Genomic DNA, 57427 nt, shown 5'->3' with positions numbered 1-57427 from the left:
ATTTTAGATCGCATTTTATCGATTTCTTCCGGAAAACTTTAGGTTTTTCAAACTAGGTTCGCGCCAACCTGTGGAGACTCGGGCCGAGGCGTGGAAACCTCGCAAGGTTAGGCATAAACCGGATCGGCAAGCGACCGGGTGACGGATGCGCATGTCCAGGCTTCCGGCTAAAGGCGTCTGTGCCCAACTAACCTTGGGATTTCCAACACCCGGTTCCTCGCCATTGGCCATTTGAAAGGCCGATTGAATGATGAGCAACGCGGCCACCCTGCTCAGGAGGAGCCGCATGCGTCATCGGGATCTCAAGCCGAGAGTTTTTGCCGCCAAAAAGATGGACCATATAGCCGCGTGGCTGGATCGGCGCACGCCGGTGGAGGCCTGGGGCATAGTGCTGGTGTCCAGTATCGTGGTTGCCGCGCTCGACTTCTCCATCCACACCACCGATCTGTGCACGGACACCCTCTATATCGTCCCAGTGAGCTTGGCAGCATGGATGTTTCGATCGCGTGCGGTAATCGGATTTACAGCCCTGGCAGCATTCGCCGCCTTCCTGAAATACCCCCTGCTGCACACTGATCCGAACACGCTCACGTCGATCTATAGCGGCATCTCGCGGGCGTTCGCCTTCGTGCTCTTGATGGCAATCACGCTGACCTTCCGGCGAAGCTATGACTATGCGCGCTTTGCGGCCAGCCGCGATCGGATGACCGGGGCTTTAAACAAGCAGGCGTTTCATGAGCGGGTTTCGAAGATCCTCGAGGCCACGGAGGCCTCGGGGCGTGTTGTCCTGTTGCTCTATCTCGACCTCGATGGGTTCAAGGCGGTCAACGATCGGTTTGGGCACGACGCCGGGGACGAGCTGCTGCAGGATTTTGCCAGGGGGCTGCGCGGATGCTGCGAAACGAGGATTGTTTCGGCCGCCTCGGCGGAGACGAGTTTGGCGTTGCTTTGATCGTCAATTCTGACGGCGAGGCCGCCGAACTGGCCGAGAGCCTTCAAGACCTCTTTACCGCCGCGCTCGCGATCTCTGGCCATGCAGTGACCTGCAGCATGGGCGCTCTTATCGTCCCTCCTGGAAATCGCCTCTCCTGTGCCGAATTGATGAAGGCGGCCGATCGCCTCATGTATGCGTCGAAGCACAGTGGCAAGGATAGCGTCACGATCGCAACCGCCACCCGTGAGGAAATCGCTTATCGGCCGAATTCAGCGCCGGCAACCCAGCCGGCTTATGGACTCGGTTAATTGAGCGGCCAGAGCCCGCCGGCTCCTGGCACAGCAATGAAGTTTCAGTTTCCGACGTTGTCGTCCGGGCGCAATTTCTCAGCGCAGAGTGCGGCGACCGTTTTCTGTAGGCTCTTCACCCGTTCTACCAGCCACCCCAGTTCCTCACCGGTGATTTCGTAATGGGGCGAGTAACGTGCATCGACGTAGGCGCGATCGAGACGAGAAAAGCTGCGTTTTGCGAATTTTGTGTCGCGCGGCCACACGTCGATCAGCTGCGGAGCGAGGCGTTCTGCCTGGGAACGCAGGAAGGTCAGCCGGTGCGATTTCGGGCTGTAGAGCGCCAGGACGAGCAGGGTGCAATGATAGAGCCGTTCGGCTGCCTGGTGCAGTTGGAAGGCAGCTTCGGGGAGATTCCCGCGTTCGATCAGGAATTGCGCGGCTGCCTTGAAGGCATCGGCACTTGGAAACCAGTGATCGAAATGCCGCCGCGCCTCGGCGTGGGCGTCTTCGGGCGCGAGTATCTTGGGGAAGGCGAGGGGAAAGCCGGGTAGTTCGTAGAGCACGATCCCGTCGCGGGCGATGTCGACGAAGAACGGGCGGCCGCGGGCCAGTTGGTTGTTCACATTCTGGTAGGAGTGGACGATGAAATTGACCGGCGTCGCGAGCCCGTTGGTGATGGTCAGCTCTTGCAAGAAGCGCTCAGCGGCCCTTTCCCAACACGGATGTTGCTCGCCAAAGCTCTCATAATTGACGATCACGAGCAGGTCGTAGTCGGAGACATAGCCGCTCTTGCGATCCTCCACCCAGTCGCCGCGCGCGTGGGAGCCGAACAGGATGAGCTTCAGGATGCGGCCGCGCTTGCCCTTTTCGGAAAGCTTGATTTTGAGGGCATCATCGAATTCATCGAACAGGATCTGCGCGGCGAGTTGCAGTTCGCGGCGCTTCCTGTCGGGCAAGTGGGCAAGCTGATCGTTCTCCATAGGGATGCCCTTCAATGCACTGTCGCTTCGGATAGCTGCAGCAGGTCGAGGATCTCGCCGATGGTGTCGAGAACCGTTGGCCAGCCGGGAAGATTTTCTTCTTCCGCGCGCTCCTGCAGGGCCGTCAGGATCCTGCCGACGCAGGCTATGTCCTCAGCTGCCCTGCACGCGTCGGAGCGCGCGAAGGAGGCGACGATACGCGGACGGGCATCTCCGTTGTCCTTGGGGATGCCGGCGACCACTTCCTGCGCCTCCTGATAGGCGAGCGCGATACGCTGTCGATCCTCGAGGCCGCTTTGCAGAACCGCGTCAGCCGCCCAAGCGAGAGTTTTCGAAAGAGATTCGATTTCGTTGTTCATGCGGGATCGAAGGCTCCCTTGAATTCCGGATCGGCATAGTAGGCGAGCTTGGCGGCGACGATCGGCCGTTGAGAGGCGAGGAAGAGCAATTCGACCTGTTGCGGCAGATTGCGCACCTCGTCGGGTGTGAGCAGGGGCCGGCCGGTATGCTGTTGGTTGAAGGAGAACCCGAACTTTTCGGTATCGAGCACCCGGGCCATGGTCTGGAATACGACCGTTTCCTGGGCTGACCGCTCGAGACGGAAATACCCTGCAGTTCCTGACAGCGTCATGCCCCAGAGAGCATGATTGTTGCTGGTGTCGGGCTTCCACGTCCCATCTTTCTCCCGCTGTCGCGAAATCCTGAAATCTGCGACACGATCAGAATCTTTGTCGAAATCAAACGCGCGCCGAAGCTCCAAGCCGCCCAAACGCCAGGGCGAGCGGCGACGCTCTCCTGGACTCGGTAGCAAATTCCGGCAGCATTGGGCAACGGTGAGCTAGATGCCGTCGTCGATAGAAAACATCAGCAATCGACCGTCAAGCGCCGGGGGCGGACGCGGGTATTCACGAGAACGAACTATCCGTTTTCGGGGATGGCCTGGCTAGAAACAGACGGGGCTTCAGCTCAATCCTGATGCACTCTGGCGAATTTCAGTGCACGCTAGAGACAGTAATCCGCGCTGGTCTCTTATGAATTGACCGAGCAGCAAGCGCGGATAGCGAAGGGGTGGCTTGGGAAGACAATGGCTAACCTGACATTCGATACCATCATCCGCGTCGAGGAAATCGTCACCGACGTGCTTGCTATGGACCTCTTGCACAGCTCTCAGGACTTCTTCTCGAAAGTTCTAGCAGTCGCAGGTGAACCACAAGACCTGAAACTGGTTGCCATACGTCGCTCGATCGCGGACACCTCGCTTGGGGAGACGGACATTGAGATCGTCGCCAGCGGCTCGAACGGCAGTTGCGCTATCCTGATCGAGAACAAAGTCCGGGCGCCACTGATGGATCGCCAGTTCGCCAGATACCGTATGCGGGGGGAGGCAGGCGTCCAAGAAGGTAAATGGACACGCTTCAGGGTTCTCCTGATGTCACCTCGAAGCTATTTCGAGGCCCTCGACGCGGAGCATTCTTCCTACATCGACGCAAATCTCTCGTACGAGGAGGTGTCGGAGTTCCTCGGCGGCTATCCTGAGTTCGCATTCAAGCGGCATGTGTTCGAAAGCGCGATCACGGATTTTCGGAAGGGCTACGTGAAATCGGCCGACGTAGCCATGATGGACTTTTACAAGAACTACTGGTCGGTGGCCTCGTCTGAGTTTCCCCAACTTCGAATGCCGAAGCCGGACATCGTGGGTAAGGACGGCAGTTGGATCTATTTCCCGGGCTTGTATTCAGGAAACAGCGTTCGATTGATCCACAAATTCAAGGGTATCGGCTGCGAGCTTGCGATCGCAACTCGGAACGCCGAATCGCTTGGCGAGGCCCTGCTTCCGTACCTGGAACCTGACATGATGGTTCGACCCACAAAATCCATGGCCTTTGTCAACGTCAGGACGCCTGCGATTAACCACACACTCGATTTCGAGACCATCAGGCCGGAGGTCGTCTACAACCTCCAGACACTCGATCGCCTCCGGAACTTCGCAATGAACAAGGATGTCCGTCGATGCCTGAATAAGGTGATTTGAATGCGCCCAAGACAGCATGCGACCGTATGAGGCTGCCAGAAACTGCGGTTATGCACGTTTAAGCGATCTGACCTCAACGACCCCAATCAAAGAACGCTCTTACACTAACGTCGGCAAGGCCCGCCATGCGGTCCGCATTTTTGTAGGGTTGTAATTTCCCACACCACTGTGGTGTCATGACGGAAGATGAAACGAACGGAGAAGGAGAAGATGCACGCAGGCTTCGAAAATGGAGGAGGGGAATATGTTCACCTGCACGAGCGCGTGCTCCTCGACATTATGATGATGGCGGAGACGCGGTTTCCTCAACTTAATCGCGTCTTCGGTGCGAAACCTGAGGATGTTCCCGATTATCTGCTCAAAATTGAGCAACTGGGGCAGGTGGGGGATTTTTTCCAATCAGTTGCCAAGGACGAGGAGCCCGGGCAGTTGGTTGGTGTAATGGCGGCGCTTTGTGAGGCGGTACGCGCTGAAGCGCTAGGCGCTGACACTCCGATTGGAACATATTCGCAAGAAGTGGCCGCGATGAACCGGCAAATGGTTGACCAGTAGGCACGAGAGCGTGGCCCGCCGTGCGGGCGGCATTCCATCCTTGCTTGGTCGTCAACCGAACGGGCCGAGACAATCGGCGCCCGGTTTTAGCGAGCTTGCGACCAGCTCAAGATAAGCCGGAGCGTCCCCCTTGGCGGAGCTTTACCAGATGGTGACAATTGGCTTGCTCGCGGGCGCCGCCGGCAGGCAGCGGACAAAGCGTCTCTCACGAGACTTTCCCTTTGGGGTCCACGCGGCCTTGTTGAGGTCTGGCTAATGATTGCCCTTGCGGCCGCCCCTTTCCTTCATCGGTCTTGGCTGATGGGCTGTTGAGATCCGATGCATATCGTTGTCCGCCAAAGCCCAGCTCACCGTCTCGCATTCCTCACCGAACGCGAAGCGATGGCGTTGCGCGCCTGGTATGGCAATTCCAGCAACAAGGACGACGATCGCATTGCCCTTGCCGTCATCAAACGCGCAAAAACAATGGACGGGTGGATCGAATGCGACTGCATCGCCGGCAAGCACAAGCCGTTGCTCGCGCCGATCCAGCAGGAAAAGACGTTCGCCCTGCGTCGCCTCACACATCACGGAGATCCGCATCAACATGAGGATAGGCCGAACCATGCGGACACCTGCCCCTTTCATGTCGATCGAGACGATACCCCCGCCCTCTTCGACCGCGGCTATCACATCAGACCTCTTCCAAGAAGCGAGCGTCCCTATGTCGATGCGTTGCCGGCCATCCCCGACCAGCTAGCCGATCGAGAAACGCCGGCGGCCGCGCGCTCGGTCGAAAGAAACGACCGGCCATCGAAACTCGGTGTGATCTTGTGGCGGCTGATCGATAAAGCAGGCGAGAATGTTGTCCCGCCCTTGCAGGACCAGCCGAATTTTGGCCTAAACGACCAAATCTCGAAACTGCGGCACGCAGCGCGCGATCTGAAAGTCTTGCGCACCTGGTCACTCGGCTCGCTGATGTCGACCTGGGCGGCTGACTACTGGACGCCGGATTGCCGATGGCAGCGACTGCTCGACAAATCGCGACCCGATTGGCCCGAAACGCTGCGCCGTACCGGTTTCATGCTGCTTTTCTCGACCAGCGTTTCCGCCAAGGCGATCTCGCCAGCCTCGAACCCGCGCAAGATCGAGGTCCAGTCGAAAGTTCGTCAACCGCTGCGCGGCGATCCATCCAGCCGCGGTCCCTTTCTTACCATCCTAAATGCCGATTTTCAGGATAACGACCAAGGCCCGATCCGGGCGATCCAGGCCTATGCGCAGCCAGTCTATAACGGCGATACACTTTTCCCGGTCGAATCCGGCTTCGAACGCGACGTTTCGCATCTGCTATTCTGGGTGCAGGCGTCGCTCTTCGAGGCAGCCCCACAATTACGCATCAAAATATCGAAGCCGCTCTTCGCATGGGAAACTCCGTCGGGACTTTGCCGGCCTGATTTCGTGATCGAGACGACTTATGGCAACCGCGAACCCGTCTCGCTCATCGTCGAGGCGCTGGGCATGGAGACTGACGAGTATCTAGCGGAAAAGGAGCAGACGCTGCCTCGAATGCGAGAAATTGGCCCCGTCTTTGAAATCCGACCCACCGATCTCGCACAGGCCGCCGCCGAGGAAACCGGCAAACAACTCCAGCATTGGGTGCTCGAACATTCGAGGCACTCGCGTTCATCATCTCAATTGCCAAGCCCAACCCATGCGACTTCGCGTGGCACTTGAACATGTCAGAAGAAGGTTCCGCTCGCTCGAGCCATGGAAGGATGGGGCCAGGAGCCGGTTCGTTGCTACGGCTCTTGGTCGCCTTACCCGACAAGCGGAATTGGGTGGGCAGGCCGCAGGGCTGCCTCAGACATCTGCTTCAATGGATATATCTTGGGCAGGCCTTTCGGCCAATTGGCTCGCTCAAGATGGCGAAATCGCCGCGTGAGCGACCCGCAAAGAGGAACAGCAGGAAGCCAGACCAAATGGGCTTACCAGACATCGCGATCAGCCGTTTTCGATGTCCGCTGCGGAAATTTCTGGGCCTCGGAGACTTGGGGTGAGTCTTTGCAGTCGGGATTTCTGCGAGAGCGAATATCGCGCGTGAGAAAGTTTCGCTCACATTTCGTCAGACAGCGCGTAGTGACCTGCGAGGAACAGCAACGAGCGAACCTCGACCAGTTCAATGAAACAATGGAAAGGCATCCAACTCGGCGACAGATAGCGGACTGTGTCTGCTCGCGAGGTCAAGGTGCATCGCCGATGGAACACAGACGACGAGGCCAGCCAGGTGCTTATCCTCCAAAGCCATTCGCCGACATCGAGGCCATAGGAAGTATGTCATGGGGCCAACACCGACTCTCATCCCCACGGGGCGCGGCAGCTAGGTGCTGGCCGGCTCGTTCGCCTTGCCTAGCTCCTGCGTCGCTATGAACTGGCGGCCGAGCGCAGCTTTACCATAATGGCCCGAGCAGATGTGATAGCCGCATTTGACGCTGTGTTACCAGGTCGTGAAAGAGGCCCGTTGCGGGCTCGCCGGAGCGCGTTTCCCTTTTCCGAGTCCTGCACGGCCGTTGGCCCGACGGCGCCGTTTTACCCGTGGTGGGGCCACGGCATTTAGCGAGGCACCTGTCTGTGTGTGGGCGGCCTGCACGATATGCTCGGCGCCGACAGCGGACCACCCTGGCCCGGTACAGCGTCGACTGTTGGAGCGCTGTTGTTCGCGCCGTTCAGGAAGGTTGCTCGAGATCGGTGGCGTTCGCGCGGCTGTAAGCATAGCGCCTTCCTAGACCGGCATTCAGGACCTCACATGTGGCACAGCTACCTGCGCTCAACAGGCCCGAAACTGTTGGATGCAATTTGGCTGCCGCCATCATCAGTTTGCCCGCTCGCAAGAGTCTGGACGAGGGCTTTCAGTTCCATCCCGCGAGTAATCCATTTCGCTTTAACCGGAAGAATTGGAATGACCTAATCGTGAATGGTCCCAAAACGAAGCGGCGGCGCATTTCTAATTCCTACTAAATTAGTAGATTGATGAGATCGCAAACGGAGACCCCAATGACTCGATCTCTCAAGACATGGCTAGTTGCCCCTTTACTCGCAGGGGCCGTCCAGCTCGGCACGCTCGGTTTCGCGTTTGCCGACACCACCATCCTCAACGTGTCCTACGACCCGACACGTGAGCTCTACAAGGCCTATGACGAGGCCTTCGCCGCGCACTGGAAGGCAGAAACCGGCGAAACCGTCACCATCCAGCAATCGCATGGCGGATCCGGCGCCCAGGCCCGGGCGGTGATCGACGGCCTCAATGCCGACGTGGTGACCCTGGCGCTCGAAGGCGACATCAACGCCGTCGTCTCGAAGTCGAAGAAGATCAACCCCGACTGGCGCAAGAAATTCGAAAACAATTCAGCGCCTTACACCTCGACCATCATCTTCCTGGTGCGCAAGGGAAATCCCAAGGGCATTCACGACTGGAGCGATCTCGTCAAGGACGGCGTGCAGGTGATTACGCCCAACCCGAAGACCTCGGGCGGCGCGCGCTGGAATTATCTCGCGGCCTGGGCCTATGCCAACGCGCAAGACGGCAATGACGAGGCCAAGACCAAGGAATTTATCAGCAAGCTCTATGCCAATGCCCCGGTGCTCGACAGCGGCGCTCGCGGTTCGACCGTCACCTTCGCGCAAAAGGGCCTGGGCGACGTGCTGATCGGCTGGGAAAACGACGCCTATCTGGCGCTTGACGAATTCGGCGCCGATAATTTCGACATCGTCTACCCGCCGACCTCGATCCTGGCTGAGCCGCCGGTCGCCGTCGTTGACGCCAACGTCGACGCCAAGGGCACGCGCAAGGTGGCCGAAGCCTACCTTTCCTATCTCTATTCGAAGGAAGGCCAGACCATCATCGCCAAGAACCATTATCGCCCGGCCAAGCCCGAGCTGGTGCCGGCCGAGGATCTCGCTAAGCTGCCGCAGATCAAGCTGGTCACCATCGACGACCCGCAATTCGGCGGCTGGAAGAAGGCACAGCCTTACCATTTCGGCGACGGTGGTATATTCGACCAGATCTACAAGCCGACCAAGTGAGGCCGGACGGCCGGTAAGCCTCATTGGCATACCGGCCGGATGCGACTGCGCGTAGCCATTCTGGTTGAATAGAGGGGACATCCAGAACAGCATGACCACAGCACCCGCCCAGGCGGGGTGGCGATTCAGACAGCCGAGTGTCATTCCGGGTTTCGGACTGACGCTCGGCTTCTCGCTTGCCTACCTCACGCTCATCATCCTCATCCCGCTTTCGGGGCTCATCTGGCGCTCGGCGGCACTTGGCTGGGCCGATTTCTGGGCTTTAGCCGCCGATCGGCGCACGCTAACGGCTCTCAAGATCAGTTTCGGCGCCGCGTTCATCGCCGCCGCGGTCAACGTCGTCTTCGGCACGCTCGTCGCCTGGGTGCTGGTCCGCTACCGTTTCCCTGGCCGCCGTATCGTCGACGCCATGGTCGACCTGCCTTTCGCACTGCCCACTGCGGTCGCCGGCATCGCGCTCACCACGCTCTACGCTCCCAGCGGCTGGCTCGGCAAATTGCTGATGCCGCTCGGCATTAAGGTCGCCTACACGCCGCTCGGCATTGTCGTGGCCCTGGTCTTCATCGGCCTGCCCTTCGTCGTGCGCACCGTCCAGCCGATCATGGAGGAACTCGACAAGGAGGTCGAGGAGGCCGCCGCCACGCTCGGCGCCAGCCGTTTCCAGATCATCACCCGCGTGCTCTTGCCCGGCCTGGCGCCCGCCATCGCCACCGGCTTCTCGCTCGCCTTCGCGCGTGGTGTCGGCGAGTACGGTTCGGTCATCTTCATCGCCGGCAACTTGCCCTACAAATCCGAGATCGCACCGCTTTTGATCGTCATCCGGCTGGAGGAGTACAACTATCCCGCCGCAACCGCGATCGCCGCGATCATGCTGGGGCTGTCCTTCGCGATGCTGCTGGTCATCAACCTCGTGCAGACATGGAGCCGCAAGCGCTATGGCTGATCCCGAAATCAAATCCTACGAACCATTGCATGAGAGCCGGTCGGCGGCGGTCACTGAAAGCCGTCCCGTCCGCATCACGCTGACGGTCGTCACGCTGGTATTTCTCGGCGTCTTCCTGCTGTTGCCGCTGATCATCGTGTTCAAGGAGGCTTTCGCCAAGGGCGTCGGCGCCTATTTCCAATCCCTGGGCGATGCCGACACGCGCTCGGCCATCCGCCTGACCCTGTTGGTGGCGGCGATCTCGGTGCCGCTCAATCTTGTCTTCGGCCTTTCGGCCGCTTGGGCCATCGCCAAGTTCGAGTTCAAGGGCAAGGCGTTCCTGACCACGCTGATCGACCTGCCCTTCTCGGTCTCGCCGGTCATCTCCGGCCTGGTCTATGTGCTTCTGTTCGGCGCGCAAGGGCTGCTCGGCGCATGGCTGAAGGCGCATGGCATCCAGGTCCTGTTCGCCGTGCCCGGCATCGTTCTGGCAACGGTCTTCGTCACCTTCCCCTTTGTCGCGCGCGAGCTCATCCCGCTGATGCAGGAACAAGGCAATGGCGACGAGGAGGCGGCGCTCTCGCTTGGCGCCAGCGGCTGGCAGGCCTTCTGGTATGTGACGCTGCCCAACATCAAATGGGGGCTGCTCTACGGCGTGTTGCTGTGCAACGCACGCGCCATGGGCGAGTTCGGCGCGGTCTCGGTGGTATCCGGCCACATACGCGGCCTCACCAACACCATGCCGCTGCATGTCGAGATCCTCTACAATGAATACAACGCGGTCGGCGCCTTTGCGGTCGCTTCGCTGCTTGCCGGCCTGGCGCTGGTGACGTTGGTCTTGAAAACACTTCTCGAGATGCGCTACGGCGCCGAGATCGCCGCAACGCGCGGACACTGAAGATTAGCTGTCGCCCAAAGCCTGGCGGTTTTGGGACAACGACGGCGTCAACGAACTGAGGGATTTGTATGGAAGTTCGCGTCGTCAACGTGCGCAAGGAGTTTGAGCTGTTTCCGGCGCTCCACGACGTGTCGCTCGACATCAAGTCGGGCGAGCTCATCGCGCTGCTTGGGCCGTCCGGTTCCGGCAAGACGACGCTGCTGCGGCTGATCGCCGGCCTGGAGCGGCCAACCAAGGGCGCCATCTTCTTCGGCGACGAGGACGCCTCGCAGAAGTCGATCCAGGAGCGCAATGTCGGCTTCGTCTTCCAGCACTACGCGCTGTTCCGTCACATGACGGTGGCCGACAATATCGGCTTCGGCCTGAAGGTCCGGCATGGCGCCGCGCGGCCATCGACGCAGGAAATCCGCCGCCGGGCGTCGGAATTGCTCGATCTAGTCCAGCTTTCAGGTCTCGAAAAGCGTTATCCGGCGCAGCTCTCCGGCGGCCAGCGCCAGCGCGTGGCGCTCGCCCGCGCCATGGCGATCGAGCCCAAGGTGCTTTTGCTTGATGAACCGTTCGGCGCACTCGACGCGCAGGTGCGCCGCGAGCTGCGCCGCTGGCTGCGCGAGATCCATGACCGCACCGGCCACACGACCGTCTTCGTCACGCACGACCAGGAAGAGGCGCTGGAGCTCGCCGACCGCGTCGTGGTCATGAGCCAGGGCCGCATCGAGCAGGTCGGCTCGGCCGACGAGATTTACGACACGCCGAACTCGCCCTTCGTCTACAGCTTCATTGGTGAATCAAGCTCGCTGCCGGTCAGGGTCGACAACGGCGAGATCTGGCTCGCCGACCGGCCGATCGGCTTGCCGGCGCCAAACGCTGCCTCCGGCGAGGCACTGCTCTATTTCCGTCCGCACGATGTAGAGCTGCTCGACGGCTGCAGCGGCTGCATCGCCGGCACGGTTGCCGCGAGCCGCCGCGTCGCCGGCACCAGACGGGTCGAGCTCGAGGTCGGCGGCGAGCGCCAGCGCGTCGAGATCGAGCTGCCTATCGACCATCCCGCGGCACAGAAGAGCCGCGTGGCCTTCAGGCCTGGGCGCTGGAAGCTTTTTCGGCAGAGCTGAGCGGGGCGCCCACGTCGCCGGAACGGCCCGTTACGCGCATGGTTGCGATCGGCACACGCAGTGTGCATTTGATGTCAGCCCCCTTGGACGCATCGACCGGAATTATGGCGGCTTCAATCGTGAGGACTAACAGGGGACACGCTTCGAACCGATAACGAATGCCTACGGAAGTCATCACACCGTTCGAATTTCAGGGCACATCAAAGACCTTTAAAGTGTTGGGTCATCCCGCAAGCACCGCGATCATGCCGACCTTGAAGCGGAAGACTGCGATCATCGTGCCAAGCGTCAGGATCAGGGAGGCGATTTTCACGGAGCTCAACCCAGGGGGCGTCCACAGCAAATCCAAAACCATGGATCTCGTGGAGCTGAGCGATCAGCACGTGCAACGCGAACCAGACTGCCAGATTGAGGACGACGCCGACAATTGCAGCAGTAATCGCTGACAATGCCGCCGACAGCGCCTTGTTGCTCCTGAGGCTCTCAATGAACGGCGCGCCGAGAAAGATCCGCAGGAAGCAGGGCACAAAGAGGTCACCCAGGTCGTCAGCAATCCGCCCAGCGTGCCCGCAAGCAGAGGACTCAGCGAACCCGAAGCGCGATACGCCTCCATGAGCGAGACGAACTGCGTAACCATGATCAAGGGGCCAGGAGTGGTCTCGGCCATGCCGAGGCAACGGTCTCCTTCGTGAGTGATCTCCCCTGGAAGCAACCAGGCCAACCTTACCTGGATTCTCGCGGCAGGTCGCTGCGCGACCGCGCTCAAGCTCCGCTAAGGCCCGGCTTCCGCTTTCCATGCCCCGGCAAGCGGGTCTCGCCCCATGCGGGCTATGATCGCTCTTGCGAGGCCGGCGCTGCGGCAAACCTGAAACGTCTAACAAGCCCTGCCGTTCCGTTCGGCCAGTAAAAGGCGGACAGGCAGCCAATCATTCTAGAGAGCGAGAGAAAGCGCAGGCCCGGTCGAACGGGCCTGAGTGGGAGAGAGAGGCTTTCCCCGGTCCGTTGACCGGAGAAAGCATCATGACCAGCAAAACCGCCAAGCGTTCCGCCAACACCCGGCGTCCCGACAAGGACGTCTATCAGCGCATCACCGACAAGATCGTGGAGCAACTCGAAAAGGGTGTGCGGCCCTGGCATCAGCCATGGGGCGCAAACGGCACGCCGACGCGCCCCTTGCGCCATAACGGCGTCCCCTATCGCGGCATCAATACCGTGCTTCTTTGGATGGAGGCTACCGCCAACGGCTACGCCTCGCCCTACTGGATGACTTATCGACAGGCCCAGGAACTCGGCGGCCAGGTCACAAAGGGCCAAACCTCCACCCTCGTCGTCTATGCCGGCGCAATCGAAAAGACCGAGGAAGCCGAAAACGGCGAGGAAATCGACCAGCGCATCCGTTTCCTCAAAGGCTACCCTGTCTTCAACTGCGACCAGATCGACAACCTGCCGGCGCAGTTCTGTCCCGCCGCGATCGAGCCTCGTTCGCCGATGGAGCGCTTCGACGCCGCCGATGCCTTCTTCGCCAATACCGGCGCGGAGATCCGCTTCGGCGGCAACAAGGCATTCTATAGTCCTGCCGGCGACTTCATCGCATGCCCCCTCTTCGAGGCGTTCGAATCCCCCGAATCGTTCGTGTCCGTAGTCGCGCACGAATTAGGTTTCGCCGCAAGTGTCCTTCCCGTTGCAGCGCAAGCAGGGAGGGCATAATCATGACCTCTCAGAAGCGCGCAGGCGTCTACGCTCAAGTCACCGAGGCGATCATCGCGGCGATTGAAGCCGGCGCTGGTGAGTTCGTTATGCCGTGGCACCATGATGGAACGGCGACGTCACGACCTACAAATATTGCCTCCGGAAAGCCGTACCGCGGTGTGAACACTCTCACGCTTTGGGCAGCAGCGCAAAGCGCGGGTTATCCCAGAGGCGTGTGGGGAACATATCGCCAATGGCAAGCCCTCGGTGCCCAGGTCCGCGGAGGCGAGCGATCAACGACGGTCGTCTTCTGGAGCCCGGTTCGCGGCAAGTCTGACGAAGGGAGTGAGGCCGACACCGACGGTTCGGAGCGCACCATGCTTTTTGCGCGTGGCTATTCGGTGTTCAACTGCGCTCAAGTTGACGGATATGAGCCTGAGCCAATTGTCGCCCGTTCAGGCAACGACCGCATCAGCGAAGCCGATACATTTTACGCCAATCTCGGGATCAATACCGTCTTCGGCGGCAGCGAGGCATATTACCTCCCCTCTGCCGACAGGGTGCATGTTCCGGTTATCGCCGACTTCAAGGACAGCGCGTCGCACTATAGCGTCCTTTTTCATGAAGGCCTTCATGCGACTGGAGCCAAGCACCGGCTCGACCGAGACCTTTCAGGTCGTTTCGGTTCTGAGGCCTATGCCATGGAGGAGGTCCTCGTGGATTTGGGGGCCGCGATGGTACTCGCTGACTTATCGATTGCGGCTCGCCCGAGGCCCGATCACGCGGCTTACATTGCCAGCTGGTTGAAGGTCCTTCGCAATGATTCTTCCGCCATCTTTGCAGCTGCGAGCAGGGCTCAGAAGGCCGTCGATTGGATGCACGCGCAGCAACCTTCGGCCGAACTCAGCGCCGCCGCGTAGCCGACGGCTCGGCGGCGGGCGCCATTGCAGCTCGCCGCTGTAGCGACGCCAATTGCCCCTCCGCCGTCCTTGCCCTGTGGAACAACGCAAGGTTTTGGCTTGCCAGACCACGCCTTTCTTCCGCATGACGTCTGGCATCGGCGCGCAAGAGGGCAATTTCGGCCTCCAGCTCGCGAAGCTTTCCGGCTAAATCCTTCGCAGGCCCGGGTCCCTGAGCGGCGGCCTCAATTTCATCGAGGATGTCCCGATGTGTCGTGTAGAGCGGGTTTCGACTTTTTCCCGCCTCACGTGCAACTGAAGCAGGGCTGATCCGGACGATCCGCCCCTGATGATCGGGATGGCGGCCCTCGCCCCGAACCAGCCGGGCCAGGGCCGCACGATAGGCCCGCGCCGCCGACATAGCGGAAGGGGAGCGTGGTTCAACCATCATGTTCTCCGATCCTGCTCAGGATAGTCTCGCACTGTTCGATCGCTTCTGTCAGAACAGCGGCCGTCATCGTGTTGGCCTTGGGAAGCAATTTCAGATTTCGGTCTCGACGGTCTCGCCAGTAAGGCGCATGGCGCGGCTCAATCACCATGTTCGCGCAACCCAGGCAGACGGCCGGGCTCCGGCCAGCCTCGCTGGGACCGACCTCGCCGCCGCAACGACTGGTCTCCCGCTGGAACACGCACCAACCATAGTCGCAGGCATGGATGCGCAGATCGGTATCGGTGAGAACGAACTCGATGTAATCCCGGCGTACCTGCTCACCCGCTCGTCCCCGGAACCGCGCGTTGTTCGCTGCGATTCGCTCGCCCATGCGACCGGCAAGTCGATCACTCAGCAGCATCCTTTCCAACGCCGTCGCCGTTTCAGCCCGGTTTTCGTGGTCGATCAGTTCGCGAAGATCGAAGTCGTTGCCGACGTACCCGCGCGCGGTCATGGCGACCGATGCATGCTTGAAGTGTTCGGCGAGGCCAAGAAGCTGCGACCTGTCCTTTCGGGCAATGAATCGCGCAAAGGTCTTCCGGAACTGGTGCGTGCTGAACGCCCAAGGCTCTCCCTCGTGCAGCGGCACCCCGACGTGGCGAGCAAAATCATTGATCCGCCAGCCGATATGCATCTGGGTGACGGGCACAATCTCGCCATACTGGGTATTCTTGACGAGGAAGAGCTCACGCCTTCCGGAGGCCGCGCGTAGGGGTGCACTCAATTGTTCGAGCAACTCCACTGCCTTTACCACCGGTTCTGGAGCAATCCAGCGTTCAACTCGCCCACCATGCTGGTCGACAGTCTTGAACAGCCTGGCCACGAGATAGGCTTGCGCAACTCCAGTCTCGCCGATCGGATGGTAATCGATGGCCCCGGTCTCCATCGAGAGGATTTCGCTCACGCGCATGCCGACGAAGCCGGCAATGACGATGTAGCAGGCTTCGACAAGATGATTAACCGCATGGCGGACCGCATAGGCTCCGAGCAGGCCTTCGCCCGCGGGACCTTTCAGGTTTGCACGTTGCAAGGCCTTACGAGCATGAGACGAGCGCTGGTTGATCCCTCCCAATGCCCACGCTTCGCGACGCAGTGTCTCCGCTCTCACGATTGTCGGACCATACTCCTCCACCCACTGAAGCGCGGTATTCAACAATGAGATCGCAATGGCGTCGGGAATGAATGGAATCGAGCCGCGCGTCGCTGGCGTCAAGCCTGCCGCTTCATAGGTGGTCTCTTGCGGCAGAGGGTCTACCAGCGGGGCATCATCGAGCTTGGCTCGCTGTCGATAGAGATCCTTGAGCACTACGATGTAGTTGACGATAGTGTTAGGACGTACAGACTTTGCCTTGTATCCCGGTCGCGCCAACAGCCAAGCGCGCAAGCGCTCTACCGCGGTCACATCGATGGCGCTGAACGTTTCCAGCCCATCGAAGGCCATCCACCGGATCATGATTCGTAGCGGGATGCTCTTGCTGTGCACGGAGCTCGGTGACAAACGTTTGCGACCGGTCGGTGGGTTGGTGACCATCGACCATAAGAACTGCTTTGCCGTCCGATGGAGGCTGCGCCATGCCGTTTCGCTGATGACAGCTCCCTCCGGCAACTCTACCGCCCAGCTTACTCTATTTTGGTCGGGCCGCCGGCCGGCGGTGCGGATGTCCAGCAACCACTCATCGTCGCCGAAGCGACTCCAAGGCGAGAGCGGCGCTTCAGCCCATCCGACCACGACAGGATTTCCGGCGGGATGCGTTTTCATTCAATCAGCGGCAAAGCTGGCGCCGTTTTCATGGACGCGACCAGGTGAAGCTCCGGCGAGAAGCGGGACAAGATGTCGTTCTCGAGGATTTCCAGTTTCGGCGCGTAGAGGAGCCGCCAGCGATCCGGCGCCAATGTCTGACGTGCTGCAACGAGCGCATCGCGCGTTGACAACAACCGCCCCAGGACGTCCGCGTCAAGCGGGATAACAGCATTCGGACAGGTGAAGCAGCCCAGCCAGGCCGTGCATAGGCGGCCACTTTTTTGACCCTCTCCAACACCGGAGAAGGGATCTTTGCAAATGAAGCCACCAGCCGTGGCATGACTGGCATCGATTGCCAAGGCATCAGATCTCTCATCATCAGCGCTGTTAGCACCGCGAACGAGATCGACGAACTGCGCCTGAAGACTGCCAACGATGCGTTGCTGAGCCCTTCGCACGATCGGTCGGTCGATATAGCGCTGCGTTGTATCCGGAGTGGCGTGGTTGGCCAACACTTGCGTTTTCAGGATGTCGTGCCCGAGTGCTTCATGCGCCAAAGTGAGGCCAGTTGCCCGCAAGGAGGCCAATGTCAAAGAGAGAGGCTGGCCGCTGTCGTCGGTAAGACCGTGCCGTTGCGCAAACAGACGCACGTGCTTGCTCATGAGATAGGGAGGTATCAGGCTGACGGTACGCGACCCATATACCGTCTCTACCACAAAGAGCCGCTCACGATCTTGCGCCGGCACATGTGCCAGCAACGGCGACGTCATCTGCAGAACCCTGTCGATGAGGTTGGGCACCGATAGGGTTTTGTCACGAAGGAAGCTTCGGCGTTGCACTCGATTGGAACGGCCTTTGGACCATCTGATGACCGAACGCCCGTCAAGAAGCAGATGCTCGCTCATGCAATCACGACGCAGCTCTCGCAACGCTTCGGGATTGGCATAGGTCTGCGCTCCGATGGCGATCATATAGGGGATGAGCGTTTCGGGCATCATATGAAGATGGCCGGTAAGTTTCGGGCTGCCGCCATGCCTGAGCGTCGCGAAGTGCAATCGCGAACGATTCGCGCCACGCTCCAGCATCACGCTCTGGCGCGGCACCAGCCCACCATACTGCTCAACGATGATCGCGAGCATCACGCCTAGATCGTCCAGATCGAGCCGTTTCAGATCGCGCTCCTGCGCAATATGCCGCCGGTCGACCATCGATAGAAGGCTTTGCCCCATACGGAAGGCGTCCCAACTCGCCTCGATGTCTTTTCTCGCGGCCGCCAACACAGCTTCTATTTCCGATCTGCTGAGCACCGCCCGTGGGGGCGTTTCCGCATTTTTGCGGGGGAAGGCATTGAACGGGATTTCGAGATCGGAAGCGACGAGATCGGGCCGGTTTCGCTTCAGCCAGCCAACCATCTGCTTGACGACGGACCATGCGGAATGGCGCGTACTTTTCGCCCAGGGTTTGGCGTCGAGAAAGGTGATAAAAGCACGCAGTACCGCAGTGTCGACGTCGCTCATCGATCCTATGCCTGGTTCGTGCGCATACAGGAACGCAAACCATTTACGCAGGGCGTGGAAGTCTCCGACGCGGGTTGCCGGGCTGTGGCCGGCATGATGATAGCGGAAGGCAAGTGCGATTTCGGCGGCGACTTGCGGCGCCCTTTTATGAACAGAGAAGTCGAAGCAATTTTCCGCCCGACCATCCGGATCAAGGAAGTTCACCACCAGAGAACCGGGCGCGCCAATGAGCGGTATGGGTGACCGATCGAGGCGATAATTCTTGCGCCGCCGTACCATCACAGAAGAGCCTCATAGAGTTCGTCGACAGTTGCCTCCACCAGGCTCAGGTCTGTCGCCAGAACGCGCAGATAGATCGCTGTGGTGGCGAGATCGGCATGCCCCAGGATTACCTGAAGCGTAAGAAGTGGGTTGAGATCTGGTTCGTCTTGTGCCCGCCGTTGGAGGAACCGCAGCATTGCGGTCGCATATGTATGGCGCAAGGCGTGGAAGCTTGTCGCCACACCTGCCGCTGCGGCCGAGGTGCTGAACATCGCGCCAATTCGGCGAGCGGTCATCGCGCCGCCAGCTTCCGTCAGGAAGACCGTATCGGGCTCAACAAAGCCGGCTTCTCGCAATTTGGCGCGCCGGACAGCGACCGCCCGTTCCTCGTGCAAGTATGCTATCGTCCGATCGACCAATGGCAGTGGCGGATAGACAGTGCGCGCTTTGCCACCCTTCGTCCTGTCGATTTTGATGGGTACCAAGGCATCCTCGCTGGACCGTGGAAGCGATCGCAGTCTTAATCCGGCCACTTCCATCCGGCGCATACCGGTTGTGACAGCCCACTCGACAATCAATCGGTCTCTGGTGCGCACGCGGCTCATCACTTGCCGCACTGCGGCGGGCGAGAGTGGTCGTGGCAGTGTCGGAGGCTGCCGAACCGTCAATTCGTTGACCAGCTGCCTTCCGCCAGTCGCATCAACGTGTGCCAGAAAGCCCTGGGGGCGGCTTCGAGATAGAGCCAGCTCATCTACCGTAAACGGTATGTGGCGAACAAGATTTGCACCGAGGCACCAGCGATAGAAGAGGGCCATTGTTCTGAGACGACCGTTGATCGTGCTGCGCGCGTATGCACGTCCAGTGTGTTCGCTTGGACGAGAGAGCATTCTATCCCGATAAGCGGCGATTTCGGCTAAGCCGATTTCGTCCCAAATCCATTCATTGGCCTCGAGCGTCTGCCACCAGTCATAAAGGGCTTCTCCATAGGTGCGCCAGGTCTGCCGACTGCGCGTTCGTCCCCGCACCAGAGCGATATGCAACAGCCAGGCACAAGCTGGTTCGACAAGCCGCATCTCGTGATCGAGCAGCATAGGAACGCCCGGGCACGGTGTGCCATTCGGCGCAAACTCATCAGTCGTGAACAGCAACTCGGCCAAGGGGTCTCCAATTCGTGCGACCCGCCGCTTCGCGGGGCAGGCCCTCGGGCCCGCCCCGCGAAGCGGAACAGCGTCTCAAGCGTAGAAAGTGTCCTGATTCCAGCTCAGGAAGATGACAGAAAGGACGCCCTGGAGATGGGTCCTAACACGAAGTGTCCCATTGGACAAAGCATCCAACACGCCTCGATCGCGATTTCGGCCGCAAGACATGGGGAGATGAAGGCTATGCGATCGAGGAGGTAGTGGCCGAAATTTCTGCATGTATGATCTGCGCGGACCTCGGCATCGAGGCCGAGCCGCGCGAGGATCACGCCGCCTATATCGCTAGCTGGCTAAAGGTCCTGAAGAACGATAAGCGCGCCATTTTCCAGGCCGCCGCGCATGCCGAACGCGCCGCCGCTTACCTGCACAGCTTGCAGCCCGGCGCCGCCTCAAAAGACGGCGCTCTGCTCGCAGCCGCCGCCTGACACCGCAATCAATCGCTTCAACCCGAACCCGACCATCGCGCCGGGCTTTCCACATATCTGGAGCAAACGATCATGCCATACATCACCCAGCATCGGCCCGCCGAACTGTTCATGGAACATGCAGGGGTCGAAATCTACCACGTCTACAAGGACAACGAATTCGACCAGGACGTTCGCACTCACTGGTTCGCCATCCATGATGACGGTGACGACGACGCCCGACATGCAGCAGACGGCGTATTCGACGTGCGCCGCCTTCCAACTCCCGCATCGCCGCCTCGACTTGACGGACATCCGCCCTTTGTCGGCGTCGACCACGGCCGCGAGGCCGGTTTCGCCAACTATGACGACTGGAAGCGCAGTCCCGAATATGCGCGCCGTCGCGCCCTGTGGGGTCTCTGGCACGCGTTCGGCCAAACCGCGGCGATCCAGAACACGATCCGGCATGCGATCGATATCGGCCTGATCACGGCGAACGCCGTGCTCATGGAGGGCGCCGACGCGAGCGGCAGCCCTTCCTGACGTCTCCTCTCCTGCCCTCTCCTCAATCGCGAAAGGCAACAAGCATGGCCAACCATGTCTGGACCCGCATCATCATCGGTGGCGATAGCCTCGTCTTGCCCATTTTAGCTAACTTCCCTAAAATGGGGTCAAGCCAAATTCAGGAGCGTGCATCATGCGCAGCTTTTCCCTCACCGATCTTAGCAACAAATCCGGCGAAGTTGTCGAAGCGGCCTACGTTGCGCCAGTCGACATCACCCGCCGCGGAAAAAGAAAGTTCGTCCTCATGACCGCAGAACAATATGATCGCCTCCGCCGAGCCGGCGATCCTCGTCGAGTCTATGGCGCCGGCGAAACCCCCGACGATCTGGCTGATGCATTCGCCGCCGATCTTGAGCGACTGGCGGCGGGGGAAGGCTATGAGGAATAATGCCGACCTGCTGAAACACGGCAACATCTTCTATTATGACTATGTCTTTAAATGGCAGCTCGAATTGGGCCGGAAGGACGGCGAGAAGCCTCGGCCGGTCTGTGTCCTCACGGTCCTCAAAAGTGCCAACGGCCTGACACATGTCGGCCTTCTAGCCGTCTCTGCGACTCCTCCCAAAGCCGACCAGGTTGCCATCGAACTTCCTCAGATCGAGTGCCGCCGCGGCGGGCTCAAGGAATGGAAAGGCGGGTGGATCATCGTCAGCGAATACAATTACGACATCGTGGAGCGATCCTATTCTCTCGATGTAAATCAGGATCCGATTGGCCGCTTCAGCAAGCAATTCATGCAACGCCTGGCCGACGAAGCATTGCCGCTTTTCCGTCAAGGCAGCGCCCGCATCGATCGCACCAAAGCGTAAGTCCAAACATGGCTGATAGGTCCATCTTCGCTCAGATCGATGAGATCAAGGAGGTGCTGGAACAGCGCCGCCGCGAGCATCTTCGTTCCCACGGACGCCATGAACGCGCTGCGGCCGAGCACGTCCTTCGCCTCGAATGTGTCCTGAAAACCCTGGAATGGGTTCGCGACAATCAGGACGAACTCAAAGCCTACGCGCGAAATCGCCGCCAGGAAGCAGAGCGCGGCTCCCCCAAATAGCCGCCCCTCCAATGTTACGCTCATAATATAAGAGGAAGCGACAGGGAAAGCCCGGGTGCCGGGCTTCCCAACGGGAGAGAGAGTTTCCCACCCGGCTCTTGAAAAAGGAGCCGCCCCGATGTCGTTACCCATCCTCCCTTCCATTCCTGACGATTCAGCGGCGACAAGCCGCCTTCTTGTGCTCGCATGTTCGGCAACAAAACTGCAGTAGCGAGACGGCTTCGTCTGGGGCGACTTCATTGCTCGCTCAAGCCGCAATCCCCCGGCCTGTCGGAAGCGAAGATCGACAAACTCCAACCAAGGACTGACTTAATGACCTATTCATGCTGTGACTTCACCGAAAGCATCCTTGAAATCCTGGGCATCCATGTGCCCGGCGAATTGTCGGACGACCCGGCTGAACAGGCCGAGGCAGCCGTGCACGCAATCCGTGCTCTCAAGCACGATCGAGCCAGGCTGATCGAGCTCGGCCATGAACCCGCCGACGGTAGCTACGAGTGGCCGCCGGTGGAGGAGGAGGAAGAAGAAGGGGCAAATTGTTCGCAGCCCCGGCCAGGTCGGGCTCTCGCCGCGTTGATAGGGAGTTCTGGAATGACCGTAAACCAAGGACCACCCCACCCTTTCGAGCCAGGTGACACCATCATCGACCAGGAAGGCGAGCATTCGGTGTTCGTGGATTATTCCGAAACCGGATATTTCGGCTTCCTCAAATATACCTACAACGGCAGGTTGGTGACCCACAAACTCCCGATAGCCGGCTTGAAAAAGGCTCCCGTCAGCGCGCGGAGATAGCTCCGACACTTAGTCTTGACCCGGGCGTCGGACGCACCGCTCGTATAGGAGGTGTTCCGACGCTTCGAGACCCAGGCCCATCTTGTCGACGGCGCCGTAGAATTCGGCGACGCCGCCCTCGACATGTGTCGAATACTGGATGACGCCCTCGGCCGGCTTCACCAGCCCCCAAAGCTTGGCCTTCCGCTCGATCACCGGCAACGCTCGCAGATCCTGTCCGTCCAGATACATCATGTCGAAGGCAACATAAGCTCAACATTCCAGCTCATGCGTGAATGCATCTGAAGTTTGCCGGCCGTCAGGCGCTTCGGTCGCATTCCCTTCGCAATGTCGCTCTTGTCGGCGGCCACCTCTATCGATGTCATGCGCGCCTTCCTCAAGGAATTCATCCGCGTGAATGCGGGGTCGCTGGAGCCTACCGCACCCTCCCTGCCCCGGCTTTCGCTGGCAAGAGCAGGATCTGAAACGCCCCATCCTGCATCCCGCGGTAAGAGGAAGAGGCAGGGGAGCCCGGGTGTCCGGGCTCCGAAAGAGGAGAGAGTTCTCCCGCCCGGCTCAACAGGAGCCATACCATGACCAACCCCATCATCGCCATGATACCGCTCAACAAGCTGTCCCGCAGCCAGCTCAATGTTCGCAAGACAACAGTCAGCGAAGAAGAGGACAATGAGCTCTATGCCAGCATCAAGGCCAACGGCATCAAGCAGAACCTGCTCGTCCACAAATCCGGCAAAGGTTACCATGTCCATGCCGGCGGTCGCCGTCTCACGATGCTCGAACGCCTGTCAGCTGAAGGTGAAATCCCTGCCGACAAGGATATTCCCTGCATCGTCGAAACCAAAAAGCAGGCGGAAGAAACCTCTCTCATTGAAAATTTCGTCCGGGCCGACATGCATCCGGCAGACGAATTCGAGGCTTTCAATGCCCTTGAGAAGAAGGGTTGGTCACGCGAGGAAATCGCCAACCGCTTCGGCGTCACGCTGAATTTCGTCGATCGCCGAATGAAGCTGGCACGCGTCTCCCCCCTCATTATCGAGGCCTTCCGTGCCAACAAGATGACACTAGAATGCATGCAAGCCTTCTCGATCACCGACGATCACGCTCGGCAGAACGAGGTCTGGGAAGAACTCGCCACCAACCCGTACGTTCCCTACCCGCAAAATATCAAATCGGCTCTGACGCGGCGCACCCACCACGGCAACTCCAAGCTTGGGCGCTTCGTCGGCGTAGACGCCTACCAGGCCGCCGGCGGCACAGTGCTGCGCGACCTCTTTTCCGATAATGACAGCGTTCATCTCGCCGACAGCGAGCTTCTTGAAAAACTTGCCCGCGAAAAGCTTCAAGTGACGGCTGACGATCTCGCCAAGGAGTGGAAATGGGTCACAGTCGAGCTCGAAGTCGCTTATGACGCTTTCCGCCGCTTCGGTCGCGTCTATCCCGAGCCGGTCGAACCAAGTGCGGCGATCGTCAACGAGGTCGAAGAACTGGAATCCCGTATCGAGGCATTTTCGAGCCAATACGACGAGGAAACCTGGACCGATGAGCAGCAGGCCGAGGAAGACGCAGCCGCCGAGCGCCTGGAGGAACTGCGCAAGATCATTGCCAATAGCGCGGTCTTCATGGATGAGCAAAAGGCCATTGCAGGTGTCGTCGTCACTGTCGACTATGACGGCGATCTGCGCATAGAAGCCGGTCTCGTGCGCCCCGAAGACCTTCTCGAAAAGAAGGCTGTGTCAGACAATGACGAGGGCGACACCGCCGCTCCCGACATTGAGATGCCGGTCTCGCGCCGCGGCGTCGCCAAAGACCCCGTGGCCGAAGCACGCAAAGAACAGGGCGTCTCCGCATTGCTCGCTAATGATCTGCGCGCAGCACGCCATCAGGTGCTGAAGGCGCACCTGGCGGCCGATTTCGCAACGGCCTTCGACGTCATGCTCTACTCCATGTGTTTGCGTGTTCTCACCGACAACACCTATCGGCCCACGCCGATCAACGTTGTGGTCTCGCAGGCGGAGACCTACCGGAGCCGTGACGCCATCAAGGATACGATTGCGCAACGCATGCTGCAGGCCACCGAGGAAGGTCTCAATGTCGAATGGGAGTCCCTGCCCAGTCCGCAGGACTTCCGGGCGATGTGCGCGCTGCCCGACAACGATAAGCAGGCGCTCTTTGCCTGGTGCGTCGCCCATGGCGTCATCCCGCAGCTCGCAACTGACACTTGCGCGCATCCCGTCATCGAGGTGATTGGCCAGCGCATGGCCGTCGACACAGCAGCTTGCTGGAGGCCGACGGCTGAAAACTACTGGAGCCGCGTCAAGAAAGACCATGCCATCAAGGTCGCACGCGAGCTGATCGATGACCGCTGGGCCGACGACAAGGCCAAGGACAAGAAGCCGATCATCGCCGCCAGCATGGAACAGGCCTTCAGCGAGGATCCACGCGCCGCGGCCGGCCTTACCGCACAGACGGCGCAAAAGACCTCGACCTGGTTGCCAGACGGCATGGCTTTCACCGGTTCCATTACCGAACAAGCTGCGGCGCCGGATTATTCGTCACAAGACTATGACGAAGATGACGATCGGATCCCCGAGGACAGCGAGGAAGGGGATGCGGGTCCCGATGATGGCGACGTTGATCCCGAAGCCGAGCTTCAGGACGACGAACAGGAAATCGATGAGGACGACGATATTCCCGCCTTCCTGAAAGACAACGCGGCCTGACCGCTTTCTCTCCAACCAGTCGACACGACGGCCCGGCTCACAACCGGGCCGTTTTCACATCAAGAGCTACGGAGCAATGTTATGCGACTGACTTTCCGCGCCGACAAAATACGCGAACTCCTCGCAGTCGCAGAATCCAGATGGCCTCTCGGCCTGCGACGCCGTTTCCGCGCCAAGGATCCCGCCGGGTTCTGGCTGGTCGGTGATCAGGGCGTCTATCTCATGCACAATGGCAAAGCGACCAAGCACAAGCAAATCGTCTATGCCCACGAGTGCAATCCCGAAACCATGCCTTTCGATCAATGGTGGGCCGCCAAGCGGGATTCCTTCGGCGATGACGACGGCCGCGAATTCATCGGTGCCTGTCTCGTGCGCGATGCGGTCGCCGCCGACAGCCCGCTGATCTTCGAATTCACCGAAACCACGATATCGGCTTTCATCGAAAAACGCGCGCATTGAGAGGCTTGCGATGAGCACGACCATGAAACGAGAATTCACTGTCGTCGAGAACGCCGGCTATATTGGCGAGGCCGATATCAGATCGTTCCCGTCATCGGACAAAGCCATCGCCTGGCGCGACCGGCACTATGAGCCCGACGAACTGGAATCGCTGCATGTCCAGATCGCCTGCGACCTGCCCGACGGATCGAGAACCTATGAATATTGAGATTGGAGACAAGATGAGCCGCCACACCCTCACTGTCAGCAAAAGGCAGAAGACTGATCCGGACGCCGTTATCGGCTACGACCCGCCCTTGCGCACCTTTTTTCTTCAAGCCTTTGCAGACCCCAATACCGAAATGCATGAGCTATGGCTCGGAACGGCCCTTGAAGAATATCCATCGCTGGAAAGCATCGTCAGCGCTGCACGAACGCGCGGCTATGATCTTACCAACCTCTCCCGCGAGGCCATCGTTGCCATGATCAAGGAATCGAGCACGCCGACGCCTCCAAGCATTGGCGAGCAACTCGGCATCGTCCGATAGGTTAATCGCGCCATTCGTGAACCTCAAAGGGCCGCCCTTCTGATCAAAGGGTGGCCCTTTTTTTGCCCGTGACGGGTTCTGCAGACCGCGTGAAAGGCACGCGGCCGCCCGTCACGGAGCTCGCCCCGATGACTGACTATACACCTATATCGAAAAAGCTTTGGCCACCCAAGGCGGTCACCTATCGATTGGCCGCGGTGGCTTCTCCCTCCACTACGGCCATGGTTGGCTCAGCGGCTACGACTGCGAAACCATCAAGGCCGAAGCAATCGCTGCAGGCCTGCCCGTCTACGACAGCCGCAAGCTCGACTTCGGCGTTGTCGCGAAGCTGGCATGTATCGGCCCTATGATCGCCGTCGGCCGCGCCCCCGATCCGCAGCCTTGGAACAGCCTCTCCTTCGTTAGCGTAAAGCCTCATTGTTAACGCCCCCGGCGCAGACGCCAAGGCAATCTCCGCGGCTGTTGAGGGCGCGCTCGCCAAACAGGCCGCCGCGCATCGCAGCACAATTCAACCGAGCCTTCGGACTAGGCACCATGCAAGAACTGAAATCAGTGATCTTGTCAGACATGCCGGGCGGCGAGATGCCTATTCTCGCACCGACCATCCTCGGTAAACCCTACCCACTTACGGCGGACTTCGCGCATCGCCTCGGCGTTTCGAAGCGCGCCCGCAACCTCGATACAGGGTTGCGGTATCGCGATGTGCCGAATGGTGGCATCTTCGCCGGCATCCTTCGGGTGAGCAAGGCCACGCTTGCCCGCTCGCGGGTGCTCGGGAGCGGCCTCGGCTACGTCAAGAAACAGGGCCGTATCCTCTACCGCGCCGAGACGGTGGAAAAGTTCGTGACCTCCAAAGAGCGCACCAAGACGCGCGGGGTATAGTCGATGAGAGGTAAGCTCAAAGGTGCAGCTGAAAACGATGCATTGGGGCGGCGCGCTAGGCAATTGCGGAAGCGGTGGCCGGCCGGCGCGGCCAAGGCTGCGAAGCGCCCCTATGCCCGGCGATGAGGCGTAACGCTCACGCCGAAGCTATCACAAGGATCACTAATCGATGGCAATGCTGAAAAATCCAATCGAACCGGCCGCCGACGAAGAAACGGTCGGCTGGTCAGTTGAGGTATGCATCGACAACCGATCGGTGACATGGAAGCGCGCTGATGGGTGCGGGATCCTTTTCAACGCGCGTGGATTTTCGAGAGACTCTTACAAGAAGCTGCCATGGGTCTCTAAGCCTTATGCCTTCTGGACACCCGATGAGGGCTCGGTTTGCTCAACCGGCGGTCGCCAGCGCACCTTTGCCTCTTTTTCCGCCGCTGTCGCTGCGTTGCATAAGCATCTCAGCCGGCGGTCGCCGAGCTGATTGGAGTGACATCAGCGGATTTAAGCGAGATCACAGCCCGCGCCGCCAATTCGTCCAAGGCGGATACTGGCAGCGGCATTAAGGGCGGCTTTGAGGTCGTTGTTGACACGCATGACATTGGCGCGAGCAAGTGTGTCAGGCAAAAGCGCAACCGGCAAAGCGTCAAGCAACACTTTCACGACGGTAACGGGGGTTCGATTCCCCTTGGACGTACCAGACTTTTCAATACTTAGCTAAATGACCGCGCCGATTTGTGAGAATCTGTGAAATAAGCAGGGTTAGACGCAGCTGGAATCAAGCGTCTCAAACGCGCTCGATAACGCCATTAACACTACATTGAGAGCAAACGTTTTATCATTCGGAAGTTGGAATGGTGGGGCCTCGCGATGAAGGTAATAGGCGGCGATTGGAAGAACGGCAGCGCTGTGTCATATAGCCGTGGCGTGCTGAAAATTCAGAAATCCACATTCTCCGTTGAAGCAATGCTACTTATGGAGATCGAGCGCACGGCTCTCATCACCGAAGAGAACAGGGCAAACTTTGGAAAGACCATGGGATGGGGCCTTGCCGGTGCCTTGGTCCTAGGGCCAGTCGGGGCCATTTTGGGCGGAATGGCGGCGCGGGGGAAGGAACAGGCGTTAGCGGTTCTGTTCAAAGACGGCCGAAAGCTACTGCTATCTGGTAGCGCAAAGGAACTGATGGAAATTTCGGCGGCAGGGTTTCAATTCCCAGGCGATGCGGCCTCTGAGCGCGCTCAATCAGGGGAACTGGCTCCGAAGGCTGACATTCCTCCCGTGTCAGAGGTTTGGGAAAACAAGATCGAAGCCTATCGAAGCACGCCGCCGCCCGCCGCCCATCACCCACAGACAGGCGCATCACGACCGCACGGTGGCGGACAGCCAACATTCGGGAAAAGGCCGAACCGATAAAGTCAGAGCCCTCTGAAAGCCGTCCTTGGCCTTTTTCGCCGCTTGAATGGCGTTCCTAATTTTCGTCAACACGATGCCTGGGGAACATCGCGCCAACCGCAAACACGGCTTCATCGAAAGCTCGACTGTTGATCGCAATCCCCTTTTCAAGAACCTTCCTCCGCGTGACGAGATCGCCCGCAAATTTCAACGCGATCTGATTTCGCAGCGTAGTTTGTAGGCATCTTCGCGGCTCAATTTCCGAAAACCAAATTCGCGTCGAGTATCGCGTAAGCCTCGCCGGTGTCACCCTCGCAATCCTGCATTTGGCACTGCCGGACCCCGTCTCGAACTGACAGTTCCTCATGCGATCGAGCGTATGGCTTTTGACTGCCTCGAGGAAACCTCCGATCCTGCGCATTCGATTCTGTCGGTTCCAACACACTGATTTTGATGTCGCCAATCAGGTGCTCGTGGTCACCAAGCGATCTCGGACGATGCTTTCTTCTCACTCCAGGGAGGCCTCCAATGCCTGAGATTATCGAAACAACCGTCTTGCGCCTCAGCGAACTCTCCGACGCAGCCAAGGACGAGGCACGCGCCTGCATCCGTCCCAAAGCCCGATCCATTCCTTTAATGAATGGAAGAACCCGCCCGAAGCCCCGCATCTGGTTCTCCGGCTTCTGGAGCCGGGGGGACGGCGCATGTTTCGAAGCGTATTCCTAAGCCAAGGGGAGCAGGCAAAAAATCCGCGGCCATGCCCCGCTGGACGAAACGCTGCATCGGATCGCCGACAGGTTGCAGCAGGCGCAGACCCGTAATTTCTACCAACTGACCGCCGAAACGACTCATCGGGGCCACTGCTACCACCAATTTTGCATGTCCGTTTCCGTCGAACGCGACAGCCCGAGCTACCAGGAGATCGCTGGCGAAAGCGACGATGTGGTGATCGAGGCGCTGCGGGATCTGCCGCGCTGGCTCTACTGCCAGCTCGAGCAGGAATATGACGGCCGCACGTCCAATGAGGCCGTCGACGAGACGATCATGGCCAACGGCTATACCTTCACCGAGATCGGCCGCCGTTTCGGCTAGGCTTTCCAGAAAAGAGTGAGAGGCAGGCCGGGAAGGGCAAGCCTTCCCGCGGCCAAAGAGAGCCGCCGGGGAGACTTTCCTTGAAACCCGGAGGCCTTCATGAACATGCCCGTCAGCCCTAGCGGCGCTCTTTCCCATGCCCCTCGTCCCGCCGCCGTCTCGCTCATGGAGGCGGCGCGCTCTCTCCTTCACTTGCTCGAAACCGGAAAATCGATTTCGACGGTCATGCTGCGCCACGCCGTCGAATCCGCGTATGGCGACACAGATGCCAATGGCGCATGGGTCTGGAAGGATGCCTATGAAGCGCTCGAATGCGCTCAAATCCTGTTCATGCTCAAATATGGTCCCCGCATTCGCCGGCAGGCGGCCGATCCGGCCGCAGAACTGGCGATGATCGAGCGGATCTCCGCGCTCGTACCAACACAGACCCGTCGTTCCGAAGAATCGCAGCGCTTGCAGCAATTCTCAACGCCACTGCCGCTCGCTTTCGTTGCTGCCCATGCGGGCGGTATTTGCGCTGACGATACTTTGCTCGAACCATCCGCCGGCACCGGTATGATGGCTTGCTACGCCCGCATCGCCGGTGCCGATCTCCTGCTCAACGAGCTCGCCGCCGATCGCGCACAGCTCCTCGGCGACCTTTTCGGCACAACGGTCACACGCCACGATGCTGCCACCATCCACGATCGTCTGGATGCCGCCCTTTTACCCTCAATCGTGCTGATGAACCCGCCATTCTCGGTCGCACCGAATGTCGAAGGCCGGTTCCGCGCCGCGACCATGCAGCATGTCCGCTCTGCGCTGGCTCGCCTCGCACCTGGCGGTCGTCTTGTTATGATCTCGGGCTCGAATTTTGCTCCCGGCTCCAGCCAGTCGGGCGACTTCTTTCGCTCGATCGAAGACCGTGCTGCTATACGCTTCAGCTCCGCGATTTCGGGTCGGGTCTATGCCAGCCACGGCACCAGTTTCGAAACCCGTCTCACCGTAATCGACAAGGAGACCGGTTCCGTAACGGCTCCTGCGCTGCACGCGCAGGCGGCCGCCTCATGCGCCGAGCTTCTCGCGCGCGTCATCGTCGGTGTGCCCGCACGCAACAGGGTCACCTCCCCCGCCATCTCTCTCAATACTGCAAAGCCGGCGCACAGCATCATGGCCTTGCGCGACAAGGCGCGTGCACAGGCCCGCGCCGATGCAGCAGAAGCGACGCGGCACCCGCTCGACAAAGCCGATTTCGCTGAAATCGACTATGAGCCCCGCACGGAAAACGCCGAAACCTCGGCGCAGCCCGCCAGCCTGTACGAGCCCTATCGCGTCCAGGCCATCAACATCATCGGCGCTTTCGCGCATCCGACCGCTCTCGTTCAATCGGCCGCAATGGCGTCGATCGCGCCACCCCTCCCCTCCTATCGGCCGACCTTGCCGAACTCCCTCATTTCGACCGGGGCGCTTTCCGATGCGCAGATCGAAAGCGTGATCTATGCCGGCGAGGCGCACAATGGGCATCTGTCCGGCACTTACACGGTCAATGACACCTATGACCAGCTGACGGCCGCGCCCGAAGATGCCGAAAAATCCTTCAGGCTACGTCGTGGCTGGTATCTCGGTGACGGAACCGGTTGCGGCAAGGGCCGACAGGTCGCTGGCGTCATCATGGACAATTTTCTCAAAGGCCGTCGCAGGGCCGTGTGGGTCTCGAAATCCGAGACCTTGCTCTCAGATTCTGTGCGAGACTGGACCGCACTTGGCGGTGCGGCTTCCGACGTCGTGCCGCTCGCCCGTTTCCGCCAGGGGGCGCCCATCAAGCTGGAGCAGGGCATCCTGTTCGTCACCTACGCCACATTGCGCACAGCCGAGAGACAGGATGGCGATGGCAAGCTGAAGGCAAGCCGTCTCCAGCAACTGATCGACTGGCTGGGCCAAGATTTTGACGGCGTCATCGCCTTCGACGAGGCCCACGCCATGGCCAATGCTGCCGGAGACAAAGGCGAGCGCGGCGAAAAGAAGCCTTCAGAACAGGGGCTCGCCGGTCTTCGCCTGCAAAATGCAGTCCCTGACGCGCGCATCCTCTATGTTTCGGCCACCGGCGCGACGACTGTCGCCAATCTCGCTTATGCCAGCCGTCTCGGCCTGTGGGCCACAGGCGACTTCCCCTTCGCTTCGCGTGCCGATTTCGTCGGCGCCATGGAATCTGGCGGTATCGCCGCAATGGAAGTGATCTCGCGCGATTTGAAGGCCCTCGGCCTCTACATGGCGCGTTCGATCTCGTTCCAAGGTGTCGAATACGAAATGCTCGTCCACGAGCTCACCGATGCACAACGCGCCATCTACGATGAGTACGCGGTCGGGTACCAGGTGATTCATGCAAATCTCGAACAGGCGCTTTTGGCCTCCGGCATCACTTCGGAGGAAGGGACTCTCAACGGGCAGGCGAAGTCGGCGGCGCGCAGTTGTTTCGAGAGCACCAAGCAGCGTTTCTTTAGCCATCTAATTACGGCCATGAAATGCCCTTCGCTGATCAAGGCCATCGAAGGCGACATCGCCGCCGGTCATTCCGCTGTCATCCAGATCGTCTCGACGAGCGAAGCCCTGCTTGATCGGCGTCTTGCTGAAATCCCCGCGTCGGAATGGAACGACCTTTCATGCGACACATCACCTAGGGAATACATTGTCTCCTACCTCCAGCACGCGTTCCCGACACAGCTGTTCGAGCCGTACACCGACGAGGACGGCAATCTGCGTTCAAGGCCGGCGCGTGACGCAGCCGGAAACCCGATCCAGTGCCGTGAGGCCCTTGAGCGGCGCGACCGCATGATCGAGCATCTTTGCGCTCTTCCCCCTGTCCACGGAGCGCTCGACCAGGTGCTTTGGCATTTCGGGAAAGACCGGGTTGCCGAGGTGACCGGCCGCTCTCGACGCATTGTTCGTACGTCGGATGGACGGCTTTGCGTTGAACGCCGCCCGGGTTCCTCAAACCTCAGTGATGCGCATGCTTACATGAATGACGACAAACGCGTGCTGATCTTTTCCGACGCCGGTGGCACGGGTCGTTCCTATCATGCCGACCTCACGGTCAAAAATCAGCGTCTGCGCGTACACTATCTCCTTGAACCCGGCTGGCGTGCCGATAATGCCATCCAAGGACTCGGTCGCACGCATCGCACCAATCAGGCACAACCGCCGCTGTTCCGGCCATGCGCCACGAACGTCAAGGGCGAAAAGCGCTTCCTTTCGACGATTGCCCGTCGGCTCGATACCCTTGGTGCGATCACCAAGGGGCAGCGCCAGACTGGTGGCCAAGGTATGTTCCGCCCCGAGGACAATCTGGAAAGCCCATACGCGCGCGTAGCGCTGCGCCAGTTCTTTTCCAATCTTGTCCGCGGCAAGGTCGATGCCTGCTCTCTCACTCAATTCGTCGACATGACGGGCCTTAACATTACCGATTCTGCCGGTTCGCTGCTCGACCAGTTGCCGCCGATCTCGCAATTCCTCAATCGCTGTCTGGCACTCACCATCGACATGCAGAACGCCATCTTCGAGACGTTCGAAATGTTGCTGGAGAAGATCGTCGATGACGCGCTGCGCGCAGGCACGCTCGATATCGGCCTCGAAACGCTCACGGCAGAGCGCTTCGATGTCATCGAACGCCGCATCATCCATGAGCATGCCGCCAGCGGCGCGAGGACGCTGGCCCTGACCATCGATGAGACGACGCGCAACAAGCCGCTCTCGCTCGAGATGGTCTGCCAGATCGCGGCATCAGATCGTTCGGCAAGTTTGCTGGTCAATGCAAAGTCCGGTCGCGCCGCGTTGATGCAATCGGCCCCGAGTGTAATGGATGAGGACGGCGCGCCCGTCCGACGCGTGCAGCTCACCCGGCCGATGCACCGCGAGAAGCTTTTCGAGGCGGAACTTGGACTAACCCATTGGAAGGCGGCTACAGATGCCGAATTCGAGCAGGCCTGGTCCGACGAGGTGTCGCAGGTGCCGGAGTTTTCGACGCGTCGCCTGACCTTGATCTCTGGCCTTCTGCTGCCGATCTGGAACAAGCTTCCAAGTGACAACTGCCGAGTCTATCGGCTCGAAACCAACGACGGTGAACGCGTACTCGGCCGCCTCGTGACGACAGACCAGCTTTCAACCGTCTATCGCGCCCTTGGTATCGACGCTGCTGTGGACATGACGGCCGCCGAAATGCTCGAAGCGGTCATGGAACGCGGCGCAAGCGTCGATGTTTCCGGCGGTCTCACCCTGAAACGCTCTCGTGTCATGGGTGAGCCCCGCCTTGAAATCGTCGGCCATTCTGCGTCCGACCTGCCGGCGTTGAAGGCACTCGGTTGCTTCACCGAAATCATTTCATGGTCCACGCGGCTTTTCGTGCCGGCCAACAATCTGGACGTGCTCGACCGATTGCTTGAGCGCCACCGGATGATCGCTCATTCGGAGGCAGCGTGATGAACAACGCCTCCGAGATCTCAAGAGCCCTTGCCGAACAGGCGGAAGCGTTTTGCCGTTCATGGCTCCCTGCCGGTCGAAAAGTCGGCAATTACTGGATCGTCGGCAACAAGCACGGCGATCCCGGGAGAAGCCTGGCCGTGCGTCTGAAACAATCGGCCGGACGCAAACCCGGAAAATGGGTGGATCACGCTAGCGCAGAGCATGGCGATCTGCTCGACATCATCGCGGAGCAATTGCCCTCCCCAACATGGCAAGCCGTCTTCTCCGAGGCTCGTCGTTTTCTCGGCCAGCCTGGCCTGCGGTCCATTCAAAACACCGTCGAGCAAAACGGCGGCACCACGAACCCGGACCGTTCGGCCACCGCTCGACGATTGCTCGCCATCGGGCGGCCCATCCAGGCCACGCTCGCGGAGCGCTATTTGCGCAATCGCGGCATCACCCGTTTCGGGCCGGCGCTTCGTTACCATCACGGCGTCTATTTCCGCGACGAAACCGGCCAGCGGCGCCAACTCCCCGCTCTGCTTGCCGCGATTACCGACAATGCGGGCAACGTCACCGGTTGCAATCGAACATGGCTGGACCCTTCACGATCGTGCGTCGCGTCGATCACGGAGCCCAAGCGCGTGATCGGCAACCTGGCCGGAAACGCGGTGCGGTTTCAACACGGTTCCGGTTCCGACGATCTTATTGCCGGGGAAGGCTTGGAGACGGTGCTTTCCATCGGCACCGTATTTCCATTCTTGGACCTCGCTGCCTGTTTGACGGCAAACCATCTCGGGCAGTTCATTCCGCCGCAACATATCAAACGTCTCTGGATAGCCCGTGATAATGATGACGCCGGCGCATCGGCCGCGCAGCTGCTGCGTCAGCGCGCCGAAGAACTTGGGATCGCTGTTTTCGACCTGACGCCGGTGCGCAACGACTTCAACGATGATCTTCGCGAGGATGGTGACATCGCTCTTCGCGCCCGGCTGCAGAGCGATATCGAGAAAGCCCGTGAGGTTGAACAGGCGAAGACCTGAAACAGGAGCAGCGCAGCAAGAACCGCTCGGCCAAGACCTGTGGGGCTCGCACGACCCGGATGAGTTCGCGATATACCCTCCGGGTCGGGCGCAGTGGCGCCCTCGACCACCCCGCAACGCCGTCACCTGAAAAAATTCCCCGCCGGCCGAGCCGGCTCCTCGCGCAACAATTTTTTCCGTGACCGCGCCCTTCGCTGCGCTGCGGCCCTTCGGGTGCGTGCCGGTCTCCGCAGGGTTGATATCGCCTCATCCCGGGCCGAGCAGGCCACAAGTCAAGAGGACCGAACCATGTCGCAGCACTTTGCACCCACCTCCAGCCCGACCGCCGCCCTTCTCGACGAACTCGCGATCTACAGCGTCCGTCCCAACTCCGACGAACCCGATTTCCGTCCCCTTCCCGATGCTGAAGCCGTTGAAGGCAGCGTTGCGACCGTGGTCGAGGCGATCCAGTCGATGTTCTGCGGAACCCGCCTCGAAGACGAAGCCGAAGAAGTGCTCTGGTCCGTCGTCAACATCTTCCATCGCCGCCTCTCGCACACGCAAAAGCGCCTCGACGACAATGAAGGCCGTCAACGCTCCGCGCTTGCCGAACAGGATGGCTCCGAGGTCAAAAGCGTCGAACTGGAAAGGCTAGTGGCCGAAGGCTTCTCGCTCACCGAAACCCGCAACGCCTTCGAGGCGATGCGCGACGTCGCCGCCGAACATTACCGTGTCGAAACCGGCTCCGCGTGGCTGCCTCGGACAGGTTCCAAAGTCTCACACCGGGCACTCACCGCCGCCGTGATTGACAGCCGCAACTTCATCTCAGCCAAGCGCCGCTCCGAGATCGAAACCCATTGCCCGGCCGGAACCCGCATCGCCTTCACCGGCGGCGACTATCAGGACTATGACGCCATCTGGCAGGTGCTCGATCAGACGCACGAAAAATACCCGGACATGATCCTGCTGCATGGCGGTACGCCCTCGGGCGCGGAACTCATCGCAGCCAAATGGGCCGATTCCCGCGGCGTGACCCAAGTGGCCTTCAGGCCTGACTGGAAGGCGCATCGCAAGGCCGCTCCTTTCAAGCGCAACGACGCCCTGCTCGACACAATGCCGATCGGCGTCATCGCCTGCCCGGGTACCGGCATCACCGAGAACCTTGTCGACAAGGCACGCGGCCTCGGTATCCCGGTTAAGCGCATTGGCAACAGGAAGGCGTCGTGATCGACGCCTTCCTTCCCACGCTTTCTCAACCTAGAACCGGACAATGCGGCTAGCTTCGCCTATTGCCGACACTCTGGGCTCGAGATTGTAACGAAGCCGCACACGGACTGCTTGCTTCCAGAAATCTGCGTCCTCACAGTACATCTGACTTCTGCGTTGTTGCAGGGGATGTTGATGGCGTCCGCTTCGGCTGCGCACTCGGGATCGAGGCGCACTGCACAGGCGACAGCCTTCCGCCGCCCCAGCATTCGCGGCAGAGCCTACTCGGGAACAAGCCGCTGGCCGATGCGGATAACATCATCGAGTGCCGATCGTATCTGCGGCCAGGGAAATTCGGCACCGTCTTCATAGACCTCTCCTTCCGTAAGCGCAGCTTCAAGCTTCGCTGCCACACCGGCAAGGGAGACGGCGGGAGTTTTGGATAACGCCTCAAGCAGGTCCTCCACCCGGTCGGCGGCGTCGCGTTCTGCACGCAACGTCGTCGAGTAGCCAATTTCCCTGTCGGCGGCATCCCAGCGCGCCTGATGAGCCGCAAAATCGCCTTCCGCCTTCGCGCGGGTTGCCTCATCCTCCGGACCAAGGTCGAGCACATCGTCAATCGCGCTGAGGGAATGCAGTGTCACACTCCGGCCGTCGCGCAGCCGGATGGTCGCGCAAGGAAAACCAACCGTTTCGGCGAGTTTTCGCTCCAGGCCCTGCTGCTGACGGCACAGCCGTTCAGTCTGTTGATGGGCCGCGTGCCATTTGCGCCAGACCTCCACCGCAGGATCTTCGGGTTGGCCTTTCTTCAAATCGTTGCGGGCAAACGCGTTTCGTTGCAATCCCACAACTGCAATTGCCGTTCCAAATAACCTCCTGCGGGTGACGAAAGGCAAAGTCGTGGTATGGTTGGAAGTAGCCATGATCTGAGCTCCCCGAAAGCTTGAGAGTGGTTAGGCCGATCGGAGTGTTCCCGCACTCTGATCGGTCGATGCACGTGCATTGCACGTGCTTATCCTTATGTGCTTTTTCGACGCCGAGTTCAAGCCGCACTGCCAAAAATGACAAAAAAGCCTTTCACGACGCGTTTTGATCCATCTGTGCTGGCGCTGGCTCAACAGCTTGCAACGACCGAACGTCGCTCGATCACTGCTGTCATCGAGCTTGCATTGATCGAATATGCAGAACGTCGCGGTATGAAGGCGCCGGACGTGGAGGATGACCGATAGTTTGGGTCGGATCCGGCCTTCGGCGCAGAATTCATCTAAGGAGGGAGCTCAGGGTTGCGACCCCCGGGGCACTCGCCGCCTCTCGCGGGAGTTTTCTCGTCGAGCGTTGTATGTCCCCTGGCTCGTGCCCGTCCGTGCCCGAATCTGTTGGGAACTACCTTCTTGCCGCACGAGCCAACTGATGATGTCGGGCTGGATGCCGATCACTCCTCCGAAGACATGATCCCGGTCCTTGGTGGCGCTTTTCTTTGCCTTGCCGTCGCCGCCGGTGGCCGACACCGGACCAGAAATGCCTGTGCCGACGTCATTCCCGCCGTGCACGGCGGTGTATTGCGGCAAGCCGGCCAGCGCCATAGCTCGAAGCAAGAGGTGCAATATCGCTCGTTAAAATGACTGCTTCCAACCGACCTCTGCATTCGCGCCAGCGTATCAGGTCCACAGGTGCTCGAGCTCCAATTCCGCCGTTCCTCCCGTCTTGACTCGCAATTGCCAACCGCCTACTCACACGCCGTGTTAGCACTCGCCTCAGGTGAGTGCTAACCCAGTCCGGCTCTCGCCGGATGGAGGAACAGTTCTCACCGTTCTCATTCGAGGAAGCAAAAATGGCAAAGTCGAAGTTCCGCCCGCTTCATGACCGCGTGGTCGTTCGCCGGGTCGAATCCGAATCCAAGACCGCCGGCGGGATCATCATCCCCGATACGGCGAAGGAAAAGCCGCAGGAAGGCGAGATCATCGCCGTCGGCTCCGGCGCCCGCGACGAGAGCGGCAAGCTCGTGCCGCTGGACGTCAAGGCCGGCGACCGCATCCTGTTCGGCAAGTGGTCGGGCACCGAAGTCAAGCTCAATGGCGAAGACCTTCTGATCATGAAGGAATCCGACATCATGGGCATCATCGGCTGATCATCGACCTCTCCATCAACTGAATTTCCGGGCTCTTCCCGAGCCCCTGTCAGGAGCTAACCATGGCTGCAAAAGACGTAAAATTCTCCCGCGATGCCCGTGAGCGCATGCTGCGCGGCGTCAACATCCTCGCCGACGCGGTGAAGGTGACCCTCGGCCCCAAGGGCCGCAACGTCGTCATCGACAAGTCGTTCGGCGCCCCGCGCATCACCAAGGACGGCGTCACCGTCGCCAAGGAGATCGAGCTTGAGGACAAGTTCGAGAACATGGGCGCGCAGATGGTCCGCGAAGTCGCTTCGAAGACCAACGACATCGCCGGCGACGGCACGACCACCGCGACCGTTCTCGCCCAGGCGATCGTGCAGGAAGGCAACAAGGCCGTTGCCGCTGGCATGAACCCGATGGACCTCAAGCGCGGCATCGACCTCGCCGTCAGCGAAGTCGTCACCGCCCTCGGCAAGGCTGCCAAGAAGATCAAGACTTCGGAAGAAGTCGCTCAGGTCGGCACGATCTCGGCCAATGGCGACGAGTCGGTCGGCAAGATGATCGCGGAAGCGATGCAGAAGGTCGGCAACGAAGGCGTCATCACCGTCGAGGAAGCGAAGACCGCCGAGACCGAGCTGGAAGTCGTCGAAGGCATGCAGTTCGACCGCGGCTACTTGTCGCCCTACTTCGTCACCAACGCCGACAAGATGGTCGCCGATCTGGAAGACGCCTACATCCTGCTGCACGAGAAGAAGCTCTCCAACCTGCAGGCCATGCTGCCGGTCCTGGAAGCCGTCGTTCAGACCTCCAAGCCGCTGCTCATCATCTCGGAAGACGTCGAAGGCGAGGCCCTGGCCACGCTGGTGGTCAACAAGCTGCGCGGCGGCCTGAAGATCGCCGCCGTCAAGGCGCCGGGCTTCGGTGACCGCCGCAAGGCCATGCTGGAAGACATCGCCATCCTCACCGGTGGCCAGGTCATCTCGGAAGACCTCGGCATCAAGCTCGAGAATGTCGGCTTGAACATGCTCGGCCGCGCCAAGAAGGTGTCGATCTCCAAGGAGAACACCACCATCGTCGACGGCGCCGGCAAGAAGGCCGAGATCCAGGGCCGCGTCGCCCAGATCAAGCAGCAGATCGAGGAGACCACCTCGGACTACGACAAGGAGAAGCTGCAGGAACGTCTGGCGAAGCTCGCTGGCGGCGTCGCGGTGATCCGCGTCGGCGGCGCGACCGAAGTCGAGGTCAAGGAAAAGAAGGACCGCGTTGACGACGCGCTGAACGCGACCCGCGCGGCCGTGGAAGAAGGCATCGTCGCCGGCGGTGGCGTTGCGCTGCTGCGCGCTTCGGACAACCTCAAGGCCACTGGTGTTAACTCCGACCAGGCTGCCGGCATCGCCATCGTTCGCCGCGCGCTGCAGTCTCCGGCCCGCCAGATCGCGGCCAACGCTGGTGCCGAAGCCTCGATCGTTGCCGGCAAGATCCTCGAGAACAAGGCCAACACCTTCGGCTTCAACGCCCAGACGGGCGACTATGGCGACATGATCGCCATGGGCATCGTCGACCCGGTCAAGGTCGTGCGCACCGCTCTCCAGGACGCCGCCTCGATCGCCGGCCTGCTCGTCACCACCGAAGCCATGATCGCCGAGGCTCCGAAGAAGGAAGCTGCCGGCGGTATGCCGGGCGGCATGCCCGGCGGCGGCATGGGTGGAATGGGCGGCATGGGCGGCTTCTAACGGCACCCCCGATTATCTTCTAAAGGGCGGCAGCAATGCCGCCCTTTTGCGTTAGTCGATGGGCGCATTTTTGCCTCGCTGGCGGCCATCGCTTGCCATGCCTTTGCTGGCGGCGCTCGGGACCATATCTCGGGTCTTGCCCAATCCCGCATCGTGACCAGAGATCTTGCAACGGACGATCAGCAAGCAATGATCTTTGCTGGCCGATAAACCTGGAGCATCAAACTGTCCCTCACCGGACGCTGGATTGCCGTGCAAAAAACTGTAAGCCTTGACTACGCTTGGCTTCAGCACCGTATATCCGAGGCTGAGAGGCTGCTCGACCCCGCGGCTCGGCCGTCTTCGCGTATCGTCGCCAATCGGCGAGCAGTGTATCCTCGTCATGCCGATCAATGTGCTACCATGCTTCATGGCCATTGTTTCGAATTCGCGTCCTCGGCACCTGCCCGAAAAGAGCTTTCCAGCCTACGCGTACTTGCCTGGCAATCAGCCGCATCCCATCCGCGATCCCGCTGGACATAGCTATCTGATCGAGCCGATGCGGGTCTCCACAGATACCGCGGTTGGCTCAGATCCATTTCTCTGGGGTCTCGATCTCTTCAACTACGGGTATTACTGGGAAGCGCATGAGGCGTGGGAAAGCCTTTGGCAAGTTGCGGAGCAAGGCAGCCCTTCTCGGGCGTTCTTTAAGGCATTGATCCTTTTGTCGGCAGCAGGCGTGAAGATACGTGAGGGCAAAATGGCTGCAGCGTTGCGCCACTCTCGGCGGGCCGCAATGCTGTTTGGATTGTTGAACGGGTCGCCGGAAGCCATTGTTGAAGAGGCGCTTGGCCTCCCGCCATCAATTCTCGCCGCCTATGCCGAGGCAGCAACAACGGCCCGGGTTGCGTTGCCGGCCGTGCCACTCGGTTGGCCTCAACCCGTGTTTGATTTTGTCCTTGTTGCGCCGACCGCGGCTTTCGCCACCATATCCGCTGGCGAATAACCGCCGCCACCGGGATTGTCAGCGAAGCCCCGTCTGGTTTCAAATAGCCAAAGTAGACAAGGCCGCGTTTCTCTTGACCAGCAGTCCGTCTCCGTCGATTCGCATGCGGCGGAACCCCACCCGTCGTTTAAGTGGAATTGTGCACTGAAAACAATCGCGGGCCATCGGCTGGAGCGGAAGGCAGGCAAAGCCATCCCGCTCCTTCTAAGTCCTACCGATACCGAACGGACGTTCGGCCGATCTTACAGCGAATGCTTGTACCCGATCGCGATATTGAACTTGTCAGCAGACAAATCGTTATAAGGAGACTTTGTCGTGTCCAACTTCTTCCAAGAATAGCCAACGCTCGCATATACTGTATTGAAACTGTCAATATTGTAGCTTAGGCCCGTGGCTACTTTCGGGGTCTCCCAGGTAGCCTCAAACGCGTTCCTGTATCGCACGTTGAAAACATTCCAGGTCCAGGTCTTGGACAGCTTCCAGTCTCCGGCCAGATACAGGGCATAGTACGGGATTTCAGCATTGCTGTCGGCGCCCTTGATGATGCCGGTGTCGTGCCAAGTGTAGCCAAGCCCAAGGCTCGGAGTGAGGGTAAAGCTATCCGTCAGCTTGAATTTGTATCCGACGGTTGCTTCACTGTAATATTGACTCTTGCCTCCCGTCTTGAAGGTTGGCTGGAAAGACAATCCACCAATGAAGTTGTTGTCGAATGTGTGCGACACGCTGAATTTGAAATAGCTGTCGGCGAGCGACCGTGCTGTATTGCTGCCGTTGTTGATCGCGTAGAACTCCGGGCTTCCCTCGATCCCGATCGTCCAAGTCGGAGCCGGAGGCGGCTGGACCACGTCGGCCGCCCAACTTGGCGAAGTTACCAGCAGAATGAAACTGAATGGAATGAGTGTCTTGGTACGAAGCATGAGGTCCCTCAATCAAAAAGCAGGATGCTACCTCTAAGTAGCGCCGGCATACTACGGGACCTGCATCACTCCAAGCAGGCAAGGAAGTTCCATTTTTGAGATATTCCTAAACAAAAGGGGATGGGAGCAGCGGCGCCAGCGGTGAAGTTGTTCTCCCGCTAAGAAAGAGGTGAAGCTCAAGATGAGCAATTGCCGCGTAGCGCCCAACTGCTTGCCGCAGCCGTCGTACATGGCCTCTAGCGTCCTGGTCGGCTTTAGTTTCGTTTCGCGGATTCGACGTTGGTGGCGGCGAAATCGGCGCCACAAGGAAGGGGTCGGGCGAGCAGGATGAGCGGGAAGACGCGAAGAAGGCCGGTTGCCGTTGCTCTCAATGTTGGGATTGAGGTCCCCGTCTTGCGAGAGCACGCACCGAATAGGCGATTGGTCTATTCTGGTGGCTCGGAGACCGACTTTCCGAAGATATCAAGAACGTCCGCCACTGTCCTCAGGATTTGCGACAAGGGAAGGGTTTCCCGGGCGGAAAATCGCACGTTCGCTCGCTGGAATAGCGAAAGGCAGATTTCACTGGAGTCGTGCCGCGACTGGTAAGCCAGTCCGTCTGGCTGATCCTTGTGATCCCACAGCGCGTCGGACCAGAGACCGCAGGGCTCGTACGGGCCGGTCGAGATTGCGTTGTCTGTGCCCACCATTTGAAGACCTGTGCCATGGAGGCGCACGATACGCAACGGCCGAACGGAGACGAGACTCGTCGCGGATCGGCTTACGATATCCGTCGAAGCAACCATGAGGCGTTGCGGGTTTCGCAAGAGTGTTTTGGCCAGCGCACCACGAAGAGTCAGCGCGCAATAGAGAACGCCGAAGCGGCCGCTTGCACTGTCGAAGCGGCTTGTTGGCGGCACATTTGGACCAGGACCGAAGAAGATCGGATCGAATGACGATCGGTGAACACGGTGGAGGATCTGTCCCGCCTTTATTTCCTCGATCGGTAGCGAAATTCCTGCGAGCCAATCAGGGGGTGGAGGCGCCACACCGGATGGGCCGCGCCGTGCGGTCCGTTTTCGAGACTTCATGCAAAGCCGTCCTGCGCCTCGCCCCGCAGCAGACGCCGGACTGCTTCCCGATTGCCAGCCTTCAAAGCCTCGATTGGAGAGTGTCCTTCAAGGGCAGAATCGGGCGCGAGTAGGAAGTCCAGCGCCACCCACGGCCCAGACGAAGCATAGGCCCGCACCACGTCTGCAATGCCGGCAGCCACATCCGTCTTATCGAATTGGCACGTCGGATAACGCCAATCGCTTCCCTCCCGGATGGCGAGCAAAGCCTCCGCCCGCCGACGCTTGTCGACAGCCTGCCGTGAGATGCCTAGCAGGCGTCCAGCGTCTTCGGCGGACACGGTGCCACCCGCGCGCTCGATCAAAAGCTTGCGATGTTCGATATTCCTGGCAAGGGCTGGAACGAGCGGATCGAGTTCCATGACCGCCGATCCGACAACATCCAATTGGCTCAGAAGACGCGCGAGCGATCCGGCGTCGGTCGGAGCGGCGAGTGCTTCGGAGAGGGTCTTTCGCGACGCGTTTGCTGTCATGCGCTCAAGCGCTGACATGGCACGCCGAAGAAAGGCGGCCTGCAGGGTATCGGACTTTCGAGCACCCGTGTTTGGCGCCGTGCGGGCCATAATTATCTCTTTGGTTGACCTAGGGAATATATGCAGGTGTTCGACCAACGTCAACCTGGGGTGATCAATGATGGTCGCAATCAAGTTTCTCGAAACTTGCTGGTTTGCCCCGCGAATGAGTGCAGCGCCACGCCGGCTGCGGCGTTGAAGTGATCACTACAGAACTCGTTGGCGCTTTGATCCTGCTGGCCAGCGCTAAATTTGGCTTGCCACTGAAAGCGCACGACAGCGAGTCAGCAAAGCGACGGGCCGGCTCTCGACAGAAATGACGATCTCGGCACTTTAGCGCCTCGACGAAACGAGGAGCATCATCGGCCGTTCGAGTTCTTCCTCTAGTGTGGGCACTTGCTTGATCTGTTCTATAGTCGGGGCGAACTCATCGACGGCTTGAATAACAAATCCGGCCCGCGCTAGCGCATTTAGCGTGGTGCCGATCCGACGGTGGTATTTCACCACACCTTTGGCAAACCAGTCGGTACGGCGCTCTCCTTCAACAGCATAGCGATTCACAGGCCATATCTTTTGCCCGTTTTCGTCCTCGATCCAATGGGGATCAGTTGCAGCCATGAAGATTGGGTGCTCGATCGAGAAAACGAAAAAGCTCCCGGGGGTGAGAGCTCGGTGAACCACCCGCACGAGCCGATCGAAGTCGCGGATATAATGGAAGGCCAGCGAGCTAAAAGCAAAATCGAAAGCCGCTTCGGGCAGATCGAGAGTCTCAAGGTCCCCTATTCGATAGTCGATCGCCGCGTCTGGTGTGAGTTCGCGTGCGCGAGAGATCATGTTTTCTGAGAGATCGACCCCCAGTGCTGAGTGTGCCCCCTTTTCGCGTAGCCAACGCGAAACCCATCCCAGCCCACAGCCGAGATCTACCGCGCGCTTCCCACCAATATCGGGGAACATGGCGCACAGCGCCGGCCACTCGGGTGCGCCATCAAGTCCATGAACTTGGCGCGGCAACTGGCTGTAACCCGAAAAGAAGTCGGGGTTATCATAGATGTTCTGTGCCATAGTGTACTCCGTCCTGACAAAAGGACGAGGTACTGCTCGTGCGAAAAGCCTCGTCCAGGGTGGCGAGGCCAGGGATCGTTACCGCAAATGAGCTAGCGCACTCGATATCCCCGCATCCCGCCGGTGGGAATGCGGGCCAAACGAGATACGATGTGCGTATCGTCTTCGACCATTGCCCCTTGTGAAGCGCAGCATCCGCGATGTCAACACTCCTGAAATCAATGCTGGGCTGTGAATTGTCTGTCAGAGGGCCTTACGCGCTGCGCCTCATGCCGAGGAGCGGCGTCTAGGCCTACCTCGCCAGGGGCGGCATCCCGGTGGCGGCCGTTTCGGCCGTGAAATAGTTTCCGCTCTGCTCAGAGTGGGACAAACCGGTTGTGTCCGAATTTGGGGTTGCCGTTATAGAAGCAAATTCAGAAGTTCTCGTCGAAACATGACCCGGTCTGATTGCAGTTGAGGCCCTGAACGCTTGCGTAGCAGCGGCAATTGCAAAGGCTGAGAATCGGATAGCCTTTCGGACAGCAGTAGGTGCCGGAACTGGGCGCGCACGAGGAGAAGCCACACGTAAGCTGTCCAGGGCACTCATTAAAGGCCAATGCCATCGACGGCAGAACAGTGGCGACGGCGGCGCCGACGAAAGCCTTAGCCAGAGTACGCAACGCGTGCCGCCGCGCCGCCGCAGGCAAACGACTGGACGTCCGATTTGCTGCAAGGCCGGATACCGACCGTGATGTTGCGGAGCCGGCGCCGAAGGCGGTGCGGAACGCATAGACGCAGAGATGAAGCAGCCAAAGGAGGATCGCTCCTATTGACAGCGCCGTGAGTAGATAGTGAGCGACGGTTAAGCCATAGAACACGCCGCCATATATGGAATCAGCCGCCAGGCTGGCCGCCCACAAAGAAAGGCTTGCGACCGCGAACAGGAGTGACTGCCGCATGCACTTCGGGCACCGGCCAATTCGATAGAGAAATCCGAGCTTCGGGGCGACGCTGACTGAATCAGGCTTCCTCATGGGTGCCTCATTTGTGGTTTGGGCTGTATGGGTTTGTGCAGTAGGACTGCAGCCGCCGGTCTCATCAATGCAGAGGTTTGCACGTCACGGGGTCAACGGCGATCGTGGCCCCTGGGCAATTGCCGCCCCCACCGCCACTACCGCCGGGTCTGCTTTGACGCGGCGGAACGTATGAGCCACCGCCGGCGGCCAGCCCGGCGGCCAAGCCGGCTACTATCGCGCTGGCTGCGGCGTCGTTGTTCGCTTGGATGTTTCGTGTTTCGTTCGTGACGCCGCCGTTGTTGGATATCCGGGTCACCCAGTCGTCCCAGCCGCGGTCCGACGCATAGAGAAAACATCTGGAATAAGTCTTGTGGCAATCTGCCATCGCTCGGGCAACGGCAGTTGCAGTGCTCGGCTGGGACCAGTTCCAATAGCACCGGGTCGAACTGCCCGCCACGCCAGAAACGATCGCCTTGTGCCCGGGCTTTCTCAGAAAGACGCTGTTATGGAATGACGTGCAGGCATTGTAGGCTATCTGATCCTCTGGGAGGGACACACAGCCCGTCTCAGTTAAGGTCGCTAAGGCCAAGCAACTCGCTGTCGTAAAGGCCAGACTTCGCCGCATCAATCTGTGCATCGCATTCCCCCGGGAACTCATCGTGTAAACTCGTGGGCGAGAATGCCGCACGGGCGCGGCAGCGCATTACCCATTTGAGGTATAATCAATTGAGAGGGCCGTCACGCAGTTGGTCGGAACACGGCGCGGGAGGCGCTTGCCGCGCCGACGAGAAATCGTCGTGCGAATCAGGAGACGCAGTTATTCAGGGGCGTGTGGGATCTCTTGTCGCCGCTCCGAGCACCTTCAAACGATCTTTGCCGTTGACGTGGGGAAACCTTGCTGGATGGCCAGGCTAAGAATGGCATTGGCGCCGAGCGCATGAAGCGCCATGTAACCCCAAATGGGGGATGTTGGCGCATGACTGGAAGCTTACTCCGTCGCGTATATGACGCCCCCCAAATTGATCCCGGAGGTTAGTTTAGGATCGTGAACATTACCCTAATTGGCAGGGGTCCTTACGAGCCGTTGTGCGATCCAAGCGGAGAATGGATCGTTTGGGATGCTGTGAAAGATACCGTAGCAGAGTCCAACGGCAATGTCCTTTTCGGCCTCTCGCACGGAGACGCGTTGAGGTTCTCTGTTCTCATGAACCGTGCGTGGCGTCTGCCCCAATCGCTCGATCTGCAGCCTGATAGCTGGCGGCTCGACATGGCCTGGTAAGGTCCATGCCAGCGCGATTAAACCCGGCTGTTGCGCCGCGCGTAAAATATCGCCCCTGGGCAGTGACCACCGGGTTGGTCTCCAGTTGGCGATCGCGCTTGGTGAACGATCAGTATGCGCCGGACCCAAGGGGGTGAAACTCATGGCGACGGTGTCTGGCCCAGCTTAATCCTGCCCCAGCGCACACCTCGATCTCTGATGCTCGCAGACCGTCTCTCAACGAAAAACTGGAGGGATGTAACCGCTTCGCCGCCGACGCTGGTTTACCTGCCCAGGTGCAGAATAGCTCCCGGCGCCACTGGGCGCTCCGGCTGCCCACGCATCGACAGCAGCCTTTTTGCTTGGGACGCGGCGAGCCGGTCCCGCGTCCTTGACGATCCGTACTCAGACGCGGACGGAGCCTTGGTCCGGTTACGGTTTCTGGGTCGTATATCCCAAATAGGTGATGTGAACCTCGTCCCAGTTTTGGAAACTGTCCCCCTCTGAAGTTGTCAGAGGCTATCAACGGGGATGGTAAATGAAGATGCTTCCAATCGTATTTGCGCTTTCCGCACTTAGCATTCCGTGCCAGGCAAGCGCAGTGTCGCAAGCCGTCGTCGCGGGAAAAATCCTGGCTCCGCCGATTAGCTACGTGAACCTTCCGCTGATGTCCGGAGTTCTCAGGAATTTTCGCCCTAAGCCGTCGAACGGCGTCGTTCACCATGTGAAACAGTGCACGTCTGATTGCGAGATCGTATATCGACACTGCAAAGCAATCGGAGGCTCGGATTGTATGGACAACTACAACGTCTGCAGGAATTCCTGCGGCTAATGTCTCACTTGCTGTCCGGTAGTTCCGGCGCGGTAGCGAAAAGCCGGAGCGGCGCGCCGGTCAAGGGGAGCGCCGCCCTTCGGAGGGCACGCGATCGACAATATTGGACGCGCTTGCCACGCCACCGAGTAGCTTTACGAGTTCGGTCTGCCTATGCGTGCCGGTTTTAGCGAAGATCGCCTTCAACTGCACGCGTACTGTCTCAACTGAAACTCTCCGTGCACGGGCTATTTCCTCGAGTGAGGCGCCAGAGAGAATGCTGTTTGTTATGGAAATCTCTGCTGGCGTGAAATCAAAAAGGCTGAGCAGGATTTCAGGAGCAATTTTGTGGCATGTTTCGCTTGAGGCGAGAATCATCAAGGAATCCGCCACCGGAAATATGTCCTTTCCAGCGCCGGCAACGGGGAGAACGTGTACGACCATCATCGGGCGTTCCTCGGTCGATGCGAGCGGAAACGTGCCGTTCCGAAGGTTAATCGGTTTCATCAAAATACTGGCCCACCTCTTGTCGGCAGCCGTTTGCATGAATGCCAGGCGGCTGCGTCGATCCTGGGCGACATCGGGCATCAGCTTTTCGAAGAGATTATTGGCCAGCGCCAGCCGGCCATCTCTTAAGGCTGCGGCCGGCAATCCGACGGAGTTCAACACTTCCACTGCGGCATGAAGCTGTGCGAATCTCAACCTTGCGGTCAGAACGCACGCACGTGCGATATGCGGCCGCAGGGAATTGAGCCTGGCGATAAGCGCAGCGTCCAGCGGTCCGGCCTCATAGCTTCTGTGTACCGACAGTTTCACCGTGTCGCCATTGGGCGACATGATGTTGGTGCCAGCATGCCAGTACATCCCGTAGGGGTGCATGAACTTCTGGTAATAGTAGCTTTCCTGCATTTCCTCGGCTGACATCACCTCGGTGTCCATAACGAAGCGAGGTTGTGAAAACCGGCGCAGGCGTTCGGCGCTCAACACGTACGGATTCTGGCCAAGCCAATTGTCACGGACGTAAACGACCAATTTCGGAAATGCGATCTCGTTGGCAGTCCAGCCTGCGAGGGTATGATCGCGAACCGACATGATTGCTGAGTCTGTGCAGCCACATAGATTGGCCAAAGCGTCGAGGACACCTCTGCCACCCCATTTTTCAGGTATTGCTGCGGCTTCATACAACCGGTCTATAATGGCCTCTTCCTGCTCATTATGCAGCATCTCACGTTTTCCTATATCGTACACCGTTTGGGGAGCGCGCGTTCCCTGTAGCGCATTCGAAATAGTTGCACCACTAAAACATTAGAACTGCGTAATACATTAATACGTAGGAACGGTGGCGCCGGGTCGGCCGAACCATGAACGAATTATTTTGACGCTGCTGCCGCAGAAAGCGGACCTGCGCGTTCATTAGTACGATATCTATTCAGATAAGAATACGCTACCGTGTGAATTGGCCGATTAATCAGACGAATAGCGGAAGTGCCCTAATCTTCCCTCGTCCTAGTTGTTGCCGCCCCTTGGCAACTGAATCCGGGATCGGCGGCAAAACCATCCGTGAGTTGATTGGCGGCACACCCGGATTGGTCATCCGGGAACCGCGAATTCCCGAGGCCTTTTTGACGGCTAAGCCGAATTTCGTGCGGTAAACGACCTGAGCCCTCATCGGCAATTTGCCGTCTGAGTTCGCGACGCCAGGAGTGGGACGACGGTTCCGGTCGCGAGCCCCGACGACCCTACGGCGAACGCATTAACGACCGTTTGTACCCCTCTCAGAATCGTAGATCGACGGCGATGCATTCCCCGTCAAAGCACGGCAAGAGCAGGCTGAAGCCGCCTTGGCAAGGCCGGCTAAGACTTCTCTCCGCCTGCGGCGCGATTGAGGCGCGCGCTCCATATTCCTCGAGCTTTTGAGGCGCGATAGCCCAAATGGGGTATGCGGCTACTTCAGCGATGTAAGACCATCGCCATCCGAGCTGCCGGAAAGCAAGTATGACTTCTGTCCTCTCATTTTAAGCATGGCGGCCAAATCCAGTAAGCGCTTGTTGACACAGAGTTTGTTTCCGCCGAAGTATGCCGCCGGGGATGCCGCGCTTTAGTTAACGGGCAGCACGTGCGGTGGGGAAGGCCTGATGGCTGGGCGGGGCAACGTCCATTTCATTCGATCGACGCAGGTGCGTGCGGCCGACGTATTGGTCGTCGCCGGGAAGTCGCTATGGCTTGACTGCGGAACCACATTCGCGCGCATAGACCAGTTGTGCGGAGATGGGGCGTCGCGCCTGTTCTCGGAGCCTAACGTCAAGGAGCAAGACGGCGGCCGCCTTGTCGTCGCATGGTTTGGCGCATTCGACGACGATGCGAAACAGATGGAAACGCTGGACCGTGGGATGCGCGCGCGGGTCGCGTCAGCGCTGACGGCGCGGATCGAGGCGCTTCGTCCGGCGCTTGCCGACCAGGAGATCGGCGAGACCGTAGCGGCGATGCTGAATGTCGCTGACGAAAGCTCGATCATGGCCGTCAGCGACAACGCCGTCCTCACGAACTGGGGGGCGCTGCCGGAAGAGGCGCGCGCCTCCCAAGCCGCATTCGCGCGGCACAGCGAAAGAACGATCGGACCCTACCTGCCGTTCGGGCTGTCGCCCCGGGTGCCAGGCCAGGCATGGACGGTCGGCGGTGCCAGTTCCGGTCCGGCAAGGGTGGCTCCGGCGCAGCTTGCCAAGCCTACCAAGCCCGCAAGCACCTCCGGGATGCCTCAAGTGACGGCTCCGTCAAGACCCAGGCGGATTTCGCCCTGGCCCCTCCTGGCGGTTTCGCTCGTATTCGCCGCCTGCCTGATCTACGCGGCTTGGCCGGGAAACCTCCTCTACCCGGAGGCGCTCCAGCCGCCCCAGCCGCCTTCCCTCGTGGACAACGCGGAGGTCAACCGGAACCTCCAGGAGCGGATAGGCAAGCTCAAGGCGGAGCTCGCGAAGGCCGCGTGCAACGCGGACGCCTCGGTGCTCGGCCCCAAGATGCTGGATCCGCCAAAGCCCGCCGCTGCCGGACAACCGTCGCCGCCACCGTCGCCCGGATCGCCCCAGGCGCTATTGGCGTCCCTCGACTCGGCCACGGTACTCGTGCTCGCGCCTCTCTCGGGGAACATGCTCAGCACCGGAAGCGGTTTCTTCGTTGGCCAGCGGGACATTCTCACCAACAACCACGTTGTCGAAGGCGCGGGCGACACAGTGTTCGTCGCCAGCAAGGCGCTCGGCCGGGCGGTTCCGGCGCATGTCGTCGCCAAAGCCGCCGCGAGCGCGTCCGGAGACCCGGACTTCGCCCTCCTGCGCGTGGACGACGCGCCCAGCGACGTGACGGCCCTGCAGCTTTCGACCGCGATCGGCAGGCTGGACAGCGTCGTTGCGGGAGGTTTCCCAGGCTTCGTGATGTCCATGGACAAGACCTACCGCGACATTATCAACGGGAAGACCGACGGGATAGGCAATCTCGAGATGGTCGTCACCCAAGGCAACGTGATGGCCATGCCGCAGGACGGGGCGACAAAGGTCATCACGCACTCGGCGAACATCTCGCGGGGCAACAGCGGAGGACCGCTCTCGGACGCATGCGGCCGGGCCGTCGGGGTAAACACCTTCATAATCCTCGATGGGGAAAACGCCCAAAAGCTCAACTTCTCCCTCAGCGCCCGCGACGCGATCCAGTTCCTGTCGTCGAACGGCGTGACGGTAACGCCGACGGACAAGCCCTGCGTCCCAGCCCCCGCCCCGGCCGCTGGGCAGCCGAAGGCCGCCCAATGAGCCAGTTCGTCGCAACCACGACTCTCAGCCTCATGCGTTCCCTCGGGTCCACCGCGGAGCGTTCGGTGCACAGGATGCAGGCGATCCTTGGCCGCGAGTTCCCCAACGGGATCGGGCTGGAGCTGGCGGAGCCCGTGCCCCGCAAGGACGGCTCGGGAATCGACTGGTATACGGAGCGCGAGGAGGCGCTCGTCCGCCTGAACGACCTCCCTGACGAAACTGCCGCCATCTACAGGGCACGCCTCCGCCAATCCGTGCAGGCCGTCCTCCGCGCGGCGGCGGCGCAGGATAGCCGGGGTGACGCTGCCGCAAGGTCCACGGCGACGGCGCTGCGCAACGCGGTGACATTCCCGGGAGACGAGAACGTCTGGATTTCCGGGGGCTCCGGCAGGGGCGACGGAATGCTCGTCCTGACGGCATGGGGATACGAGCGGCACGACGCGGAGACGAGCGGCAAGGGAGAGATATCGGGGAAAACCGACAAGTTGCTGCCGGTCGCCCCTCCGCCTCTCCCGGTCCCGCCAGCTCCCCGTTCCTGGGGCTGGCTAACTGGAAGCCTCCTGTGGCTCATCCCTGTCGCGCTTGCCGGGGCCATCGCCTGGCTTCTGTTGCCCGCCTGCGGCGTGGCGCTACCGTTTGGGCTCACGGCCTTCGGCAAGGGAGGAGGCGCTTACTGCGCCCTTGTGGCGCCGCAGCCGACGGTAGACCAGGCAAGCCTGCGCACGCAGGAACTCATGGCGGAGGCGGCGGTGCTGGAGGAACAGCTCAGGCGGCATCTGAACTCTTGCGTGCCTCCGCCCAAGTCGGACCTGTCGAAGGACATGGACAAAAAAGTGAACGGCGGGGGCGGCAAGACCGGAAAGCTGCAGGTAACGTTGTCGTGGCACACCCTCGACGACCTCGACCTGAATTCCTTCTGCCCCGGAGGAAAGCTTGGCGGCAATCAGAGCGTCAAAGGCCCCTCTTGCGGCGACGGCATGAAAGACATCGATTCAAACAAAAACCTCACGGAAAACGTAAGGTCAGACCCAGTCGAGAACCTCGTGTGGAAAGAAAATATCGCTCCTGGCTCCTATAAGTTCGAGGTGCTCGCATACGTGACGACTGTAGGCGACAGGGATGTAACCGTCCCCTTCGACCTAAGGTTCAGGCTCGACGGACAAGAGGTCATTTGCCCCGGAACGGTCACGCATTACAAGAACGGAGGCGGCATCGGGCAGGCCCTGTTTTGGAACTCGGGCGATCCGCTGCCATCGTGCAACTTAATCCCGCAGAAACTCTCCAGTTGTTCGGCGAACAGCTGCAAACGGTAGTTGCCTCCATGTCAGGACCGCGCATGAAACTGAACTTACCCGGCGATCCCAGGCAGCCTTGCGGAATCCGTCAAACCAACTCCAGCGAGGCTCCGGAATGCTGACCAACCTCGCCGATTTCAGCGAAGGCTTCACGCTGGTGCCGGACAGCGGCATCCAGTTCGTCGAGTTCGGGTTCGACTTCGACGCTTCGCCCCGGCTGTCGAGGTCGTTCGTCGAGCGGACTTCGCCTGCCGAGACGGGTTCAGACGGAAAGGCGGTGGTCCGCCTGCTGCCCAACTGGACCGACGATGATCCCGAAGGCGATCAGCAGCCCTACCCCCAGCAAGGCGCCGACGAGGCGTACGACATCACGAAGGCGGTGGCGCTCAACACCTTCCTTGATCGCTGGGTTCCGATGCCGTTCTTCAAGATCGAACCCGGGAAGGACGATCTCGGCAACGAGATTTACGCGCAGGGACCCACCGACTGGGTTCGGGTGAGAGTGACGGAAACCAAGAGGGCCCACGGGGACCGGAAAGGTACTCACCGGGCGATTTTCGCATTCGACAGCTCGCTCGCCCCTCGGAGAATGAACCGTCCCTACTTGGCGCCCTGCCCCGAGGACGCGATGCGGACGGAGAGTTTCCGCTTCGTCAGCCGCCTGCCGGATGTCATATCGTTCCTGTCACACAAGATCGACGTTCCAGGACAAGGCCCGGTCGACGCGCAGAAGTGGCTCGACGACTGGCTGAAAGACATCTTCCACGCATTCAAGAAACAGCAGAGGAAAGGCAAAGAGCTTCGTCCGGAAGACTTCCCCTACCAGTTCGAGCATCTTGCCCGCTACATCACCTTCGTCCAGTTCCTCGCCAGCGTGATCACTCCGGTCCGCGTCACGCTCATCGACACCGTCAGCGAGAACCGGAACGTCCAGCCTGTCGACGTTGACCTCGTGCTCGACATCGGAAACTCGCGGTCATGCGGCTTGCTAATCCAGTCGTTCCCCGACGACGTGAACGTCGACCTCAACAACTCCGTCGTCCTAGAGCTGCGGGACCTCTCGAAGCCCGAGCTGGTCTACCGCGATCCCTTCGAAAGCCAGTGCGAGCTGGTGGCCGCCGAATTCGGGGCCGAGGACATCGCCCGGCGGTCCGGCCGCCCGCGGGCGTTTTTCTGGCCCAGCCTGCTCCGCATCGGACCCGAGGCGTCGCGGCTGCGCGGGGAGTCTGAAGGAACCGAAGCCGCGACGGGGCTCTCCTCGCCGAAGCGATATCTCTGGAGTTCCGATCCGGTCCTGCAGGAATGGCGGTTCCGCACGGCCTCGCAGGGGCATTCGGGAACGGAGCCGCTGATCGAGCGCTCGATGTACCGTTTCGTGAACGACCGGGGCGACGTCCTCGAGCAGGTCGAGGCCGACAGGCGCCAGTTCAAGGTGAAGGTCAAGGACAGCGACCTGCAGACGGCGAGCCGCTTCTGCTTTTCGCGGTCGGCCTTCTTCACCTTCATGCTCGTCGAGATCATCGCGCAGGCGATGTCCATGATGAACAACCCCGGCACGCGTCGCGAGCGGAGGCTGAAGGACGCTCCCCGCCGCCTTCGCCGCATCATAATGACGATTCCTTCCGCGACCCCGGTCCAGGAGCAGCGGATTCTGCGGTCGCGCGCGGAAGCCGCGGTCAAGCTCCTCTGGTCCCTGTCGGGATGGGGCGAGAGCAGCATGGGGATCAACAGTCAGCGGCCGGAGATTCACTGCTCCTGGGACGAGGCAAGCTCGGTCCACCTGGTCTATCTCTACGGAGAGGCCGTGCAGAAGCTGGGCGGCTCCATCAGGACGCTGTTCGACGTGCTCGGCAAGGACAGGGAAAGGCCGACCACGCTTCCGGCTTCCAAGTCCAAGCAGAAGGCCGAACGGTCCCTGCGCATCGCCAGCGTCGACGTGGGAGGCGGCACGACCGACCTCATGGTGACGACCTACTTCCAGACGGACAACGTGGCGCTTTATCCCGACCAGAACTTCAGGGAGGGCTTCCGCATCGCCGGCGACGACCTGCTGAAGACGGTGATCGAGCGTCTCGTGATCCCGAGGCTAGAGGAAGGCCTCGCCCAGGCGGGGATGCCGAACGCGCGGAACTACCTCAAGGACCGCTTCGCCGGGGACAACCCGAACATGTCCGAGCAGGAGAAGCACCTGCGCCGCCAGTTCGTGCTTCAGGTTCTGCAGCCGATCGCCATCGGTGTCCTGTCCGAGTGCGAGACCCTGCCGCCGACGAGCCACAAGACGGAAATCCGGAAGGCGGGCAGCTTCTTCGATGCCGACGGCAGGGCAGGCACCGACGGCGAGATTCCGGTCGACGCGCGCATACTCGGGTATCTTAAGGAAAACATGGGGGCGTTGGAAGCCGGACAGTTCAGCATCGCCGACTGCGACATCGCGATTGACCCGCAGGCGGTGGACGAGTGCGTCCTGTCGATATTCGACGGCGTGTTCGACAACATCGCCGAGGCGATCAACCACCTGGACGCGGACGTCGTGCTCCTGACCGGACGGCCGATGCGCCTCCCGCCGATGATCAACCTGTTCATGAACAAGATGTCGGTGCGCCCGGACTGCGTCATCCCCATCAAGGACTATCGCGTCGGTACTTGGTATCCCTTCCGCGGCGTCAGCAACACGCACATCGACGACCCGAAAACAACGGCGGTGGTCGGCGCGATGCTTTGCGCGCTGTCCGAGGCGCAGATCACCAACTTCACCCTCTATTCCAAATACCTGCGGATGAAGTCGACGGCCCGGTACATCGGGCGGCTGCAGGGCAACGCCACGCTACCTGACGAGACCCTGCTTTTCTCGGACATCGACCTCGACAAGTCCGAGGCGGCGGCCGAGGCGGAGTTCGACTACCACAGCCCAGTCCGCATCGGCTTCAGGCAGCTGCCGCTCGAGCGATGGGTGGCGACCCCCTTGTACAAGCTGATGGCGGGAGCCTCGCGCTCGGCAAGGGGCATGCGAAAGCCGGTCCGCGTGACCATCGCCCGAAACGTCGAGTCGCCGGGCGAGGACGAGGCGAGCGAAATCGAGCTTCTGTCAAGCGAGGCGACCCGCGAGGAGTTCGTGATCGAGGACGCAGAGGACGCGGACGGCGCTCCGGTGAAACGCATGATGGAACTGAAGTTGGACACGCTCGCGGTCGAGACGGGCGACGGCTATTGGCTCGACACGGGAATTATCTCCATCCAGTGAAATGGCGGCTGAACGAATGCGTGAAGAGTTGAAAAGAAGCTGCGGCGCCGCACTGAAGTCTGCGCAGGACGGCCTCGCATGGATCGGCACCGCCGCCAACGCCGAGCGGGTCGGCGACACGCGCGCCAGCGCCGAGCAGCATCTCAGGAAATCGGTCGTCGCGGCCCGCAAGGCGATGGAGGCGATAGACCGCCAGATGTGCGTCGGGATATTCGGCCCCAGCCAGGCTGGAAAATCCTATCTGGTGTCGGTCCTCGCCCGCAACGGGAACGCGCCCTTGATGGCGCGCTTCGGCGACCTCGGGCGGCAGGTCGACTTTATTCGCGAGATCAATCCCGGCGGCGACCGCGAGTCGACTGGCCTCGTGACCCGCTTCTCGGTCAAGGAGGAACCAAGCCCCGCCGGCGCTCCGGTTGTCCTGCGGCTGCTCAGCGAGACCGACATCGCCAAGATTCTGGGCAACAGCTTCTTCCTGGACGGCGACGCGAAGAAAAGGACCCCGCTCGCGCCCGACGCCATCGTGTCCGCCCTCGAGACGGCCCGGAGGCGCGTTGCGCCGCAAGCTGGCTCGGGCGGGCTCCTCGAGGAGGACATCTGGGACATCCAGGAGTACTTCGAAAAGCAGTTCGCGGGCCTCCCGAACATAGAGACGCTCTCCGCGTATTGGGAAGAGGCGGCGATCCTCGCGCCGCGGCTTTCGATCGCGGACCGCGCGGAACTCTTCTCCGTGCTCTGGGGCGGCTTCCGGAAATTCACCGAGGTCTATCTCGAGCTTGCCAACGCGCTCGAGAAGCTCGGCTTCGCCAAGGACGCCTACTGCTCCATCGAGGCGCTGGTCCCCCGGGACAAGAGCATCATCGATGTCGAGACGCTGCTCGGGCTCGGCAAGCCCGGACAGGAGGAGCTTTCGATACGGCCGCTGAAGGGCCCGGCCGTTTCGCTTCCGCGGCCTGTGATCACAGCCCTGGCCGCCGAGCTCCGCATCGCGGTGTCCGAACGGCCATGGCCGTTTTTCGACCATACGGACCTCCTCGACTTCCCCGGCGCTCGCAGCCGCCAGAAGGTGGACCTGCAGTCCTATTTCGACGATAATCCCCAGGCGCTCAAGGACCTATTCGTCAGAGGCAAAGTTGCCTACCTGTTCGACCGCTACGTGGCCGAGCAGGAGCTGTCGAGCATGCTGCTCTGCATCAAGGACTCGACCCAGGACGTTGCGACGCTGCCGGACATGATCGACGACTGGATCAGGATATCGCACGGCGAGACTCCGGCGGACCGGGCGCGCACCGATACCGCGCTGTTCCTGATCCTGACGATGTTCGACAAGCACTTCAGCGAAAAGGCGGGCGAGGAAGGACAGAGCCTTTCGGACCGTTTCAGCGCGCGATTGGGTTCATCGCTGACGCGGTATTTCGGGAAGGCGCACAAATGGCCTTTCGAATGGACTCCCGGCAAACCGTTCAACAACACCTACTGGCTGCGCAATCCCAA

At 60.3% G+C, this 57427-nt stretch carries 51 protein-coding genes and 4 pseudogenes (1 of these 55 cut by a window edge); 36 read left to right on the top strand and 19 right to left on the bottom strand.

Annotated elements, in window-relative coordinates; genetic code table 11:
• Nucleotides 1-247 precede the first annotated feature (247 nt).
• Nucleotides 248-1242: pseudogene (locus EJ071_RS40320) on the top strand (GGDEF domain-containing protein).
• Nucleotides 1243-1286: 44 nt separating this feature from the next.
• On the opposite strand, the gene EJ071_RS37360 reads toward EJ071_RS40320, so the two are convergent.
• The 3 genes and pseudogenes from EJ071_RS37360 to EJ071_RS37350 all read right to left on the bottom strand — a co-directional run.
• The gene (locus tag EJ071_RS37360) at nt 1287-2204 is read right to left on the bottom strand and encodes a HEPN domain-containing protein (RefSeq protein ID WP_126102305.1); all 918 of its coding nucleotides are present in this window, start codon (nt 2202-2204) and stop codon (nt 1287-1289) included.
• Between the two features lie 11 nt (nt 2205-2215).
• Complete coding sequence (locus tag EJ071_RS37355; protein ID WP_126102304.1) at nt 2216-2563, bottom strand: hypothetical protein; 348 nt, start codon at nt 2561-2563, stop codon at nt 2216-2218.
• A pseudogene (locus tag EJ071_RS37350) lies at nt 2560-2787 on the bottom strand (type IV secretory system conjugative DNA transfer family protein); the annotation flags it as partial. The pseudogene EJ071_RS37350 and the gene EJ071_RS37355, both read right to left, overlap by 4 nt.
• Nucleotides 2788-3288: 501 nt before the next feature.
• Here EJ071_RS37350 and EJ071_RS37345 point away from each other — a divergent pair.
• The 7 genes from EJ071_RS37345 (at nt 3289) to EJ071_RS37315 (ending at nt 11776) form a co-directional block, all read left to right on the top strand.
• A complete protein-coding gene (locus EJ071_RS37345; RefSeq protein WP_126102303.1) occupies nt 3289-4236 on the top strand; it encodes a PD-(D/E)XK nuclease family protein in 948 nt (315 codons plus the stop codon).
• A gap of 186 nt (nt 4237-4422) precedes the next feature.
• Nucleotides 4423-4788, top strand: coding sequence for a hypothetical protein (locus tag EJ071_RS37340; RefSeq protein WP_126102302.1), 366 nt, complete (start codon nt 4423-4425; stop codon nt 4786-4788).
• Between the two features lie 318 nt (nt 4789-5106).
• Entirely contained in the window at nt 5107-6501 is a 1395-nt protein-coding gene (locus tag EJ071_RS37335; RefSeq protein ID WP_126102301.1) for a hypothetical protein, read from the top strand.
• Nucleotides 6502-7818: 1317 nt separating this feature from the next.
• Nucleotides 7819-8847 carry a sulfate ABC transporter substrate-binding protein gene (locus tag EJ071_RS37330; RefSeq protein WP_126102300.1) on the top strand — a complete coding sequence of 343 codons (1029 nt, stop codon included), beginning with the start codon at nt 7819-7821 and terminating at the stop codon, nt 8845-8847.
• 91 nt (nt 8848-8938) lie between these two features.
• Nucleotides 8939-9790, top strand: coding sequence for a sulfate ABC transporter permease subunit CysT (gene cysT, locus EJ071_RS37325; RefSeq protein ID WP_126102299.1), 852 nt, complete (start codon nt 8939-8941; stop codon nt 9788-9790).
• Nucleotides 9783-10667, top strand: coding sequence for a sulfate ABC transporter permease subunit CysW (gene cysW, locus EJ071_RS37320; RefSeq protein ID WP_126102298.1), 885 nt, complete (start codon nt 9783-9785; stop codon nt 10665-10667). Before cysT ends, cysW begins: the two co-directional genes overlap by 8 nt.
• A 68-nt stretch (nt 10668-10735) precedes the next feature.
• A complete protein-coding gene (locus EJ071_RS37315; RefSeq protein ID WP_126102297.1) occupies nt 10736-11776 on the top strand; it encodes a sulfate/molybdate ABC transporter ATP-binding protein in 1041 nt (346 codons plus the stop codon).
• A 223-nt stretch (nt 11777-11999) separates the two neighbouring features.
• Here the strand turns inward: EJ071_RS37315 and EJ071_RS37310 are convergent.
• Nucleotides 12000-12491 (bottom strand): annotated as a pseudogene (locus tag EJ071_RS37310) (chromate transporter); the annotation flags it as partial.
• Nucleotides 12492-12796: 305 nt separating this feature from the next.
• Here EJ071_RS37310 and EJ071_RS37305 point away from each other — a divergent pair.
• Entirely contained in the window at nt 12797-13483 is a 687-nt protein-coding gene (locus tag EJ071_RS37305) for an ArdC-like ssDNA-binding domain-containing protein (RefSeq protein ID WP_126102296.1), read from the top strand.
• A 2-nt stretch (nt 13484-13485) separates the two neighbouring features.
• Nucleotides 13486-14385 carry a zincin-like metallopeptidase domain-containing protein gene (locus tag EJ071_RS37300; protein ID WP_126102295.1) on the top strand — a complete coding sequence of 300 codons (900 nt, stop codon included), beginning with the start codon at nt 13486-13488 and terminating at the stop codon, nt 14383-14385.
• On the opposite strand, the gene EJ071_RS37295 is transcribed toward EJ071_RS37300, so the two are convergent.
• The 4 genes from EJ071_RS37295 to EJ071_RS37280 are packed head-to-tail and all read right to left on the bottom strand — an operon-like array spanning nt 14369 to nt 19530.
• Nucleotides 14369-14815: a hypothetical protein gene (locus EJ071_RS37295; protein WP_126102294.1), complete on the bottom strand. Its 447-nt coding sequence runs from the start codon at nt 14813-14815 to the stop codon at nt 14369-14371. The genes EJ071_RS37300 and EJ071_RS37295 overlap by 17 nt on opposite strands.
• Nucleotides 14805-16613 carry a hypothetical protein gene (locus EJ071_RS37290; protein WP_126102293.1) on the bottom strand — a complete coding sequence of 603 codons (1809 nt, stop codon included), beginning with the start codon at nt 16611-16613 and terminating at the stop codon, nt 14805-14807. The genes EJ071_RS37295 and EJ071_RS37290 overlap by 11 nt, the downstream gene beginning before the upstream one ends.
• Nucleotides 16610-18391, bottom strand: a complete 1782-nt coding sequence (locus EJ071_RS37285; protein WP_245460391.1) for a site-specific integrase — start codon at nt 18389-18391, stop codon at nt 16610-16612. Before EJ071_RS37285 ends, EJ071_RS37290 begins: the two co-directional genes overlap by 4 nt.
• Nucleotides 18391-19530 (bottom strand): tyrosine-type recombinase/integrase, encoded by a 1140-nt coding sequence (locus EJ071_RS37280; protein WP_126102292.1) that lies wholly within the window; start codon nt 19528-19530, stop codon nt 18391-18393. Before EJ071_RS37280 ends, EJ071_RS37285 begins: the two co-directional genes overlap by 1 nt.
• A 152-nt stretch (nt 19531-19682) precedes the next feature.
• Here EJ071_RS37280 and EJ071_RS37275 point away from each other — a divergent pair, with 152 nt between their 5' ends.
• The 4 genes from EJ071_RS37275 to EJ071_RS37260 all read left to right on the top strand — a co-directional run bounded on the left by EJ071_RS37275 (nt 19683) and on the right by EJ071_RS37260 (nt 21349).
• Nucleotides 19683-19997, top strand: coding sequence for a zincin-like metallopeptidase domain-containing protein (locus tag EJ071_RS37275; protein ID WP_189521369.1), 315 nt, complete (start codon nt 19683-19685; stop codon nt 19995-19997).
• Nucleotides 19998-20069: 72 nt separating this feature from the next.
• Complete coding sequence (locus EJ071_RS37270; protein ID WP_126102291.1) at nt 20070-20519, top strand: hypothetical protein; 450 nt, start codon at nt 20070-20072, stop codon at nt 20517-20519.
• A 154-nt stretch (nt 20520-20673) separates the two neighbouring features.
• Nucleotides 20674-20928, top strand: coding sequence for a type II toxin-antitoxin system prevent-host-death family antitoxin (locus EJ071_RS37265; protein WP_126102290.1), 255 nt, complete (start codon nt 20674-20676; stop codon nt 20926-20928).
• Nucleotides 20918-21349: a hypothetical protein gene (locus EJ071_RS37260; protein WP_126102289.1), complete on the top strand. Its 432-nt coding sequence runs from the start codon at nt 20918-20920 to the stop codon at nt 21347-21349. Before EJ071_RS37265 ends, EJ071_RS37260 begins: the two co-directional genes overlap by 11 nt.
• Here EJ071_RS37260 and EJ071_RS37255 read toward each other — a convergent pair.
• Nucleotides 21313-21720 (bottom strand): hypothetical protein, encoded by a 408-nt coding sequence (locus EJ071_RS37255; RefSeq protein ID WP_126102288.1) that lies wholly within the window; start codon nt 21718-21720, stop codon nt 21313-21315. The genes EJ071_RS37260 and EJ071_RS37255 overlap by 37 nt on opposite strands.
• A gap of 54 nt (nt 21721-21774) precedes the next feature.
• Between EJ071_RS37255 and EJ071_RS38940 the strand changes: the two genes are divergently transcribed.
• On the top strand, nt 21775-22380 hold the full coding sequence (locus EJ071_RS38940) for a hypothetical protein (protein WP_189521368.1): 606 nt from the start codon (nt 21775-21777) through the stop codon (nt 22378-22380).
• Nucleotides 22381-22389: 9 nt separating this feature from the next.
• On the opposite strand, the gene EJ071_RS37245 is transcribed toward EJ071_RS38940, so the two are convergent.
• Together EJ071_RS37245 and EJ071_RS40175 are read right to left on the bottom strand one after the other, a co-directional pair.
• Nucleotides 22390-22614 carry a hypothetical protein gene (locus tag EJ071_RS37245; RefSeq protein ID WP_189521367.1) on the bottom strand — a complete coding sequence of 75 codons (225 nt, stop codon included), beginning with the start codon at nt 22612-22614 and terminating at the stop codon, nt 22390-22392.
• Nucleotides 22611-22745 (bottom strand): hypothetical protein, encoded by a 135-nt coding sequence (locus EJ071_RS40175; RefSeq protein WP_281058890.1) that lies wholly within the window; start codon nt 22743-22745, stop codon nt 22611-22613. Before EJ071_RS40175 ends, EJ071_RS37245 begins: the two co-directional genes overlap by 4 nt.
• Nucleotides 22746-22952: 207 nt before the next feature.
• Between EJ071_RS40175 and EJ071_RS37240 the strand changes: the two genes are divergently transcribed.
• The 12 genes and pseudogenes from EJ071_RS37240 (at nt 22953) to EJ071_RS37185 (ending at nt 36129) form a co-directional block, all read left to right on the top strand.
• Complete coding sequence (locus EJ071_RS37240; protein ID WP_126102286.1) at nt 22953-25100, top strand: ParB/RepB/Spo0J family partition protein; 2148 nt, start codon at nt 22953-22955, stop codon at nt 25098-25100.
• An 81-nt stretch (nt 25101-25181) separates the two neighbouring features.
• Nucleotides 25182-25559, top strand: a complete 378-nt coding sequence (locus tag EJ071_RS40315) for a DUF3085 domain-containing protein (protein ID WP_126102285.1) — start codon at nt 25182-25184, stop codon at nt 25557-25559.
• Nucleotides 25560-25581: 22 nt separating this feature from the next.
• The gene (locus tag EJ071_RS37230) at nt 25582-25767 is read left to right on the top strand and encodes a hypothetical protein (RefSeq protein WP_126102284.1); all 186 of its coding nucleotides are present in this window, start codon (nt 25582-25584) and stop codon (nt 25765-25767) included.
• Nucleotides 25768-25780: 13 nt separating this feature from the next.
• Nucleotides 25781-26086: a hypothetical protein gene (locus EJ071_RS37225; protein ID WP_126102283.1), complete on the top strand. Its 306-nt coding sequence runs from the start codon at nt 25781-25783 to the stop codon at nt 26084-26086.
• A 160-nt stretch (nt 26087-26246) separates the two neighbouring features.
• Complete coding sequence (locus EJ071_RS37220) at nt 26247-26510, top strand: hypothetical protein (protein WP_126102282.1); 264 nt, start codon at nt 26247-26249, stop codon at nt 26508-26510.
• Nucleotides 26511-26620: 110 nt separating this feature from the next.
• Nucleotides 26621-26968, top strand: a complete 348-nt coding sequence (locus EJ071_RS37215; RefSeq protein ID WP_126102281.1) for a hypothetical protein — start codon at nt 26621-26623, stop codon at nt 26966-26968.
• A gap of 169 nt (nt 26969-27137) precedes the next feature.
• A complete protein-coding gene (locus EJ071_RS37210) occupies nt 27138-27446 on the top strand; it encodes a hypothetical protein (protein WP_126102280.1) in 309 nt (102 codons plus the stop codon).
• Between the two features lie 386 nt (nt 27447-27832).
• The gene (locus EJ071_RS37205; protein WP_126102279.1) at nt 27833-28375 is read left to right on the top strand and encodes a hypothetical protein; all 543 of its coding nucleotides are present in this window, start codon (nt 27833-27835) and stop codon (nt 28373-28375) included.
• 507 nt (nt 28376-28882) lie between these two features.
• Nucleotides 28883-29446, top strand: a pseudogene (locus tag EJ071_RS37200) (antitoxin of toxin-antitoxin stability system).
• 99 nt (nt 29447-29545) lie between these two features.
• A complete protein-coding gene (locus EJ071_RS37195; protein WP_210211901.1) occupies nt 29546-33898 on the top strand; it encodes a strawberry notch-like NTP hydrolase domain-containing protein in 4353 nt (1450 codons plus the stop codon).
• Nucleotides 33898-34923, top strand: a complete 1026-nt coding sequence (locus tag EJ071_RS37190) for a toprim domain-containing protein (RefSeq protein ID WP_126102278.1) — start codon at nt 33898-33900, stop codon at nt 34921-34923. Before EJ071_RS37195 ends, EJ071_RS37190 begins: the two co-directional genes overlap by 1 nt.
• A gap of 288 nt (nt 34924-35211) precedes the next feature.
• Nucleotides 35212-36129, top strand: coding sequence for a DUF2493 domain-containing protein (locus EJ071_RS37185; RefSeq protein ID WP_126102882.1), 918 nt, complete (start codon nt 35212-35214; stop codon nt 36127-36129).
• Between the two features lie 260 nt (nt 36130-36389).
• Here the strand turns inward: EJ071_RS37185 and EJ071_RS37180 are convergent, their stop codons facing one another.
• Nucleotides 36390-37031, bottom strand: coding sequence for a hypothetical protein (locus tag EJ071_RS37180; RefSeq protein ID WP_126102277.1), 642 nt, complete (start codon nt 37029-37031; stop codon nt 36390-36392).
• 138 nt (nt 37032-37169) lie between these two features.
• Here EJ071_RS37180 and EJ071_RS37175 point away from each other — a divergent pair, with 138 nt between their 5' ends.
• From EJ071_RS37175 to groL, 4 genes are all read left to right on the top strand, one after another.
• The gene (locus EJ071_RS37175; RefSeq protein ID WP_126102276.1) at nt 37170-37337 is read left to right on the top strand and encodes a toxin-antitoxin system HicB family antitoxin; all 168 of its coding nucleotides are present in this window, start codon (nt 37170-37172) and stop codon (nt 37335-37337) included.
• A 162-nt stretch (nt 37338-37499) separates the two neighbouring features.
• Entirely contained in the window at nt 37500-37730 is a 231-nt protein-coding gene (locus tag EJ071_RS37170; protein ID WP_126102275.1) for a hypothetical protein, read from the top strand.
• A 209-nt stretch (nt 37731-37939) separates the two neighbouring features.
• Nucleotides 37940-38236: a co-chaperone GroES gene (gene groES / locus EJ071_RS37165; RefSeq protein ID WP_010915433.1), complete on the top strand. Its 297-nt coding sequence runs from the start codon at nt 37940-37942 to the stop codon at nt 38234-38236.
• Nucleotides 38237-38298: 62 nt separating this feature from the next.
• Nucleotides 38299-39954 (top strand): chaperonin GroEL, encoded by a 1656-nt coding sequence (gene groL, locus EJ071_RS37160; protein ID WP_126102274.1) that lies wholly within the window; start codon nt 38299-38301, stop codon nt 39952-39954.
• A 51-nt stretch (nt 39955-40005) separates the two neighbouring features.
• On the opposite strand, the gene EJ071_RS37155 is transcribed toward groL, so the two are convergent.
• On the bottom strand, nt 40006-40248 hold the full coding sequence (locus EJ071_RS37155; RefSeq protein WP_126102273.1) for a hypothetical protein: 243 nt from the start codon (nt 40246-40248) through the stop codon (nt 40006-40008).
• Nucleotides 40249-40336: 88 nt separating this feature from the next.
• On the opposite strand from EJ071_RS37155, the gene EJ071_RS37150 reads away from it, so the two are divergent.
• Entirely contained in the window at nt 40337-40939 is a 603-nt protein-coding gene (locus tag EJ071_RS37150; RefSeq protein WP_245460123.1) for a DUF309 domain-containing protein, read from the top strand.
• A 242-nt stretch (nt 40940-41181) separates the two neighbouring features.
• On the opposite strand, the gene EJ071_RS37145 is transcribed toward EJ071_RS37150, so the two are convergent.
• The 6 genes from EJ071_RS37145 to EJ071_RS37120 all read right to left on the bottom strand — a co-directional run bounded on the left by EJ071_RS37145 (nt 41182) and on the right by EJ071_RS37120 (nt 48827).
• The gene (locus tag EJ071_RS37145; RefSeq protein ID WP_126102272.1) at nt 41182-41856 is read right to left on the bottom strand and encodes a hypothetical protein; all 675 of its coding nucleotides are present in this window, start codon (nt 41854-41856) and stop codon (nt 41182-41184) included.
• A gap of 425 nt (nt 41857-42281) precedes the next feature.
• A complete protein-coding gene (locus EJ071_RS37140) occupies nt 42282-42926 on the bottom strand; it encodes an RES family NAD+ phosphorylase (RefSeq protein WP_126102271.1) in 645 nt (214 codons plus the stop codon).
• A complete protein-coding gene (locus EJ071_RS37135) occupies nt 42923-43528 on the bottom strand; it encodes a DNA-binding protein (protein ID WP_126102270.1) in 606 nt (201 codons plus the stop codon). Before EJ071_RS37135 ends, EJ071_RS37140 begins: the two co-directional genes overlap by 4 nt.
• Before the next feature lie 282 nt (nt 43529-43810).
• Nucleotides 43811-44539 carry a class I SAM-dependent methyltransferase gene (locus tag EJ071_RS37130; protein WP_126102269.1) on the bottom strand — a complete coding sequence of 243 codons (729 nt, stop codon included), beginning with the start codon at nt 44537-44539 and terminating at the stop codon, nt 43811-43813.
• A gap of 413 nt (nt 44540-44952) precedes the next feature.
• Nucleotides 44953-45552 carry a hypothetical protein gene (locus tag EJ071_RS37125; RefSeq protein WP_126102268.1) on the bottom strand — a complete coding sequence of 200 codons (600 nt, stop codon included), beginning with the start codon at nt 45550-45552 and terminating at the stop codon, nt 44953-44955.
• A 2132-nt stretch (nt 45553-47684) separates the two neighbouring features.
• Nucleotides 47685-48827 (bottom strand): helix-turn-helix transcriptional regulator, encoded by a 1143-nt coding sequence (locus EJ071_RS37120; protein ID WP_126102267.1) that lies wholly within the window; start codon nt 48825-48827, stop codon nt 47685-47687.
• Between the two features lie 911 nt (nt 48828-49738).
• Here EJ071_RS37120 and EJ071_RS37115 point away from each other — a divergent pair.
• The 4 genes from EJ071_RS37115 to EJ071_RS37100 form a co-directional block, all read left to right on the top strand.
• Complete coding sequence (locus EJ071_RS37115) at nt 49739-51400, top strand: serine protease (RefSeq protein ID WP_126102266.1); 1662 nt, start codon at nt 49739-49741, stop codon at nt 51398-51400.
• Complete coding sequence (locus EJ071_RS37110; protein WP_126102265.1) at nt 51397-52713, top strand: hypothetical protein; 1317 nt, start codon at nt 51397-51399, stop codon at nt 52711-52713. Before EJ071_RS37115 ends, EJ071_RS37110 begins: the two co-directional genes overlap by 4 nt.
• A gap of 97 nt (nt 52714-52810) precedes the next feature.
• Complete coding sequence (locus tag EJ071_RS37105) at nt 52811-55936, top strand: virulence factor SrfB (protein WP_126102264.1); 3126 nt, start codon at nt 52811-52813, stop codon at nt 55934-55936.
• A gap of 16 nt (nt 55937-55952) precedes the next feature.
• Nucleotides 55953-57427: the 5' portion of a putative virulence factor gene (locus EJ071_RS37100; protein WP_126102263.1), read on the top strand. It continues 1234 nt past the right edge of the window; the window shows 1475 of its 2709 coding nt (coding positions 1-1475); it begins with the start codon at nt 55953-55955; its stop codon lies beyond the right edge, outside the window.

This window comes from Mesorhizobium sp. M1B.F.Ca.ET.045.04.1.1, from assembly GCF_003952465.1.
Taxonomy (GTDB): Bacteria; Pseudomonadota; Alphaproteobacteria; order Rhizobiales; family Rhizobiaceae; genus Mesorhizobium; species Mesorhizobium shonense.
The sequence above is the reverse complement of the archived record's forward strand: the minus strand, read 5'-3'. Positions and strand labels throughout refer to the sequence as shown.

Bases quoted from the DNA above. Each gene is read 5' to 3' on its own strand.
- EJ071_RS37360 (WP_126102305.1), bottom strand. From the start codon at position 2,204: ATGGAGAACGATCAGCTTGCCCACTTGCCCGACAGGAAGCGCCGCGAA.
- EJ071_RS37355 (WP_126102304.1), bottom strand. From the start codon at position 2,563: ATGAACAACGAAATCGAATCTCTTTCGAAAACTCTCGCTTGGGCGGCT.
- EJ071_RS37345 (WP_126102303.1), top strand. From the start codon at position 3,289: ATGGCTAACCTGACATTCGATACCATCATCCGCGTCGAGGAAATCGTC.
- EJ071_RS37340 (WP_126102302.1), top strand. From the start codon at position 4,423: ATGAAACGAACGGAGAAGGAGAAGATGCACGCAGGCTTCGAAAATGGA.
- EJ071_RS37335 (WP_126102301.1), top strand. From the start codon at position 5,107: ATGCATATCGTTGTCCGCCAAAGCCCAGCTCACCGTCTCGCATTCCTC.
- EJ071_RS37330 (WP_126102300.1), top strand. From the start codon at position 7,819: ATGACTCGATCTCTCAAGACATGGCTAGTTGCCCCTTTACTCGCAGGG.
- cysT (WP_126102299.1), top strand. From the start codon at position 8,939: ATGACCACAGCACCCGCCCAGGCGGGGTGGCGATTCAGACAGCCGAGT.
- cysW (WP_126102298.1), top strand. From the start codon at position 9,783: ATGGCTGATCCCGAAATCAAATCCTACGAACCATTGCATGAGAGCCGG.
- EJ071_RS37315 (WP_126102297.1), top strand. From the start codon at position 10,736: ATGGAAGTTCGCGTCGTCAACGTGCGCAAGGAGTTTGAGCTGTTTCCG.
- EJ071_RS37305 (WP_126102296.1), top strand. From the start codon at position 12,797: ATGACCAGCAAAACCGCCAAGCGTTCCGCCAACACCCGGCGTCCCGAC.
- EJ071_RS37300 (WP_126102295.1), top strand. From the start codon at position 13,486: ATGACCTCTCAGAAGCGCGCAGGCGTCTACGCTCAAGTCACCGAGGCG.
- EJ071_RS37295 (WP_126102294.1), bottom strand. From the start codon at position 14,815: ATGATGGTTGAACCACGCTCCCCTTCCGCTATGTCGGCGGCGCGGGCC.
- EJ071_RS37290 (WP_126102293.1), bottom strand. From the start codon at position 16,613: ATGAAAACGCATCCCGCCGGAAATCCTGTCGTGGTCGGATGGGCTGAA.
- EJ071_RS37285 (WP_245460391.1), bottom strand. From the start codon at position 18,391: ATGGTACGGCGGCGCAAGAATTATCGCCTCGATCGGTCACCCATACCG.
- EJ071_RS37270 (WP_126102291.1), top strand. From the start codon at position 20,070: ATGCCATACATCACCCAGCATCGGCCCGCCGAACTGTTCATGGAACAT.
- EJ071_RS37265 (WP_126102290.1), top strand. From the start codon at position 20,674: ATGCGCAGCTTTTCCCTCACCGATCTTAGCAACAAATCCGGCGAAGTT.
- EJ071_RS37260 (WP_126102289.1), top strand. From the start codon at position 20,918: ATGAGGAATAATGCCGACCTGCTGAAACACGGCAACATCTTCTATTAT.
- EJ071_RS37255 (WP_126102288.1), bottom strand. From the start codon at position 21,720: ATGGGTAACGACATCGGGGCGGCTCCTTTTTCAAGAGCCGGGTGGGAA.
- EJ071_RS38940 (WP_189521368.1), top strand. From the start codon at position 21,775: ATGTTCGGCAACAAAACTGCAGTAGCGAGACGGCTTCGTCTGGGGCGA.
- EJ071_RS37245 (WP_189521367.1), bottom strand. From the start codon at position 22,614: ATGATGTATCTGGACGGACAGGATCTGCGAGCGTTGCCGGTGATCGAG.
- EJ071_RS40175 (WP_281058890.1), bottom strand. From the start codon at position 22,745: ATGACATCGATAGAGGTGGCCGCCGACAAGAGCGACATTGCGAAGGGA.
- EJ071_RS37240 (WP_126102286.1), top strand. From the start codon at position 22,953: ATGACCAACCCCATCATCGCCATGATACCGCTCAACAAGCTGTCCCGC.
- EJ071_RS40315 (WP_126102285.1), top strand. From the start codon at position 25,182: ATGCGACTGACTTTCCGCGCCGACAAAATACGCGAACTCCTCGCAGTC.
- EJ071_RS37230 (WP_126102284.1), top strand. From the start codon at position 25,582: ATGAAACGAGAATTCACTGTCGTCGAGAACGCCGGCTATATTGGCGAG.
- EJ071_RS37225 (WP_126102283.1), top strand. From the start codon at position 25,781: ATGAGCCGCCACACCCTCACTGTCAGCAAAAGGCAGAAGACTGATCCG.
- EJ071_RS37215 (WP_126102281.1), top strand. From the start codon at position 26,621: ATGCAAGAACTGAAATCAGTGATCTTGTCAGACATGCCGGGCGGCGAG.
- EJ071_RS37210 (WP_126102280.1), top strand. From the start codon at position 27,138: ATGGCAATGCTGAAAAATCCAATCGAACCGGCCGCCGACGAAGAAACG.
- EJ071_RS37205 (WP_126102279.1), top strand. From the start codon at position 27,833: ATGAAGGTAATAGGCGGCGATTGGAAGAACGGCAGCGCTGTGTCATAT.
- EJ071_RS37195 (WP_210211901.1), top strand. From the start codon at position 29,546: ATGAACATGCCCGTCAGCCCTAGCGGCGCTCTTTCCCATGCCCCTCGT.
- EJ071_RS37190 (WP_126102278.1), top strand. From the start codon at position 33,898: ATGAACAACGCCTCCGAGATCTCAAGAGCCCTTGCCGAACAGGCGGAA.
- EJ071_RS37185 (WP_126102882.1), top strand. From the start codon at position 35,212: ATGTCGCAGCACTTTGCACCCACCTCCAGCCCGACCGCCGCCCTTCTC.
- EJ071_RS37180 (WP_126102277.1), bottom strand. From the start codon at position 37,031: ATGGCTACTTCCAACCATACCACGACTTTGCCTTTCGTCACCCGCAGG.
- EJ071_RS37175 (WP_126102276.1), top strand. From the start codon at position 37,170: ATGACAAAAAAGCCTTTCACGACGCGTTTTGATCCATCTGTGCTGGCG.
- groES (WP_010915433.1), top strand. From the start codon at position 37,940: ATGGCAAAGTCGAAGTTCCGCCCGCTTCATGACCGCGTGGTCGTTCGC.
- groL (WP_126102274.1), top strand. From the start codon at position 38,299: ATGGCTGCAAAAGACGTAAAATTCTCCCGCGATGCCCGTGAGCGCATG.
- EJ071_RS37150 (WP_245460123.1), top strand. From the start codon at position 40,337: ATGCCGATCAATGTGCTACCATGCTTCATGGCCATTGTTTCGAATTCG.
- EJ071_RS37145 (WP_126102272.1), bottom strand. From the start codon at position 41,856: ATGCTTCGTACCAAGACACTCATTCCATTCAGTTTCATTCTGCTGGTA.
- EJ071_RS37140 (WP_126102271.1), bottom strand. From the start codon at position 42,926: ATGAAGTCTCGAAAACGGACCGCACGGCGCGGCCCATCCGGTGTGGCG.
- EJ071_RS37135 (WP_126102270.1), bottom strand. From the start codon at position 43,528: ATGGCCCGCACGGCGCCAAACACGGGTGCTCGAAAGTCCGATACCCTG.
- EJ071_RS37130 (WP_126102269.1), bottom strand. From the start codon at position 44,539: ATGGCACAGAACATCTATGATAACCCCGACTTCTTTTCGGGTTACAGC.
- EJ071_RS37125 (WP_126102268.1), bottom strand. From the start codon at position 45,552: ATGAGGAAGCCTGATTCAGTCAGCGTCGCCCCGAAGCTCGGATTTCTC.
- EJ071_RS37120 (WP_126102267.1), bottom strand. From the start codon at position 48,827: ATGCTGCATAATGAGCAGGAAGAGGCCATTATAGACCGGTTGTATGAA.
- EJ071_RS37115 (WP_126102266.1), top strand. From the start codon at position 49,739: ATGGCTGGGCGGGGCAACGTCCATTTCATTCGATCGACGCAGGTGCGT.
- EJ071_RS37110 (WP_126102265.1), top strand. From the start codon at position 51,397: ATGAGCCAGTTCGTCGCAACCACGACTCTCAGCCTCATGCGTTCCCTC.
- EJ071_RS37105 (WP_126102264.1), top strand. From the start codon at position 52,811: ATGCTGACCAACCTCGCCGATTTCAGCGAAGGCTTCACGCTGGTGCCG.